The organism is Paenibacillus sp. Y412MC10 (genome assembly GCF_000024685.1).
GTDB lineage: Bacteria > Bacillota > Bacilli > Paenibacillales > Paenibacillaceae > Paenibacillus_AQ > Paenibacillus_AQ lautus_A.
Genome location: NC_013406.1, coordinates 5,991,864 through 6,049,534, shown reverse-complemented (window position 1 = coordinate 6,049,534; position 57,671 = coordinate 5,991,864). Strand labels below are relative to the sequence as shown.

General features: G+C 51.6%; 51 protein-coding genes (2 of these 51 cut by a window edge). 42 read left to right on the top strand and 9 right to left on the bottom strand.

The window, feature by feature from the left end; genetic code table 11:
* The 5 genes from GYMC10_RS26520 to GYMC10_RS26505 form a co-directional block, all read left to right on the top strand.
* A protein-coding gene (locus GYMC10_RS26520; protein WP_015737349.1) for a hypothetical protein crosses the window boundary here: on the top strand, positions 1–389 show its 3' portion. 193 nt of this gene lie to the left of the window's left edge; only the last 389 of its 582 coding nucleotides appear in the window; its start codon lies beyond the left edge, outside the window; the stop codon is at positions 387–389.
* Positions 390–408: 19 nt separating this feature from the next.
* On the top strand, positions 409–546 hold the full coding sequence (locus GYMC10_RS32065) for an XkdX family protein (RefSeq protein ID WP_015737348.1): 138 nt from the start codon (positions 409–411) through the stop codon (positions 544–546).
* 290 nt (positions 547–836) lie between these two features.
* Complete coding sequence (locus tag GYMC10_RS26515; protein ID WP_015737347.1) at positions 837–1,289, top strand: holin family protein; 453 nt, start codon at positions 837–839, stop codon at positions 1,287–1,289.
* Positions 1,276–2,061, top strand: a complete 786-nt coding sequence (locus tag GYMC10_RS26510; protein WP_015737346.1) for a glycoside hydrolase family 73 protein — start codon at positions 1,276–1,278, stop codon at positions 2,059–2,061. Before GYMC10_RS26515 ends, GYMC10_RS26510 begins: the two co-directional genes overlap by 14 nt.
* A 203-nt stretch (positions 2,062–2,264) precedes the next feature.
* Positions 2,265–2,531 (top strand): hypothetical protein, encoded by a 267-nt coding sequence (locus GYMC10_RS26505; protein ID WP_015737345.1) that lies wholly within the window; start codon positions 2,265–2,267, stop codon positions 2,529–2,531.
* A 312-nt stretch (positions 2,532–2,843) separates the two neighbouring features.
* On the opposite strand, the gene GYMC10_RS26500 is transcribed toward GYMC10_RS26505, so the two are convergent.
* Positions 2,844–7,808 (bottom strand): alpha/beta hydrolase fold domain-containing protein, encoded by a 4,965-nt coding sequence (locus GYMC10_RS26500; protein WP_015737344.1) that lies wholly within the window; start codon positions 7,806–7,808, stop codon positions 2,844–2,846.
* A gap of 98 nt (positions 7,809–7,906) precedes the next feature.
* A complete protein-coding gene (locus GYMC10_RS26495; RefSeq protein ID WP_015737343.1) occupies positions 7,907–9,226 on the bottom strand; it encodes a polysaccharide lyase family 7 protein in 1,320 nt (439 codons plus the stop codon).
* A 416-nt stretch (positions 9,227–9,642) separates the two neighbouring features.
* On the opposite strand from GYMC10_RS26495, the gene GYMC10_RS26490 reads away from it, so the two are divergent.
* Genes GYMC10_RS26490 through GYMC10_RS26480 form a run of 3 tightly spaced genes read left to right on the top strand, consistent with a single transcriptional unit; the run spans position 9,643 to position 13,054 of the window.
* The gene (locus GYMC10_RS26490) at positions 9,643–11,058 is read left to right on the top strand and encodes a deoxyguanosinetriphosphate triphosphohydrolase family protein (RefSeq protein WP_015737342.1); all 1,416 of its coding nucleotides are present in this window, start codon (positions 9,643–9,645) and stop codon (positions 11,056–11,058) included.
* A 24-nt stretch (positions 11,059–11,082) separates the two neighbouring features.
* Positions 11,083–12,024 (top strand): LLM class flavin-dependent oxidoreductase, encoded by a 942-nt coding sequence (locus tag GYMC10_RS26485; RefSeq protein ID WP_015737341.1) that lies wholly within the window; start codon positions 11,083–11,085, stop codon positions 12,022–12,024.
* Positions 12,025–12,073: 49 nt separating this feature from the next.
* Complete coding sequence (locus tag GYMC10_RS26480) at positions 12,074–13,054, top strand: TRM11 family SAM-dependent methyltransferase (protein ID WP_015737340.1); 981 nt, start codon at positions 12,074–12,076, stop codon at positions 13,052–13,054.
* 13 nt (positions 13,055–13,067) lie between these two features.
* Here the strand turns inward: GYMC10_RS26480 and GYMC10_RS26475 are convergent, their stop codons facing one another.
* Together GYMC10_RS26475 and GYMC10_RS26470 are read right to left on the bottom strand one after the other, a co-directional pair.
* Positions 13,068–13,379 carry an MGMT family protein gene (locus GYMC10_RS26475; RefSeq protein WP_015737339.1) on the bottom strand — a complete coding sequence of 104 codons (312 nt, stop codon included), beginning with the start codon at positions 13,377–13,379 and terminating at the stop codon, positions 13,068–13,070.
* A 142-nt stretch (positions 13,380–13,521) separates the two neighbouring features.
* On the bottom strand, positions 13,522–14,475 hold the full coding sequence (locus GYMC10_RS26470; protein WP_015737338.1) for a D-2-hydroxyacid dehydrogenase: 954 nt from the start codon (positions 14,473–14,475) through the stop codon (positions 13,522–13,524).
* Between the two features lie 298 nt (positions 14,476–14,773).
* Here GYMC10_RS26470 and thpR point away from each other — a divergent pair, with 298 nt between their 5' ends.
* The 3 genes from thpR (at position 14,774) to GYMC10_RS26455 (ending at position 17,075) form a co-directional block, all read left to right on the top strand.
* Positions 14,774–15,355 carry an RNA 2',3'-cyclic phosphodiesterase gene (gene thpR, locus GYMC10_RS26465; protein ID WP_049788743.1) on the top strand — a complete coding sequence of 194 codons (582 nt, stop codon included), beginning with the start codon at positions 14,774–14,776 and terminating at the stop codon, positions 15,353–15,355.
* Positions 15,356–15,452: 97 nt separating this feature from the next.
* Positions 15,453–16,349, top strand: a complete 897-nt coding sequence (locus GYMC10_RS26460) for a cell wall hydrolase (RefSeq protein WP_015737336.1) — start codon at positions 15,453–15,455, stop codon at positions 16,347–16,349.
* A gap of 42 nt (positions 16,350–16,391) precedes the next feature.
* The gene (locus tag GYMC10_RS26455) at positions 16,392–17,075 is read left to right on the top strand and encodes a metal-dependent hydrolase (protein ID WP_015737335.1); all 684 of its coding nucleotides are present in this window, start codon (positions 16,392–16,394) and stop codon (positions 17,073–17,075) included.
* Between the two features lie 98 nt (positions 17,076–17,173).
* Here the strand turns inward: GYMC10_RS26455 and GYMC10_RS26450 are convergent, their stop codons facing one another.
* Positions 17,174–18,349, bottom strand: coding sequence for a UDP-N-acetylglucosamine--LPS N-acetylglucosamine transferase (locus GYMC10_RS26450; RefSeq protein ID WP_015737334.1), 1,176 nt, complete (start codon positions 18,347–18,349; stop codon positions 17,174–17,176).
* Between the two features lie 327 nt (positions 18,350–18,676).
* Here GYMC10_RS26450 and GYMC10_RS26445 point away from each other — a divergent pair, with 327 nt between their 5' ends.
* From GYMC10_RS26445 to GYMC10_RS32670, 5 genes are all read left to right on the top strand, one after another.
* On the top strand, positions 18,677–19,258 hold the full coding sequence (locus GYMC10_RS26445; RefSeq protein WP_015737333.1) for a TetR/AcrR family transcriptional regulator: 582 nt from the start codon (positions 18,677–18,679) through the stop codon (positions 19,256–19,258).
* A gap of 213 nt (positions 19,259–19,471) precedes the next feature.
* Entirely contained in the window at positions 19,472–21,739 is a 2,268-nt protein-coding gene (locus GYMC10_RS26440; RefSeq protein WP_015737332.1) for a YhgE/Pip domain-containing protein, read from the top strand.
* A gap of 77 nt (positions 21,740–21,816) precedes the next feature.
* The gene (locus GYMC10_RS26435; protein ID WP_015737331.1) at positions 21,817–22,017 is read left to right on the top strand and encodes a hypothetical protein; all 201 of its coding nucleotides are present in this window, start codon (positions 21,817–21,819) and stop codon (positions 22,015–22,017) included.
* 533 nt (positions 22,018–22,550) lie between these two features.
* Positions 22,551–27,146: a glutamate synthase large subunit gene (gene gltB, locus GYMC10_RS26430; protein WP_015737330.1), complete on the top strand. Its 4,596-nt coding sequence runs from the start codon at positions 22,551–22,553 to the stop codon at positions 27,144–27,146.
* Positions 27,147–27,449: 303 nt separating this feature from the next.
* Positions 27,450–27,596, top strand: coding sequence for a hypothetical protein (locus GYMC10_RS32670; protein WP_015737329.1), 147 nt, complete (start codon positions 27,450–27,452; stop codon positions 27,594–27,596).
* A gap of 97 nt (positions 27,597–27,693) precedes the next feature.
* Here GYMC10_RS32670 and GYMC10_RS26425 read toward each other — a convergent pair whose 3' ends face one another.
* A complete protein-coding gene (locus GYMC10_RS26425) occupies positions 27,694–28,062 on the bottom strand; it encodes a helix-turn-helix domain-containing protein (RefSeq protein ID WP_009590422.1) in 369 nt (122 codons plus the stop codon).
* A 328-nt stretch (positions 28,063–28,390) separates the two neighbouring features.
* On the opposite strand from GYMC10_RS26425, the gene GYMC10_RS26420 reads away from it, so the two are divergent.
* The 22 genes from GYMC10_RS26420 to GYMC10_RS26315 all read left to right on the top strand — a co-directional run bounded on the left by GYMC10_RS26420 (position 28,391) and on the right by GYMC10_RS26315 (position 49,860).
* Complete coding sequence (locus tag GYMC10_RS26420) at positions 28,391–28,801, top strand: hypothetical protein (RefSeq protein WP_015737328.1); 411 nt, start codon at positions 28,391–28,393, stop codon at positions 28,799–28,801.
* 116 nt (positions 28,802–28,917) lie between these two features.
* Positions 28,918–29,607, top strand: a complete 690-nt coding sequence (locus GYMC10_RS26415; RefSeq protein WP_009590428.1) for a CpsD/CapB family tyrosine-protein kinase — start codon at positions 28,918–28,920, stop codon at positions 29,605–29,607.
* Positions 29,604–30,656 carry a nucleotidyltransferase family protein gene (locus GYMC10_RS26410; protein ID WP_015737327.1) on the top strand — a complete coding sequence of 351 codons (1,053 nt, stop codon included), beginning with the start codon at positions 29,604–29,606 and terminating at the stop codon, positions 30,654–30,656. The genes GYMC10_RS26415 and GYMC10_RS26410 overlap by 4 nt, the downstream gene beginning before the upstream one ends.
* Positions 30,657–30,942: 286 nt before the next feature.
* A complete protein-coding gene (locus GYMC10_RS26405) occupies positions 30,943–31,734 on the top strand; it encodes a hypothetical protein (RefSeq protein WP_015737326.1) in 792 nt (263 codons plus the stop codon).
* Entirely contained in the window at positions 31,731–32,012 is a 282-nt protein-coding gene (locus tag GYMC10_RS26400; RefSeq protein ID WP_009590425.1) for a PqqD family protein, read from the top strand. The genes GYMC10_RS26405 and GYMC10_RS26400 overlap by 4 nt, the downstream gene beginning before the upstream one ends.
* Complete coding sequence (locus GYMC10_RS26395; RefSeq protein ID WP_015737325.1) at positions 32,002–32,439, top strand: signal peptidase I; 438 nt, start codon at positions 32,002–32,004, stop codon at positions 32,437–32,439. Before GYMC10_RS26400 ends, GYMC10_RS26395 begins: the two co-directional genes overlap by 11 nt.
* A 120-nt stretch (positions 32,440–32,559) precedes the next feature.
* Entirely contained in the window at positions 32,560–34,698 is a 2,139-nt protein-coding gene (locus GYMC10_RS26390) for an ABC transporter ATP-binding protein (RefSeq protein ID WP_144374356.1), read from the top strand.
* Complete coding sequence (locus tag GYMC10_RS26385; RefSeq protein ID WP_015737323.1) at positions 34,695–35,192, top strand: DUF1854 domain-containing protein; 498 nt, start codon at positions 34,695–34,697, stop codon at positions 35,190–35,192. Before GYMC10_RS26390 ends, GYMC10_RS26385 begins: the two co-directional genes overlap by 4 nt.
* Before the next feature lie 296 nt (positions 35,193–35,488).
* Positions 35,489–36,250: a YveK family protein gene (locus GYMC10_RS26380; RefSeq protein ID WP_009590440.1), complete on the top strand. Its 762-nt coding sequence runs from the start codon at positions 35,489–35,491 to the stop codon at positions 36,248–36,250.
* 225 nt (positions 36,251–36,475) lie between these two features.
* Positions 36,476–37,369 carry a UTP--glucose-1-phosphate uridylyltransferase GalU gene (gene galU / locus GYMC10_RS26375; RefSeq protein WP_015737322.1) on the top strand — a complete coding sequence of 298 codons (894 nt, stop codon included), beginning with the start codon at positions 36,476–36,478 and terminating at the stop codon, positions 37,367–37,369.
* 16 nt (positions 37,370–37,385) lie between these two features.
* Positions 37,386–38,090 (top strand): sugar transferase, encoded by a 705-nt coding sequence (locus GYMC10_RS26370; RefSeq protein WP_015737321.1) that lies wholly within the window; start codon positions 37,386–37,388, stop codon positions 38,088–38,090.
* A gap of 28 nt (positions 38,091–38,118) precedes the next feature.
* Positions 38,119–39,078, top strand: a complete 960-nt coding sequence (locus GYMC10_RS26365; RefSeq protein ID WP_015737320.1) for a GDP-L-fucose synthase family protein — start codon at positions 38,119–38,121, stop codon at positions 39,076–39,078.
* Positions 39,075–40,073, top strand: coding sequence for a GDP-mannose 4,6-dehydratase (gene gmd / locus GYMC10_RS26360; protein ID WP_009590886.1), 999 nt, complete (start codon positions 39,075–39,077; stop codon positions 40,071–40,073). The genes GYMC10_RS26365 and gmd overlap by 4 nt, the downstream gene beginning before the upstream one ends.
* The gene (locus GYMC10_RS26355) at positions 40,070–41,530 is read left to right on the top strand and encodes an oligosaccharide flippase family protein (RefSeq protein ID WP_015737319.1); all 1,461 of its coding nucleotides are present in this window, start codon (positions 40,070–40,072) and stop codon (positions 41,528–41,530) included. The genes gmd and GYMC10_RS26355 overlap by 4 nt, the downstream gene beginning before the upstream one ends.
* Positions 41,527–42,327, top strand: a complete 801-nt coding sequence (locus GYMC10_RS26350) for a glycosyltransferase family 2 protein (RefSeq protein WP_015737318.1) — start codon at positions 41,527–41,529, stop codon at positions 42,325–42,327. Before GYMC10_RS26355 ends, GYMC10_RS26350 begins: the two co-directional genes overlap by 4 nt.
* The gene (locus tag GYMC10_RS26345) at positions 42,317–43,165 is read left to right on the top strand and encodes a glycosyltransferase family 2 protein (RefSeq protein ID WP_015737317.1); all 849 of its coding nucleotides are present in this window, start codon (positions 42,317–42,319) and stop codon (positions 43,163–43,165) included. Before GYMC10_RS26350 ends, GYMC10_RS26345 begins: the two co-directional genes overlap by 11 nt.
* Positions 43,166–43,221: 56 nt before the next feature.
* Positions 43,222–44,406, top strand: coding sequence for a hypothetical protein (locus tag GYMC10_RS26340; RefSeq protein ID WP_015737316.1), 1,185 nt, complete (start codon positions 43,222–43,224; stop codon positions 44,404–44,406).
* Complete coding sequence (locus GYMC10_RS26335; protein WP_041622058.1) at positions 44,403–45,692, top strand: hypothetical protein; 1,290 nt, start codon at positions 44,403–44,405, stop codon at positions 45,690–45,692. Before GYMC10_RS26340 ends, GYMC10_RS26335 begins: the two co-directional genes overlap by 4 nt.
* 11 nt (positions 45,693–45,703) lie before the next feature.
* Positions 45,704–46,936, top strand: coding sequence for a glycosyltransferase family 4 protein (locus tag GYMC10_RS26330; protein ID WP_015737314.1), 1,233 nt, complete (start codon positions 45,704–45,706; stop codon positions 46,934–46,936).
* 34 nt (positions 46,937–46,970) lie between these two features.
* Positions 46,971–48,335 carry a sugar phosphate nucleotidyltransferase gene (locus tag GYMC10_RS26325; RefSeq protein WP_015737313.1) on the top strand — a complete coding sequence of 455 codons (1,365 nt, stop codon included), beginning with the start codon at positions 46,971–46,973 and terminating at the stop codon, positions 48,333–48,335.
* 34 nt (positions 48,336–48,369) lie between these two features.
* Positions 48,370–48,918 (top strand): VanZ family protein, encoded by a 549-nt coding sequence (locus GYMC10_RS26320; RefSeq protein WP_015737312.1) that lies wholly within the window; start codon positions 48,370–48,372, stop codon positions 48,916–48,918.
* A gap of 6 nt (positions 48,919–48,924) precedes the next feature.
* Positions 48,925–49,860 carry an LCP family protein gene (locus GYMC10_RS26315; RefSeq protein WP_015737311.1) on the top strand — a complete coding sequence of 312 codons (936 nt, stop codon included), beginning with the start codon at positions 48,925–48,927 and terminating at the stop codon, positions 49,858–49,860.
* Between the two features lie 127 nt (positions 49,861–49,987).
* Here the strand turns inward: GYMC10_RS26315 and GYMC10_RS26310 are convergent, their stop codons facing one another.
* The gene (locus tag GYMC10_RS26310; protein WP_015737310.1) at positions 49,988–51,781 is read right to left on the bottom strand and encodes a glycosyl hydrolase family 28-related protein; all 1,794 of its coding nucleotides are present in this window, start codon (positions 51,779–51,781) and stop codon (positions 49,988–49,990) included.
* Positions 51,782–52,271: 490 nt separating this feature from the next.
* On the opposite strand from GYMC10_RS26310, the gene GYMC10_RS26305 reads away from it, so the two are divergent.
* Positions 52,272–53,189, top strand: coding sequence for an ABC transporter ATP-binding protein (locus GYMC10_RS26305; RefSeq protein WP_015737308.1), 918 nt, complete (start codon positions 52,272–52,274; stop codon positions 53,187–53,189).
* Positions 53,182–53,955, top strand: a complete 774-nt coding sequence (locus tag GYMC10_RS26300) for an ABC transporter permease (RefSeq protein ID WP_235201877.1) — start codon at positions 53,182–53,184, stop codon at positions 53,953–53,955. The genes GYMC10_RS26305 and GYMC10_RS26300 overlap by 8 nt, the downstream gene beginning before the upstream one ends.
* A 136-nt stretch (positions 53,956–54,091) precedes the next feature.
* On the opposite strand, the gene GYMC10_RS26295 is transcribed toward GYMC10_RS26300, so the two are convergent.
* Positions 54,092–54,511, bottom strand: coding sequence for a polymer-forming cytoskeletal protein (locus GYMC10_RS26295; RefSeq protein ID WP_015737307.1), 420 nt, complete (start codon positions 54,509–54,511; stop codon positions 54,092–54,094).
* 35 nt (positions 54,512–54,546) lie between these two features.
* The gene (locus tag GYMC10_RS26290; protein ID WP_015737306.1) at positions 54,547–55,518 is read right to left on the bottom strand and encodes a M23 family metallopeptidase; all 972 of its coding nucleotides are present in this window, start codon (positions 55,516–55,518) and stop codon (positions 54,547–54,549) included.
* A 270-nt stretch (positions 55,519–55,788) separates the two neighbouring features.
* Here GYMC10_RS26290 and cls point away from each other — a divergent pair, with 270 nt between their 5' ends.
* Positions 55,789–57,219 (top strand): cardiolipin synthase, encoded by a 1,431-nt coding sequence (gene cls / locus GYMC10_RS26285; RefSeq protein ID WP_015737305.1) that lies wholly within the window; start codon positions 55,789–55,791, stop codon positions 57,217–57,219.
* Between the two features lie 166 nt (positions 57,220–57,385).
* Positions 57,386–57,671 carry the start of a YitT family protein gene (locus GYMC10_RS26280; RefSeq protein WP_015737304.1) on the top strand. The gene runs 632 nt beyond the window's last position, so the window shows 286 of its 918 coding nt (coding positions 1–286); it begins with the start codon at positions 57,386–57,388; its stop codon lies beyond the right edge, outside the window.

Here is a 57,671-nt window from a genome sequence, read left to right as displayed (position 1 = left end):
ACATCATCGGCATCCCGGTGACTCCCGGCTTGTTCCGCCCACGCTTTGATCTCGCAGCCTGGAATGCATACGAGTCTGCCGTAAGCGCAGCACAAGATTCATTCCAACAAGCCTTGTCAAAGTGGCACGCACTCCCTGAAGAGCAGCGCGGCGACATGCCGGTGCTGGAGTCTCCGACTCAGCCGATACTTTGGGTAGAAGGGTTAACCCCAGAGGAAATCGAGGAGCTAACCAGACCTCAACCAATAGAGCCTAATGAAATGGATCGCTTAGGGAGCGAGATGGTAGCGCGGGAACTGGAGGCCTTGGAGCTGCGTCAACAGAACGAGGCACAGGGCGCTCAAATCGTGGGACTTGAATTGCGGTTGCTGTCACTTGAAAATAGCTGATCGAAAGGAGCGGGAGACGATGTTCGAGAACGATTTTGAACGCTTGAAGTATTACTATGAAAAAAAGTGGGCACAGAAGTCTCAAATGAGACAGTATGTTGCGTTTGGCGTAATCACCTCGGATGAATATGAAGTCATCACTGGCGAGGCATATTAAACGCTGCATTGAAAGGCCTAGCATGAAGGGCTTCAACGTAGAAGGCGGAATCGTGCTGGAGAAGCGGAGCGGTCGCCTTTGTCCACGGATTTTAACCCTATCTATAAAGGTACAAAAAAATCTGGGGGCAACAGCGATCGGAAGCATGATCCGCATGCGAAGTGATGTACTGCTTAAAAGGTGTATCTGTGTATTTCTGTTAAAACAACTATGAATAACCTCAATCCAAGCCCTCGGCTCCCCCGAGGGCTTTATCACACCTTCAAAACCATATCAAAGGAGGAAGAATTATGTATGAGCACATCGGTCAGTTTTTTAAGATGCTGGTGGCGGGGACGGGGGCCGTAACGGGGTACGTCTGGGGCGGATGGTCGCTGCCGCTGCATCTGCTGTTGTGGTTCGTGGTGATCGATTGGTTGACCGGATGGGGCGCGGCCTGGATGAACGGCGAGCTGCGCAGCCGTATGGGTTATACTGGAATCGCACGCAAAATGACCATTTTTCTCATCATCGCCCTGATGCATCTGGTGGACCGGGTGCTGGGGGAGATGAATTATTTTCAGAATACGGTGATCTTCTTCTATCTCGCGAATGAGCTGCTGTCCATTATTGAGAACGTAGGAAGAATGGGGGTACCGATCCCCCAGTCCCTGCGTAATGTGGTACAGGTATTCCAGATCAAATCCGAAGAAGGGGAAGAGCCAACCGCAGGAAAGGAGGAGAAAAAGGATGAAGCCCTCTGATTTTATAGCCAAGCTGGCACCTATAGCTGCTCAGGACATGCGTCAGTACGGGGTACCCGCTTCGCTTACGCTTGCCCAGGCAATTCTGGAATCCAACTGGGGAACGAGCGGCCTGACGCAAAAGGCGAACAATCTGTTCGGCATCAAAGGAACCGGCCCGGCGGGCAGCGTGACCATGCAGACAACGGAATACCGGGGACAGACGCCCTATACGACTCAAGCCTCATTTCGAAAATACAACCATTGGCATGAATCGGTTGCCGATCATACCCGGCTGATCCTGAACGGTACGCGTGACAAGCCGCAGCGCTACCATGGCGTGTTATGGGCGGATTATAAAACGGCGGCAACGGAGATTTGGAGAGGCGGCTATGCCACAGACCCCAATTATCCCAAAAAGCTCATTTCCATTATGGAGCAGCATTCGCTCCATCAATATGATGTGCCAAGTCCGGAGGAGGAGGAACGCATGAAAATCGAACAATTAACGGCCGAGCTGCAAAAAACACAGGACCAGGTTCGGCAGCTTAACGAGCAATATGCCTCGGCAATGAAACTGCTAACCGAGCAGGGCAATGCCATCAAGCAGATGAATGCCAGGCTTAAGGCGGCGGAGACGGATAAGCCTGCGAAGGTTCCATCTTGGGCGGAACCGGCGGTACAAGCTGCAAAACAGGCAGGAGTACTTCATGACCCTGAGGGCAGCTTCGATTTTTACCGGATCATGACCGTGCTTTATCGTCTGGGGATTATCAATAAAGAGAGCAATTGAAATCTGAGTTTTCTGTAGGAGACGGTTCCATCTAATTAACATGGCAGGGGTTTATTCTTTTGAATGACTTTGGATACAACTTGAACTTGAAGTATAAGGAAAACAAAATAAGAAACCGCTTGGTCGCCAATAGGCGGCCTTTTTATTTGGCACGGGTTTTACAGGGAAAATCCCTGATTATATAAACCAGAAGGAGAACAATCATGATGGCAAAGTATCTGTTAACGCATGTAGAAGGGGAGAAAGCTTATCCGGGTGTGGAGGAATTCGATGGGGATATTCATGCTTACATGGAATCAAAGGCATTGTATATCCGTACCATTCCCTTGACTAGCGGTGTGAACGGAAATTATGTCTACGCCGACGGTCAGAAGGACCGCTTCGGTGATTCCGTCACGCTGGGACTGCTGACTTTTGTGCAGAATACGATCCCCGCCCGGCATATTCGCTGGATTATTGCCCCGTTGTAGAAGGAGCTGGCGCATTGGCGGTAGGCGCGATATAAATTACCGCTTATATGTAATATTTATCGGTCTATATGTTTAACCAAGCAGGAATAGCCTGAAAAAAGAAAAGTCGCCTAGCGGCGACTAAAATAAAGCAGCGATGCAGTTTTCGATGATTTTTCTACTCCGGGTTGCCATAATGTAATATTTATCAGTCAATATGTTTAACCAACTAGGAAACCAACTAATTTCTCGACGTAAAAGGTAAAATAACGTGCCTCCCCACGCGTTGCCAGGCATTATACCTCACCTCACCTCACCTCACCTCACCTTACCTCACTTCACCCTCACCGTCCCCACCGCATTTGCTTGATTCCCCGCATGATCCGTAACGGTATAGGTCACCGTGTAGATTCGGCTTTGGCCGCGTGCCGATTTCTCCGCTCGCAGCCGGAAATGAGTGTCATGGGTACCGAATTCGGCATCCTGAACATCCGGTCCTCGATCACCTCCCTTGCCTTTGCTTTCGCTGTTACTCGCGTCCTTATCTTTCTCAATGGAAATCTCCTGGCTATCCCGGCTACCCCCCTTGCCGCCTGCACTCTCAATGGTGATGGAGGTTAGCACGATGGACGCAACGCCAGAGCCTTCATCGCTGGATTCGAGGCTGGCGCGAATATCGACCATTTTGTGATTCGGCGCCTTCAATACGGAAGGCGAGAGCGTAACCTTAAGAACTGGGGCGATTTTATCGATATTCGACACGGTTGCCGTTAGGGTGCCTTCGTTGCCGTCCTCATCCGCATATTCGAAGGTAAACGAACCGTTCTCCGTAAACCTGTAAGTTGGAGATCCGCCGTTATTCGTAACGGTAATCGGACTCTCCGACACCAAGGCTGCTATAACGTCTCCATTTGTCGGGGCCGTCGTGCTGTACTCCAGGCCCACGGTGAAATCGGTATACGTGACGCCAGGTGCCGCCGTGAAGTTCTCGCCGATATTGTCCAGCGTATTGCCGCTTAGCTTGATATTCTTGCCTGCCTGGAGCTGAATTCCGTTGCTGTTGCCGGTGATGGTATTGTCCAGAATCTGCACGTTCTCCGGGTCTCCGGCTCCGATGCCGCCCGCGTTGGTGTCCCCGTTGTCATGCTCGAGCAGGATGCCCCAATAATGCTCGGCCGTATTCTGGCGGATCGTGTTGCCTTTGATGATCGTGCCCGGGCCGTTCAAAATATTGATGCCTGCCGCGTTAGGAATATCGAGGGTATTCTCGATCCGGTTGTTCTCGATGATGGTATCCGGCGAGCCCATCGATACGACGATGCCTTCCCGCGCATTGCGGATCGTGTTGTCGTGGATATAGTTTTGCGGACCGGATTTGCTGTGATTGGTCGGGGCGGTCCCCCCGGTATTCCCGATGCCGATGCCGCCGCCATACGGCATGTCGGTGATCAGGTTATCGTGGATCTCGTTAAAATACTCCAGCTCCCCATGCAGATCAATCGCATCCAGCCGGACCTGGCGGAATTCGTTGTGCCGGATCACATTGTTATGGGCCACATATTGAATGAGTGCGCCGTGTCGCAGGTAAGGCCCCTCGAAGGAGGAGTCCTCGACCAGATTCCACCTGGTATCGTTGGCAAACCCGTTGCGGTCGACCTTCGGCACGCCCTGAATGGATACGCCGTACCCGGCACCGCCCGGACCGAGGTCCGTGGCATTTCGGAACGTCGTGTTGCGGACAACGATGTCATGGCTGTTCTCGATGCGGACGCCCATGCGGCTGAATTTCTCGATCGTCACGCCGTCGATCGTGATGTTGTACGATGGCGCCTCGCCATAATTAGCGGCAATGATCATCATGTCGGGCCCGCCGGCATCCGGGTTGTTGATTCTGTGATCCGTCGTGTACTGGCCATCCCAGGCAGATGTCAGCGTCAGGTTGGAGATGGTCAGATCATGCTGTTTGGCGGATCTCAGCATCGTGCTGTTGCGGACCTTGTTCAGCGAGGTCTTTAGAATCGCGCCGTTCTGGCTTTCCCCGCGTAAATTGACCTTGGATTTCAGCATCAGATTGGTCAGTCCATCGGGCGTGCTGTTTAAGTTGTAAACCCCATTCGGGAAAAACACCTCGTCGCCCGGGAGCGCTTCATCCATTGCTCGTTGTATCGCCGGTCGATCGTCCGTTGCATTGTCTGCAGGATCAGCCCCGTAATCGACCACGTTCAACGTCCTTCCGGTAGCAGCAAAAGCCTGATGCACCGGATGGTCGCTGCCGTCCGCATTCTTCATGCCTGGGGCGGTAAAAGGAACGGTACCCTCCGGCGGCAGCGGCACAAAATCCGGAATGATCGCCACGGGCGTATCCCCGTTAGCGAAAGGCGGATAGATATGAACTTCCGTTAGGCTCGTATAGGCACTGCCGTCCGAATTTCCGCGCCCGGTCAGCTTCACGTAACGCGCACTCGTGTCCGTAACGTCAAAAGGCTGCATCGCGGTGGTGGTTCCGCTGCTCGAACCGTTGAAGAGCGGAGACCAGGTCACGCCGTCATCGGAGGTTTCGATATCGATCTCCGTAGCGCGAGTGTCCCCTTTATAGAAGGCGATGCCCAGATAACCGATGTCCCGGGCCTCGCCGAGATCGTACATGATCCACGGACCGTCGCCGGCGGCAGACCAGCGGGTGTACAGATTCTGGTCCAGGGTATTATCCTCGATGTTGCCGTCGCTGCCGCTTGCCGTGACCGAGACCACTGGCCAAGGCGCTAAGGGAGCGCTAAGCGTCGTAACCTGCAGCGTAAGCGGAACCGGACTGACGTTTCCGGCGGCATCCACGGCCTCGACCTTATAGCTGTACTCCGTGTGCGGAGATAGCTCTTCCGCTTCATGGCGGGTGATGTCGGAGTCCAGCTCCATGACTTTGACGCCGTTTTGATAAACGTTATACTTCGCGACGATCTTGTTGTCTTCCGCCGTCGGCCATGACAAATGCACATAATCTTCGCCAATGCTGCCGATGGACAGGCGGCTTCCGTCCGGCCAGGACGGCGGCGTTGTATCCTGACTGGAATCCACCCATTCGCTCACGACCATGGCAGGTCTCGGATTGCTGGAGCCGTTGGCTTCCTTGGTATAGATATTGACGCTGACACCGGTATGGGCCGCATCCGCCAGGAGAAACGATACGCTGCCATCTGTTAGGTGACTGCGGACATAGTCCGTCACATCGACGCTGTATACCTCCGGCCGGCCGCCATTCTCGGCCTGTACGGTAAACGATCCAATATAAGCATTTGGATCGAGAACGTTCACGGGTGCATTGTTCCAAGTCAGTTGTCTTTCGCTCCAGGCTGTATCCTCGATCCCGTAGAGGGAGAGCTCAAGATCCGTGTTGCTGGTGCCTTTTTTCGCGGCGACCTGGAATTCGTAGCGGTAATCGGGATCGCTCAGAGTGGAAGCATCGAATTTGAAATAGACATACCTTTTGTTGGTTGTACCGGATGAAACGCTAAACAGACCGACGCTTGTGCCTGTAGCGGAATTGATATTGGCGTCCGGTTTGGAGCTGTCGATCAACGCATCGTCCGAGGGCTCCAAACGGCCAACCTCAACGGGGATGCCCGTTGAAGGATCAGTCGGGTCGGTGGGATCGGTCGGATCCGTCGGATCAGGAGGCGTGTAGCCGTCTTTGTAGAGAATCGGCGTCGTGACCTCCAGATTCTTTACGTGCTGCTCCATGAAGGCCCAAGCTTCCGCATCCGCGGTTGTTTTGGCTTCTCCGGTAAAGCCGTGGCCTTGGCCGGGAACGATTTCGAAATCGACCACAGGAACGCCGGCAGACATCAATTGATTGGCGAAGGTGACGCTGTCGGTATAAGGGATGGTGGCGTCCGCGTCTCCATGCCGAATCCAGAACGGCGGATCATCGGGAGTGGCGTACGTTCCGGGCATGGCAAGCCGTGCTTCAATCGGGACGGACAGGGCGTTATGCCCGCCGAGCAGCTTCGTGACCGAACTGTACCGGTCGGCAAAATCGGTCGTGAAATCGGCAGGTCCATACCAGTCCACCACGGCCTGCACCTTGGTGGAGTATTCCGGCCAGCCACCGGCGCCTTCGATATCGGGAAGATGCACCGTATCCCCGGTATCCAGCGTGACCGTGTCCTCCAGAGTCAGGTCTCCCGTCGTTCCGAGCAGGGAAGCGAGATGCCCTCCCGCCGAAGTGCCCCAGACGCCGATTCGGCTCGGATCGATGTGGTATTGCTCGGCGTGGGCGCGCAAATAACGGATGGCCAGCTTCACGTCTTGAATTTGGGCCGGGTAAGGCGCTTCGGGAGTTAGACGGTAGCTTAAGGAAACGCCGATATACCCGCGTTTAAGGACATAGTTGCAGATGCTGCCCAGGGCGTTTTTGCGGTCGCCCTTGTTCCAGCCTCCCCCGTGAATGTAGATCATGACCGGCATAGGCTCGGCCGGCGGAGTGCTCGGAACGGCGATGGACGTATAGAGGTCCCGGTCGCCGGCTTTGCCAATCAAAACGTCCTCATAGAGGGTTACGCCTTCCGGAGCAGGGTATGGGCCGGTTTCGGCCGGCGGGGGTTCAGGCACGGGATTGATCGCAGGCGGAATGCCCGGGATGGCCTGACCAGACAGCGAGACGCTGTCGATATACATATTGGCGTTCATCGGATCACCTACCCGGAACTGGATTCGCACGTTCGGATTGCTGTTCGCTTCCGGCGGCAGCGTCCAGGTTTTTAACGTGTTGGATTCGCTGCGCGGCGCTTCAGGAGTTCCCGGGGCCAGCTTGAAATCCTCCAACAGGCTCCAGGTTGAACCTTCGTCGCCGGACCACTCTGCCACGATGCTTCCGCTGACATAAGAGGAGGCTCTCGTATAATAACTCAGCTTGATGTTGCCGTAACCCGTCGTATTGACGGGCAGATAGACGGAATCGGTCACGTCGATTTTCATGAGGTTCGGCGTGGACGGCGCGCTGCCGGATACGGAGGTCTTGGCTTTGCTTCCGCCTTCCCCGGTTTGAACCCAGGGCAGGGGAACGACGACCCCTCCGGCGGTGCCGTATCGCTCCGAATCGAAGTTATCGGAGAAGAACAGAATATCCGGACCTTCTGGTTCCGGTAGGAGATCGGAAGCTGAGGCAACAGATTCTGCCGCAAGATCGAATTCTGCAACAGATTGTGCAGATATAACAGGAAGCTGCCCTGGGGATGCCATGACGCTCATGGTTATCAGCAGGCAGAGGACTAGGCATGAGAACCGGTAAAGTTTCTTCTTCAACGTTTCATCCCTCGCTTTTCGATTGGTAGTTGAAGCGTGTTTAAGAACGCCCGGAAGCAGGCGCTGGACTGTCCGGGCATCGGATGGACAAGTGGAAGCTACGGATGCATGTGCGTTAGTGAGAAGAAAGTGGCTTTGACATGGTCGGATTGATCGGAGGTGGTATCGGATTTGTTCTGGTTATAGACGCCTGCCTTGAAGTAAAGATATTTATCGTTGTAACCGCTTGGGAGGGTATGGTTCACGGTGGTGGCCGATCCGCCCTCCGGGATTACTTTTACCGTCATGAACAGTCCGGTCACCTTGATTTCATAGCTCCATTTCTGGCCGAGGGCAATGCCGTTTACAGGGTTAAGCTGGTTCGGTCCGCCGAGTATGTTCACCCAGGTGTTGTTGTTGTCCAGATCATCGGTCCCAAAATAAACCGCACCCCTGCTGTCCGAAGGACGCTTGTGGTAATAAAGCCGTATCGGCTCGGTGCTGGGGCCATGGATTTGCCCGACCACGACGCGGCCGATTTTATCGGCTTCGTTACCGCTGACGGATACACGATCCACGCGTAAGGTAGCCTTCATCGTTCCATCCACGCCGCCGGCCTGCGACTTTATGGATGGGGAGGAGGTAGAGGTTACCCAATTATTGGCCCATGAGGAGGCGCTGTTCGTCGACGGATTCAGCATTTCCCGAAGCTCGGAGCGGGTGTAGGTGCTGTTCGTGGTGGTCTCGCCGATATTAGGGGATGTGAATACCATGCCGCCGTTGACGGGATCGGTATAGAACCAGCCCGGATGCTCATAGCCGCCGGCGAGTGCGCTAGCTGGAATCTCGGACGCGTCAGGCAGGGTGATTTTCCACTTGGTTAGGTCAAAATTGCCCGAAGGGGGTTTAGCCGGGTCAAGGGCCCCGCCTCCTCCATCCGTAGGGTCTCCCCAAATTTCGACCTCCGTATAACTGTTCCAGTCATTGGAGGTGTTGCCGTAGCCCACAATGCGTACATACCGGGCTTCCGCGACGGGGATGGAGAAGGATTGCAGCTGGTTGTTTAGAGCGCTAGTGACAGCGTTCCGGGCTTGAAGCCAGTTGGAGCCATCCGATGAGGTTTGGATATCGAAGGTGAATGTGCGCGAATCTCCGTTGTAAAACGCGATCTTGACCAATGAAACCGTTTGGGCGGACCCAAGATCCAGTCTTAGCCAAGTGCCGTTGCCTTCACCGGACCAGCGTGTGCTAAGATTGCCGTCCACCGCTTTCGATGCATCGCAAGCACAGCGGGTGTCGTAGCTGCTGGCCGATGCGGAAGCCGGGTACTTGCTCTCATTAGCTGCCATGCTCTGTCCTTCAAACAAAGGAGCAAGCAGCATGGCTGCACTGATCAGGCAGAAGGTTATTCTTTTGGGTAAAGCAAACCTTCGTTTCACGGCGATCCCTCCCGTAGGTTGATGTAATCGTTAATAAATATCATTTCCCTCCTTTCTGCGGTGCGCTTCAGACTGGTATGACAGCGCTTACCTAAAACGTAGCAAGAATGTGCGCACAGGTCTTGTGTTAATCCTATAAGTACTTGGTATTTTTGCATAATGGGAGGATTTATTGCGCCTTCTGCTTCCAAGCAGCTTTCCTGGATGATGAAGCATCGTGTATTTGGATTTCGCCACACCTGACTCGGACAGGAAATATCTTGCATGGCGATAACGGATATGATGAGCCGGGTATACAATGAGGGAACAGGCGGAAAGGGAATAACATTTTTCTTCGGATGCCGTATGGCATATAATCTAAAGAACGAACGATTCCGAATCGACCCTAAATAGATAAAAAAACAGGAGTGGGACAAATGACACTGAAGGAGCTTAGAGAGCATCGCCAATATCCGGAGCAAACGAAGTCGGATGCTTCACGCGCGGTATACGAGCGGGATTATTCGCGCCTGATCCATTCGCCGACGTTCCGCAGGCTGCAAGGAAAATCGCAGGTATTCGGCGCCGGCACCGGCGATTACTACCGGACGCGCTTAACGCATTCGCTTGAGGTGGCGCAGATTGCGAGAGAAGCTGCACGGAGCCTGACGCGTCTTTATCCCGAAGTGCTGCCGGAGCAGGCCGAGAACGCAGGGCTGATGATTGATCCCGAGGTGGTGGAATGCGCGGCGATCGCCCACGATTTCGGGCATCCTCCGTTCGGCCATAAGGGCGAAGAGGTGCTGCAGGGCATTCTGGAGAAGCTCATTGACCGCAGGACCGAGAAGGAACTGACGCGCCAGCCCGGCACGCCGACACCGGAGCAGGCGGCCGAGGTGCAGCAGGCCATGCGGCGCAAATATGAACATTTTGAAGGGAACGCGCACAATTTCCGGCTGATCATGTTTTTGGAGAAAAGAGAGAACGTAAACGGCCTCAACCTGTCGGATGCGGTGCTGCTTGGCATCAACAAATATCCGTTCTCCGGCCTGGTTAATCCCAAGGGGATGTACCGGCATGAATGGGAATACATCTCTCATATCCGGAAGGAGTGGCAAATCCCTGGCACGCACAGAACGCTGGAAGCGCAGCTTATGGATCTGTGCGATGACATCGCGTATTCCGCGCATGATCTGGAAGATGGCATCAAAGCCGGGAAGATTGAGGTGCATGAGCACTTTCTGCGGGACAGCCATCTCAACAAATTGATCGTGCAGAAGATCATGACGCTGGAAGACGAGGTGTGGAAGGGATGGACCAAGGAGCAGATCCAGCCGAAGGTGGATTTGGTGCTGGACGAGTTTCTGAAAATATGGAACGAAAAAATGCCGACCTGCGAGAATGATTATTCACGTACACGGCGCGAGGTCAAGGCCTACTGGGTCAGCCTGTTTGTGGGCAGCCTTGGCGTGATCGCGAACGGGGATTGGAAAAAGGTCACGTTTGTCAAAGACGGCGTCGAAGACGAGGATATGCTGCGTACCGTCAGCGTCCTGAAAAGTTTCGCCTGGGTGACCATGATTCGCGACCTGCGGGTTCAGCGCCTGCAGAAGCGCAGCGAATGGATCATCAAGCGATTGTGGGATGCCTTTCTGGATCCTGTCGCTTCAACGGCGATCATTCCATCCGATTGGCTACAGCGTTATGAGGCGGATCAGAAGCGGGCCCAGCCGATCTGGACGTGGGAGCATATGGTGATTGATTATATCGCAGGGATGACGGACGCTTTTGCCGAGAAAATCTATAACGAGTTATATGGACTCAAGGTGGGTTCGATCTATGATTTGGATTAGTAACCGCGATACAAGGGGGATTGCATGAATAGCCAATTGAAACTGAGCGTGCTTGATCTGGTTCCGCGATGGGGAGAGAGCTCGTTCGAAGAAGCCTTGCAGCAAGCGGTGATATTGGCGCAGTCTGCTGAACAATGGGGCTACGGGCGATACTGGGCAGCGGAGCATCATGATCTGGAGCACCTGTCCTGTGCGTCGCCCGAGATCCTGCTGTCCCATATCGGCGCCCGAACAACGCGCATCCGGCTCGGTTCCGGGGCCGTGCTGCTGCCCCATTACAGCCCGCTGAAAGTGGCGGAGAGTTTCCGCATGCTGGCGGCGCTGTATCCCGGTCGCATCGATCTCGGGATCGGGCGGGCGCCGGGAGGTTCGGCCCATACGAGCATGGCGCTTAGCGGGAATTTCTTGGGGCATGTGGCGGATTTGCCGCAGCGGATTCAGGCTTTGACCGAACTGCTGGAGGACCGGTATCGCTACGACGATGTGCCGGTGGCAGCCAAACCGGTACCCGCAGCGCAGCCGGTGTTGTGGATGCTGGGCACGAATACGAAAGGTGCCGGGTATGCAGCCGAATTCGGGACGGGCTATGTATTCGGACAGTTTATGAGCGATACGGACGGGACGGAGATTCTCCGTTCTTACAGGGAAGGCTTTCAGGCAAGCGCTGATTTGAGAGAACCGCGTGCGATGGTGGCGGTGAGCGTGATTTGCGCGGAGACGGAGGAGCAAGCAAGGAAGCTGGCCGCGTTAATTCCACGGCCTGGGGAGAGCACCCTTCCTTCGGAACCGACGGATTCCGATTCTGCCGGTCCATCCCGGAGGCTAATCATCGGCACGCCTGCAAGCGTGCGAGATAAGCTGCAGATGATGGCGGAAAAATACCGGTGCGACGAGTTCCTGGTCGTTACCCCCGTGAGCGATTACAGTGCGCGGCTGGAATCGTATCGGCTGTTAATGGGGCAGTAGCGACTGCTGCACACTGCTGCACATATATAATAGAAGAGAGACGAAATACATGATGAATACGAACGACTATGACATGACCTTCGGTCCGTCCTCCATGAGCGATATATCATCTTATCTGTATACGTATGCCTGTCATGAAACCGAGCGGGCGCTATGCTTGATGGAGCTGACGGAGCTGTTCGGTCAGGGGCCTGACGGAGCGGACTGGCTGGAAAGCGAGCGGCGGGTCGATCCGAATCGCAGCCCGTTCCTATCGGCCTGCCTTGACGTCAAGATGACTGGAGAATCCATCGAAAGCATCGCCGAGCAAGCAGGCCGCATTCGACTTAACCAAACGACCTTCAAAGTCGTCTGCCTTAAGGCGGGCGATCGTTTCAGCTATGATCAATTGCGCGGTTTCGAACGTATGGTAGGTGGCCGAATCGAAGGAACGGCGCAGATGAAATCTCCGGATGTCACGCTCGGCCTGATATCCCTAAACGGAATCTGGCGATTGGGGGGATTGCACGAGCCTGAACGTGCCTGGCTGGAGCATAAGCGGAAGCCGCAAAATTATTCGACAGGGCTCAGCTCGAGGGTGGCCAGGGCGCTGGTCAATCTGGCCGTGCCTCGGATAAACGGTGCCACGCTCATGGATCCCTGCTGCGGAATGGGAAATGTATTGATCGAGGCATTCTCGATGGGAATCCCGGCCGAGGGCCGTGACATCAATCCGCTCGCGATTCGCGGAGCGAGGGTGAATCTCCGGCACTACGGTTATGATGACAATAAAGTTGCCGTCCAGGACATGAACACGCTGCATGGACATTATGATGCCGCTGTACTGGATTTGCCGTATAATCTGTGCTCCGTCTTTCCAGAGGATGAGCAGTTGCGGATGCTGAAAAGCTTACGCCGCTTGTCAGATCGTGCTGTCATCGTCAGTACGGAGCCGCTAAGAGAGCAGCTGACGGACACGGGGTGGAAGGTGCTTTCTCATTGCACGACCCGCAAGGGGAGCTTTGTAAGGGATATTTGGCTGTGCGAATAAACGGCTACCCGATTTATTCGGCAGGATCATATCGATACTTCTCCAAATCAATGATGCCTTTGTGATTGACGGCAACGCCTTCGTCCTGCAGATACAGCTCCTGCATGAGCCTGGACTCATCGTCTTGGATCGCAATTTCTCCTTTGGCGTTGATGACCCGATGCCACGGTAGCTTGTGAATATGACTGAGGGTGTGAAGTATTCTGACGACCTGCCGGGCGCCCCTTGGGCTGCCGGCCAGTCTGGCCACTTGTCCATAAGTCATCACGTATCCTTCCGGGATGCTCTGAATCACTTCAATGACGCGTTTTGTAAACGGCTGCATTTATGTGTGCTCACTCCATTTTCCATATAAATAAAAAGGGCGTCCCGACAGGCATGGAAAACCTCGGGACGTTCCTTTTTTTTGACAAGCTCCTTAAACCAACGCGTGGATCATAATATGCTTAACGACTTGTTGCCTAGTCTTAGTACGACTTGCTGTAATCGACCACATTGCGGGACAACGGCTCTCCGTTTACATAACGCTTTAAATTCTCCAGGAAAATATCCACGGCACGCTCGCCGTATCGATCCGTATCGCCTGCCATGTGAGGCGTCATGATGACGTTGTCCAGGTTCCATAGCGGATGGTCCGCAGGAAGCGGCTCTTCCTCGAAGACATCCAGTCCCGCGCCTGCCAAACCTCCGGATTGCAGCGCTTGAACCATGTCGTCCGTGACTACGGTCTGGCCTCGGCCTACGTTCACGAAGAAGGCGGAGACCTTCATCGCCGAGAATCTTGCCGTATTGAACAGTCCGCGGGTTTCATCGGTCAGCGGCAGGATATTGACGATATAATCGCCTTGCGCCAGCGCTTCATCGAGCTGATCGACCTTATACATCGATTCCACGTAAGGATCGGACTTGCCGGAGTTGCGGACCCCGACGGTCCGCATGCCGAACGCCTGGGCCACGCGTGCCGTATGGCTGCCGATTTGGCCGACGCCGACGATGACGATGGTTTTGCCGGTCAATTCCGTGAACGTGCCGGACGTATCCCACTTGTTGTTCGACTGCTGGCGGATCGCGAGATGAAGGTTGCGGTTGAAGGCCAGGATCATCGCAAAAATATGCTCCGTGATCGGAACGCTATGTACGCCGCTGGCGTTGGTCAACTGAATGCCTTTTTCCTCAAGTTCCCGGAGCGGCATTTTATCCACCCCGGCCGACCAGGCTTGAATCCATTTGAGTTTACTGTCGGCGGACAATACCTCGTCCTGCATGGAGCGTGACCAGCCGATCATGATCTCGGCATTCCGAACGATGCTTCCCGTCAGCTCTTTCGCTTTTGTCACCAACAGGTCATAGTCGGGGGCAATCTCCTTGATTTTTTGCTGCTGCTCGGCGGTTAAGTCGTGTATGGCCACGATGTTCGGCATGGTACTACCTCCTAAGGAATATGATGTTCAACCAGAATCATAGCGAAAATCTCTTAGGGAACATATTATCAGAAATCATCGCTTTGCGCATGAACGAACGGACGCGATTGGTAAAATTGTACATGAATTATTGTCCGATTTATGGTAAATTGAAGCTTCATCATATTTTTAGGCGAATTTGATGTACCCCTCATACTATTTTCAGATGTTCTTGCTCAAACTATAAACGAACCAGGAAAACATGGTGGCAGTGCTTAGACTGCTAGCGATAAAAGATGATTGGAAGGAAGTGTCGTAGTTGAGCCATTCGGCTGAGGGAGCTATGGATCGTTTGTTTGTTGCCGTGCGTCTGCCATCGGAGGTCTCCTCCCGGATACAGGATTGGACGGAAACATTGAGGAAGCATGCCAATTTCAAAAAATGGGTTCATCCGCAGGATTACCACATTACCTTACAGTTTCTGGGCGATACGCCCTCTCATCGCATAGCGGAGCTTACCGGTGCGCTCCAGGAGGTAGCCAAGGAACGCAAGCCCTTCAAGCTCAGTCTTTATGATGCCGGCGTGTTCGGGGCAAGCGGCTCCCCAAGGATTCTATGGGCTGGGGTCGGCGGGGATCTGAATGCGCTCGCTGAGCTGCAGCAATCGGTCGTGTCGCGGATGGAATCTTTCGGATTCGTACCGGAGGAGCGTCCCTTTCGACCGCATATTACGGTTGGCCGGAAATTTCAAGGAAATCAAACATTTTCTTTGGATGTTATCGGAAAAGGACCCGAACCTATCCAGTGGGACGTGCTAGAAATGGTTCTTTTTCGAACAAATTTACAGGCGAGCCCGATGTACGAAACCGTAGGTGTGGCGCGGCTTTCGACCATTTTTTGAAATTGAAAATAGAATGTTCATAAAATTACCATGTTTTCAACGCCTAAAAATGTGGTTACATAGTGTAGAAATGTGCCGACATCATAGGAGGAAAAATATGGTTATGAAAGTGCTACGGCAAAATCGCTGGGTTGCGCTGCTCATCGGAGCGCTCTTTGTGAGTTTGTCTCTTATAAGTTTGCTTGGAATGCAATCGAAAACGACGGAAGGGAAAGAGCCAAAGCAGGACATGCCCAAATTTGTAACGGCTGCTCCGGTTCCGGAAGGCGACCCTGATCACTACGTTAAAGCTGAGAGTAGGCAGCAGGATAGGGAACCTGTCAACATTTTGTCTTCAATTGTTTTCCAAGAGTGGAATAAGCCGGGGAGCAAGGTTCATGCTTTTTCAAACGCAAAAGGCATTGGTTTAGCCTCCGGGAATATCAACTCGAAAGCATCATTGAAGACTGCAGATGAGAAGAAGAAAGCAACCAAATCTCAGGCTGCGGACGGGAAACCGGCAAAACAAAAGGGGACTCATGTCGTCAAATCCAAGGCGGAAAGCCTATCACCCCCCACAACTTTATTCTTCACAAGAACAAATACGTTAACCCAGGACCAAAAAGACAAAGCGACCTGGACCTATGATTTGTCAGCTGAAGAACTGCTTCTGCTCCAGAAGATTGTCATGGCAGAGGCGGAAGGCGAACCGTACGAAGGCAAGGTGGCAGTTGCCAACGTTGTCTTAAACCGGCTGCGGTCAGCCAATTTTCCCGATACGATTACCGATGTCATCTATCAAAAGCATCAATTTAGTCCTGTAGCGAACGGGCGTCTTAAACGTGTCCAGCCGAACGAAGAGACGATTAAGTCCGTGAATGCGGCGCTTCATGGCCAAAAAGAGGTGAAGGACGATACGTACTTCTTCCTGTCTTTGAAGCTGGCTCAGGATCTCACGGTGCATCATTCCAGGACTTTTGTTAAAAAAATAGGAAATCACTCTTTTTACAAGTAGTGCCCATAAGGGTAAACTAGGATGTAGGAGGTGTGTTTAACCATGAATATTACGTATTATGGCCATTCCAGCATATTGGTGGAGGAAGGCGGCGTTCGTGTCATCATCGACCCGTTGCTGTCCGGTAATCCCGGTTCCGGCATCGAACCCAGTGACGTGAAAGTGGATGCAGTGGTTCTGACGCATGGGCACTCCGACCACTTTGGCGACTGCATCGAAATTGCGAAACAGAATGATTGTCCGATTATCGCCGTGTACGAACTCGCCGTGTATTGCGGCCAGCAGGGAGCCAAATCCCATGGAATGAATATCGGCGGAAGCGCGCAGTTCGACGGTTTTAAGGTGAAGTTTACCCCGGCCTTCCATTCTTCCTCCATCTCGGTGGGGGATACCTGGATCTATGCGGGGCAGCCTGGAGGCGTCATTCTGACCATGGGCGGAAAAACGTTCTATCATGCTGGCGACACAAGTTTGTTTGGCGATATGCGCCTGATCGGAGAGATGAACAACATCGATGCAGCCGCGCTGCCGATCGGGGATATGTTAACGATGGGCCCGCAGGACGCCCTGTTGGCCGCACAGTGGATTCGTGCGAAGCATGTCATCCCGGTGCACTATGACACGTTCCCGGGCATTAAACAGGATGCAAGGGCCTTCTGCGACGAACTGGCCCAAACGGGCATTCAGGGTCATCCGTTGAAAGCAGGAGAAACGCTGGAAATATAGATCGATTTATACTTAAAAAAGCTTCCCTGTCACATAGGACAGGGAAGCTTTTTGGTAGAGGATAAGTGCATAAGCGCGTTCTTGGAACAGGATGCATATTAGGGCTGGTCCGCCAATATTTTGACGGCATCTTCGGGATAAACGGGTATGCGTCCTTCGGTCAGCAATCCCATCACCTGGCCGGCGCAGTGGTCGGGCTCCAGATGAGGCGTGCGCTGCCGGCCCGCTCCGTTACGCTTCTTCTCCACCTGGTCATAATGATCGGACAGCAGGTTCAACCACTTGTCGATCACGGCAGGGGAGTCGAGAATTTCCCCGTAGCCTTCGCTGACAAAGAAGTGGGAATTCACTTCTTCCTGTCCCGGGATAGGCTCATAGAACAGCATCGGAATTCCCTTGGCGGCTCCTTCCGTGCATGTCATCCCGCCGGGCTTCGTGATGAGAAGATCGGACACGTCCATCAGTTTATGTATATCGTCCCGATAACCGAGAACATGAATGTTGGGATGCTGGAAGATCGGATCTTCGCGCATGCTGGCAACCAGCTTATCGTTCTGTCCCATACAGAAGACCAGCTGGATATCATCGGCCCTGCCGGCCAGCTTGCTGAGCAGCTCCTTGTTGAATACGAGGCCCCATCCGCCCCCCATGATCAGCACGGTGGGCATGTTCTTTAATTCAAGCTCGGCCTGCAGCGCAACCCGGCTGCCTCTTTCCCAGAACTTCGGATGCACCGGAATGCCGGTCACATGGATGAATTCCGGCTCAATCTCCCGCAGCATGAGCATCTTTTTCACATGAGGCGTCGATACGAGATATTCATCAACCTCCGGATTGACCCAGGTGCCGTGCGCATCATAGTCGGTAATCAGCGTATAGAGCGGAACATCAAGCCCCTGGCGCTTCAGGCGGGAGACCACGGCGTTGGGAAACGGGTGGGTGCATATGATCAGATCCGGTTTCAGCTCCTCGATGACGCGCTGGGCCTGCGCATAGAAAATCCGATGCAGCGCGAGCCGCGTCAGACGGTTTAACGATTTCTTATATTGCGAACGGTACAGCATGCCGACAAGGCGCGGCCGGGTGCTGACGGTTTTTCGATAAGCGGACAAAATCAACGGCCCCACGGTGGGATTCAAAAAATTGCCAAGTTCAATGACGCGGCAGTGGATGCGGGGATTCATCCGCTGTATACCTTCAGCCAGCGCATACGCCGCTTGCGTATGTCCTGTGCCGAAACCCTCTGAGAAGAGGAGCACTCTTGTATATCGCATGGTTTCACCTACTTCTTTCTCCCTCTATCTTACAAAACAGGAATCATTTTTTGAAGAGCGGCGCGAAAAAAAAGAGTATGCATCCTAAGTATACGCGCAAAAGGGAAAAGCATTTCAATTTATTTTACCGGCGGACTTTTTCTTTCATTAGACGTTATGATAAGATTTGAACCCTGCATCCGCATTTTCAAAAAAAATTAACGAAAGATATTGCAACGCATCCGATAATCTGGTAAAGTGATTTTTGACCGAATGACCAGAATTGTATTTTGGTCATTTTCGAAAGAAAAGGCCAATCAAAAGAAGATCGTAGAAGGAGGGGTAAGCATGCCAGCTGTGGACCGACGGAAGCAGGTGCTAGATGCTGCCTCCAAGTCGTTTGCTTTGTTCGGATACAAAGCGACGACGATGGAACAGGTGGCGAAGATTGCAAATGTTGGGAAAGGCACGATCTACACGTTTTTCACGAATAAGGATGAGCTGTTCGACGAGATCCTGCTATCGGCCATCATGGAGATGAAACGTCTGGCCGAACGGGAGATACGGAAGGACAGGGATTTCTTTGACAATCTCTACCGGGTGCTGGATGCGTTGCTTGAATTCCGAAGCGAGCATGAGCTGTTCATCAAGCTGTCGCAGGAAGTTCGGGACATCGGCACGCCTAAGGCGCATGAGGGATTGACGAAAGTGGAGAACGGAATCGTCGGGTATCTCAAGGGAATCGTGGAGAATGCCATTTCGATCGGTGAGATCAAGCCGCTGGATGCTCAGGTGGTATCCTTTGTGATGCTGAAGCTGTACGTTGCGCTCACGACCGACTTCAATCAGCTTCACAAGCCGCTCAGCAAGGAACAGATCAAGGAATATATGATGGTGTTCTTGGCTGACGGGCTCAAAGCCTCCTCGTAAGAGAAAGATGCAATCTCCTTTGTGATGAGGAAGGCGGACTCTCTTGGCTTGAGGGATCGCCTTCCTTGCCAGGGATCGTTTTTTTTGGTCTAAACTGACCGAATGAGCATATTGGTCATTGTGTACTGGAATGAAGATGTGATTTGCCGTAAGAGCAGATTCATGTCGGCTGGTTAACTGCTGTATCTATAGAAAAAAAAGGAGAGAGACTGGATGAAGTCATTATCTGTGTTTGCCAAAGATCTTGGTGCCGCCGTTCGGAATAAAAAAATATTGATTCCGATCATCGCGGTGCTGTTCATACCGGTCATGTACAGCGGTATGTTCCTCGGGGCCTTCTGGGACCCGTACGGAAAGATGGAGGATTTGCCCGTAGCGGTCGTCAATAACGACCAGGGCGCTGTTTTTGAAGGAAAGACGCTTCACGCCGGCGAGGATTTGGTGGCCGAGCTGAAGAAGGGAAAAGATTTTAATTGGCAGTTCGTTAACCGGAGTGAAGCTGAACAGGGCATGCAGGATAACAAATACTACATGACCATCAGCATTCCGGAAAATTTCTCGCAGCAGGCGACAACGTTAATGGATGAACATCCGCAGCCTGCGCAAATCGTCTTCGAGCCGAACGAAGGCTACAACTTTCTTGCGGCACAGATCGGCGGATCTGCCGTGAAGCAGATTCAGTCCAAGGTGTCGGCGAAAGTGACGGAAGCCTACACGGAAACCCTGTTCGACCAAGTGGCCAAAGTATCTGACGGCCTAAGCGAAGCGGGGGACGGCGCCACGAAGCTGTCCGAAGGTGCCGTGAAGCTGGACGACGGCGCAGTGAAGCTCAAAGAGAACCTGGCTAAACTCGTCAGCGGCACGCAGGAGCTGCAAGACGGCATCGCGCCATTGACGCAGGGCGTGCAGGAGCTGAATAACGGTGCCGGCAAGCTGAACACGGGAGCGGGCTCCCTCGCCTCCGGCCTGGATCAGCTTAAGGCGGCTCACAGCCAGCTGCAAGCAGGGGCAGAAGAGGCCGCCAAGGGCGGTGCCAAGCTGCAGGCGGGCATTGAATCTGCTGCAGCCGGCAGCACGGCCTTGAATGAAGGCCTGCAAGCCAACCAGGCAGGGGCAGCCCAGCTTGCCGCTGGCGCGAAGAGCGCTCATGATGGCAGCGGCAGCCTGAAGGCCGGCCTGAATCAATCGCTGGAAGCCACGGCTGCGCTGGAGCAAGGCGCAAAGGCCGTTGCGGACGGCCTGAAGCAGCTGGCCGAAGGCAATCCGGAGCTGATGCAAAGTCCGGAGGTTCAGAAGCTGCTGGCCGCGAGCCAGTCCGTCGCCTCCGGCACGAATGAGCTGAATGCCGGTCAGAAGCAGCTGGCGCAAGGCGCAGCGGAGCTGAACCAAGGCACGCAGCAGCTGCAGGAAGGCGCAGGCAAGCTGAGCGCCGGCGCGAACCAGCTCGCTGACGGCGGCAAACAGCTCGCCGCGGGCGGCCAAGAGCTGCTGGCCGGCGCCAAACAGCTGAACGCCGGCCAAAACCAATTGGCCGACGGCATGAAGCTGTTCGGCACGAAGCTGAGCGAAGCGGCAGCCGGCGGCAAGGAGCTTGCCAGCGGCGCGGCCGCCCTGTCGCAGGGCACGCAGCAGCTGGCAGGCGGAGCCGGCAAGCTGGGAAGCGGCGTAACGACCCTCGCCGACGGCTCGAAACAGCTGGATTCCGGGGCTGGCGAGCTGGTCAACGGAATGAACGAATTGAAGGAAGGCAGCGGGGAGCTTGCAGGCAAGCTGAACGAGGCTGCCGACAAGACTGGCGGTATCCAAACCACCGACGAAACGGTCACGATGTTTGCCGGACCGGTTCAGGTAGATGAGCATAAAGTGAACGAAGTACCGAACTACGGTACCGGATTCGCGCCATACTTCCTGTCGCTCGGCTTGTTTGTCGGAGCCCTGCTCTGCACGATTATTCTGCCGATCCGCGAGGCATCGGTACCGAACGCATCGGGCTGGAACCGGTTTGTCAGCCGTACGCTGTCCTTTGCCGGCATGGGATTGATTCAAGCGCTGCTGGCTTCGGTTGTCATGTTGTACGGATTGAAGCTAGAGGTTCAGAGCGTTCCGCTCTTCTATCTCTTCTCCATCATTACCAGCTTGTCGTTCATGTTCCTGGTGCAAATGTTCGTCACATGGCTGGATCAGCCTGGACGCTTCGTCGTCATCGTAATCCTGATCCTTCAATTGACAACGAGCGCGGGCACGTTCCCGGTAGAGCTGATTCCGAACTGGATGAAGGCTTTGAATCCGCTGCTGCCGATGACCTACAGCGTAAAAGGCTACAAAGACGTCATTTCCACGGGAAGCTTCGACGGCATGTGGGCCAACGTGGGCGTACTGGCCGGATTCGGCCTGGTGTTCCTAGTGTTGACCGCGGTGTACTTCCTGGCAATCCGAAACAACAAGCAAGCAGCAGACGCCGATACAGCGGTGACTGCGTAAGAAGAACTTCTATATAATATGTAAGGAAAAGGACTTCCCCGAAGGATCGAACAGATCCAGGGGAGGTCCTTTTTTTGATGAGCCGACATAACGTGGCGATCATCGACGCGATACCGGGTATGTTGCGTCAAGGTTCATCGGCTCCCCTCAACCTGCCGCTGGAAATATTCCCGAGAATCGATCATGAAGGAGCTTCATTGTATATAGGATGGATGGTCAGGATGATCACGGCTTCACTGCCGGAGAGAGGAGTGAGCGGCCAAAGCGGAGCGATATGATAACGAATTACGAAAAAAGTGATGAAAACCGCTTGTTCGGAATGTTCTATTTGCATGTTTTTTTGCACTATTCTACATAATATTTAACTAACTTTTGTGATTACTCTCACAAAAACAATTCTTATCAAATTCATAAAAACTTTGAATTGCCTGCATTGTATGACGGTGATAAAATATATAGAACTAATTAATCTTACGTGTTAGGTAAATGTTAACCCTTGTCGATTTTGCACAATACTGCATCGCCTCAAGACAGTGTCTCCACTGCAGGAGAGGATTGATGTCCAACCTTTACGAGGTTGTTCAAAAAGTCCGCTTTTGATCACGAAGTGAATCAGGAAGCCACTCGACATCGAATCTTGAATTCAGCCGGGCCTTCCGGTGCTCACGTACCAAAACGTACGCTCCACTCCTCAGTCCCTAGCTTCATCCAATCTTCTCGGTGCTGAAAACCGACCTTTTTGAACACGCACTTTATGTTTTCTGTTATTGATCAGCAGCATTTTATTCTATAAAAAGAAAGGTTGCATCTTATGAAACATACTGATTTTCCCCAGAAACAGGGCCTCTATGATCCGCAGTTCGAAAAAGATGCTTGCGGTATGGGTTTCGTTGCCCATATCAAGGGTAAGCCATCCCATGAAATCGTCAGCAGCGCGCTGACCATGCTTGCCAATATGGAGCATCGCGGCGGTCAGGGCAGCGAGCCGAACTCCGGTGACGGTGCGGGGATCATGTTGCAGATTCCTCATTCCTTCTTTGCTGCCGAAGCGGCGAAACTGGGCTTTGAGCTTCCCGAAGCCGGGCATTACGGTGCAGGCATGCTGTTCCTTTCCCATGATCCTGCCGTCCGTTCGGCGCATGAGGAGCAATTGGCTTCGATTATTGCCGAAGAAGGCCAGACCCTGCTTGGCTTCCGCGATGTGCCTACCCATGATGAAATGCTGGGCAAGTCCGCAAAAGCGGCAAAGCCGTATGTCCGCCAAGTGTTCATCGGACGAAGTTCCGACATTCAGGATGATCTCTCGTTCGAGCGCAAGCTGTATGTGATCCGCCGCCGCGCCGAGCTGGCGATCCGTTACAGCGGCAAGCCCGAAGGCGACAGCTTCTATGTATCCAGCCTGTCCTGCCGGAAAATCGTGTACAAAGGCATGTTAACGACGGAGCAGGTTGGGGAATTTTACCTGGATCTGCAGCAAGAGGGATTGGAATCCGCTATTGCGCTGATTCACTCCCGTTTCAGTACGAACACGTTCCCAAGCTGGGAACGCGCGCATCCGTACCGCTTTATGATCCACAACGGCGAGATCAACACTCTGCGCGGAAATGTAAACTGGATGCACGCCCGTCAATCGCTATTCGAGCATGAACTGTTCGGAAGCGATTTGGAGAAGGTGAAACCTGTCATCAACCCGGACGGATCCGATACCGGGATGTTCGATAATACATTTGAATTCCTGTATCTCAGCGGTCGTTCCCTGCCGCATGTGGCCATGATGATGGTCCCTGAGCCGTGGAGCAACCATGAGAGCATGGATAAGACCAAAAAAGCATTCTATGAATACCACAGCACGCTGATGGAGCCATGGGACGGCCCGGCAGCAATGGCGTTCACGGACGGTGTTCAGATCGGGGCTACCCTGGACCGGAACGGACTGCGTCCATCCCGTTATTACGTAACGAAGGATGATCTGATCATTCTGTCCTCCGAAGCGGGTGTTCTGGATATTCCGCCGGAAAACGTGCTGTACAAGGACCGCTTGCGTCCTGGTCGGATGCTCCTTGTTGATACGAAGGAAGGTCGGATCATCTCCGATGAAGAAGTCAAAGCAAGTATCGCCGCGGAACTTCCATATTCTGAGTGGCTGGATGAGCATCTGGTAGAGCTTCATGATCTCCCTGACGCGCCGGAACTGCCGGATCCGAAGCATGAAAATGTACGTCAGCTGCAGCAAGCGTTCGGCTACACGTACGAGGAACTGCGCAAAGTGATCGAGCCGATGGCGATCACCGGCGCGGAAGCGATCGCTTCCATGGGATATGACGCACCGCTTGCAGTGCTGTCCGACCGCCCGCAGCGGCTGTTCAACTACTTCAAGCAGATGTTCGCCCAAGTAACGAATCCGCCGATCGATGCGATCCGCGAGGAGCTGGTCACTTCGACGGCGACGACGATCGGCCCGGAGCGCAATCTGCTGAAGCCGGAACCGGAAAGCTGCCGCCACATCCGCCTGGATTCGCCGGTGCTGTCCAACGAAGAGTTTGCGAAGCTGCGCCATGTCCGCCGTCCGGGCTTCAAGTCCATGACGATTCCGATCTTCTTCCCGGCGGCCGAAGGAGCCGAAGGGCTTCGCAAGGCGATCGACACCCTCTGCGAAGCCGCGGATCGAGTCATCGCCAAGGGGCATAACATCCTGATCCTGTCCGACCGCGGCGTGGATAAGGACAATGCGGCGATTCCTTCGCTGCTAGCCGTTTCGTCGCTCCATCATCACCTGATTCGTCAGGGAACCCGGACCAAGGTGGCGATCCTGCTTGAATCCGGCGAACCTCGCGAAGTCCATCATTACGCTCTGCTGCTCGGTTACGGCGTGAGCGCGGTCAACCCGTATCTTGCGTTCGAAACGCTGGACGACATGATTCAGGAAGGCATGCTTCGCGGCATCTCGCATGAGAAGGCTGTGAAAAATTACATTAAAGCGGCAAGCAAAAGCGTCGTGAAAGTGTTGTCGAAGATGGGGATCTCCACGATTCAGTCCTATCGCGGCGCACAAATCTTTGAAGCCGTCGGCCTGAAGGAAGATTTCGTGGAGAGCTACTTCACGCGGACGCCGTCCCGCATCGGCGGCATCGGCCTGGAGGAAGTGGCCAGGGAAACGCTGGCCCATCACGAGCGTGCCTTTACCGATAAGGACGGCAACGATAAAGCGCTGGATTCAGCCGGCGAATACCAATGGAGAGCGGACGGGGAAGAGCATTTGTTCAATCCGAGAACCATCCATTTGCTGCAGCAGGCCGTCCGGACCAATGACTACGCAACTTACAAGAAGTACGCCGAGCTCGTGCAGGGTGAGAATGAGCAGCATCTGACGCTGCGCGCCCTGCTCAAAATCAAGCCGGCCGGCAAACCGGTGCCGCTCGATGAGGTTGAATCCGCGGAGTCCATCATGCGCCGATTCAAAACGGGCGCGATGTCCTTTGGCTCCATCAGCAAGGAAGCGCATGAAAGCCTCGCGATCGGGATGAACCGCATCGGCGGTAAGAGCAACACGGGTGAAGGCGGAGAGGATCCGGCCCGCTTCATTCCGGATGCCAACGGCGATTCCCGCCGAAGTGCCATCAAGCAGGTGGCGTCGGGACGTTTCGGCGTCACCTCCAATTACCTGGTGAATGCGGACGAAATCCAGATCAAGATGGCGCAGGGAGCGAAGCCGGGTGAAGGCGGACAGCTGCCGGGCCGCAAGGTATACCCTTGGGTGGCCGAGGTCCGCGGTTCGACGCCGGGCGTAGGGCTGATCTCGCCGCCGCCGCATCATGATATTTACTCCATCGAGGATTTGGCGGAGCTGATCTATGACCTGAAAAATTCCAATCCACGTGCGGATATCAACGTGAAGCTCGTATCCGAAGTGGGCGTAGGCACGATTGCCGCAGGCGTTGCGAAGGGCCGCGCGGACATCATCCTGATCAGCGGTTACGATGGCGGCACGGGTGCTTCGCCGCAAGGCTCCATCCGTCATGCAGGCATGCCATGGGAGCTTGGCCTGGCCGAGACCCATCAAACCCTCATCATGAACAATCTGCGTGACCGCGTGGTGCTGGAGACCGACGGCAAAATGCTGAACGGGCGCGATTTGGTGGTGGCGGCTCTGCTCGGAGCCGAAGAGTATGGATTCTCAACGGCACCATTGATTGCCGTCGGATGCATTATGATGCGCGTCTGCCAAATGGACACCTGCCCGGTTGGCGTGGCCACGCAGAATCCGGAGCTGCGCAAGAACTTTACGGGAGATCCGGAGCATGTCGCCAACTTTATGCGCTTTGTCGCTCAAGACATGCGCGAGCTGATGGCTGAGCTTGGCTTCCGTACCATTAACGAGATGATTGGTCGTACGGATTGCCTGGATGCCGTCAAAGCGGAACATCACTGGAAGAAGAAAGGCGTGGATATTTCGGCATTGCTGTATACGCCGGAGCTGCCGGAGGGCAGCACGCGCTACCGTACCCAAAGACAGAATCATGGTCTGGAACAGACGCTGGATATGCGTTCGCTGCTGGGCACCGCGGCACCGGCATTGGAATCGGGAGCTGCGGTGAAGGGCACCTTCCCGATCACGAACGTGGACCGTGCCGTGGGAACCATCCTGGGAAGCGAAGTCACGCGCAAGTATGGTGCTGCCGGATTGCCGGAAGACACCATTCAATTCGACTTCGTGGGTTCCGCAGGGCAGAGCTTCGGCGCATTTGTGCCGAAAGGGATGACGCTGACGGTTGAAGGGGATGCCAACGACTATATCGGTAAAGGCCTTTCCGGCGGCAAGCTGATCGTAAAACCTTCACCTAAAGCAACCTTCAAAGCCGAGGAGAACATTATTGCGGGGAATACCGCATTCTATGGGGCTACAGGCGGAGAAGCCTATGTAAGAGGCATTGCCGGCGAGCGTTTTGCCGTACGTAATTCGGGCGCGAACATTGTCGTTGAAGGCGTCGGCGATCATGGTTGCGAATATATGACCGGCGGCCGGGTGGTCGTTCTCGGGGAAACCGGACGCAACTTCGCGGCCGGGATGTCCGGCGGCATAGCCTACGTCTATGATCCTGAGGGAACTTTCGTGGATCGCTGCAATCTGGAGATGGTGCTTCTGGAACGCGTCGAGGATGGAACGGAAGCGGAAGCCCTCCACCGTCTTGTCCGGCAGCATGAGCAGTATACCGGCAGCGTGCCGGCACAGCAAATTCTGGGAGACTGGGATCAAGCGCTCAGCCGCTTTGTCCGTATCATTCCGAAGGATTACAAACGCATGCTGCTGCATATCGAGAAGGTACAAGATCAAGGCCTGACAGGGGAAGCAGCGCTCCTCGCCGCCTTCGAGGCGAATATGAAAGAGTTGGCACGTACAGGGAACTAGAATCCAAAACGTATGACGGGAAACCACATTGTATTCTTTAATGAATGCAATGTGGTTTTTCTTCATATATAAATAAATTACAAGGGTTTAAGAATCTTCTATGGTGATGACAGGATTCACCAAAAGAAAATTCGACAAAATTAGAACCGGAAGCATAGGACAAAGGCTCCACAAGACGACAGCATCATGTGATTTCATTCGTTATAATATTGGTAAGTAAGTTGTTGGGAAGATATGCGTTATCATCGTGTTCATGCAGCAGGGATGGAGATGAAACTATAGATAAGCGAGGTAGTTGAAGAAATGAGTGTGGACAAGGAGAGAGGCTCCGGAAGCACCGAGCAGCGGCTTGACCAGCAGAAGACGAACATCGACATCAATAAGCTCATGACTCAATTGGGAATCCATCCTGATAAATGGCTGCAAATGGAGGAAACTCATAACGATTAATACATTTGTCATTGCTAAACATGACTCTAGTGAAAATCCCCGATACCGCTATGTTGGACATAGTGAGTAACGGGGATTTCCATCTTCATGATCTGCATTATTTCATGGAGCGTTCCATGCGAACAAAAGCAATAAATCTTTTGGCTTCCTCTTCGGTTAACTTGCGGCCATCCACCGTGAGATTGAACCGCTCCAGCAAATCCTGGTCCGAAAGCTCAAGTCCGTCCACAAATGAGCGAACCTCCGGGTCAAGCACCGATTTCTCCAATGTTGTTCTCCCGATCAGATAGTCTATGGATACGTCAAAGAGGTCTGCCAGGCGGGTCAATGTTTCAAAATCCGGCTTGCGCCGGTTTTTTTCGTAATGGGATAGTGCAGCACGAGTAATGCCGACAGAGGTAGCGAGTTCTTCTTGAGTCCACCCGCGCTGTTCACGTAGTTCTGCAATTCGTTCTCCGTAGTTCATGCTTTGATCCCCCTTTCAATTGCTTGGCATACCTGATGGTGTGATTAGAAAAATGCGTCGATTCTATATAAAGCAGCTTAATGTACGTAAAGTCACGGTTTGGTGATGAGAGGATCGTAAAATTACGCAACATCCTAAATTTACACACGGAAGGTAGAAAATGACGATTTTTCTATTGACTCGATACGATATGTATCGTAAAATTGGAAAATAAAACGATACAATTTGTATCTGTTATCATTTTTTGAGTGACACTTAGTATCATTTTATCCATCGATAAAATGTCCCATACCAGAATTTATAGAAATAAAGGAGAATTAAATTCCTGATGTCAAGCGAAACGAAGCATCTTATTAAGGTAGGGATTAGAGTCATGGAGATTGGTCCCCTGAGCCTGCACGGCAGAAGCCACGATGTGACGCCGATCGAGCTGGGTCCGGAGAAGCTTGTTTTCCTGTGTCCCTGGGATATCCCCATGAGTCCCAAGATAAAGCTGCGTTATGAAATCGATGACATGTTTGATCATATTCAGGTTTATGGGAGGATACAGACTCAAGAGCCATTGCATGATTATCGGTTGTATCAGGTTCAAATATGTACGGATCGTGATCAAAAAGCACGGATAACGGGCATGCTTAACCGGATGATAAGCAGTCATGTGGCGTTTAGCCATGCCGTTTATCAAAATTACATATATCGTTCGCCAGGCCAATATAATAAAAAGCTAATCATACAGTAACAAACTAGATACAGACATTTTACTATATTTAAGATGCTTGGTCATTAGTTCTTTTACCTTAAATCCGCTCACTCTTTTCACAGGGATCGGACTATTTTAATAGGCAGGTGAGTTAAATGGCGAGAAAATACAAAAATCCTCTGGTTACCGTCATTAACCCGAAATCTCCGGCAGCGGAATCGTATCGGGGGCTAAGGACGAACATTCAATTTTCCGTTCATGACAAACAGGTTAGGGTGATCATGGTTGGCTCGGCTCAAATGAACGAAGGCAAAACAACCACAGTTAGCAACTTGGCCGTCGCCTATGCGCATGAAGGCAAAAATGTGCTGTTGATTGAAGCGGATTTGCGCAAACCCTCACTGCATCACGTATTCGGCGTTTCGAACGATACCGGATTGACCAATGTCTTGGCCCAGCAGGTAGATGTTGAAGACGTCATTCGGCCGACGGCGGTTACGAATCTCTCCGTCATAACTTCCGGCTCTATTCCATACAACCCTTCCGAAATGCTAGGTTCCCACAACATGCAAATGTTAGTTCACGATCTTAAGCAACGCTACGACATGATTTTGTTTGATACCCCTCCCATATTGGCAGTGAGCGATGCGCTTATTGTCAGTGCTTTATGCGATGGCGTCGTTTTAGTTGTACTGGGTGGGAAGGTGAAGAAATCCCAGGTGAGAAAAGCCAAAACTCAACTTGAGCATGTTAAGGCCCATCTTCTTGGGGTAGTGCTTAACAATATAACGATCAGAGAAAATGAAGCAGAGCAGCTTTATTACGGTAGTAAGTGGTTGAAATGAAGAACCGCGACATTCTGGTTATGTTTCTGGATGAGTTGTACCAGGGGAGGCTTCCTTCCCTGAGTGAATCTCAATATGACAAACTGATGGAAGATGTCGAATTGTTTGATATCGGGCCCCAGGTTTTCTCAGGGCTTGAGCGAAAACAACTTCTTCTTCAAATCCCGGAAAAATTCCGGCGCAAATTAAGCTCTGATGCAAATACCGTACTCTTACAGAACCTTTTTATAAAAATCGAGCTCAAAAAGATCCTGCAGACCTTCGAAGCGTCCTGTATAGAAGCGATCCCTCTCAAGGGAACGCTGCTTGCAGAACGCTATTTTGGCGGTCTCGCAGCACGCGGCACAACAGATATCGACCTGCTTGTGGGCAAGGAGGACTTGCATCGAGCCGCCACGCTGTTGACGAATGCTGGATTTGTTAAAGCTGCGGGCGATGCTACACATTTTCATGAAGAATACGTCAAATCATTGGATAACGATAATTTTCCCTCGCTAACCATTGAATTGCATTGGAATATCAGCAGAGAGGATTTTACGGCTACGGATGTGTCCCGTTTGTGGGACGAAGCTTGCGTGATGAGCGATTTTAATTACATTTACGAGCTAAGCCCGTTGCACACCTTTTACCATATTTGTCTGCACGGCATGAACCATCATATGATGTCGATGAAATACTTTGTAGACATTGCAACGCTTATACATTCCCTTGATACAAGGCTGGATTACGAGAAACTGTTGGATATGGCCGCTGTGGATCGAAATCTCTCGAAGGTATGGATCGCTTTGAATCTGGTTTACAGCATGTTCCCGCATCTTCAGGCACGATGGCCGCTGCCGCTGCTTTCATACAAGTTTAAATATCCAGGATGGAATCTTGAAAAGGCGCGTAAAGTTATGCAGGGTCGCAAGGGCTTTAGTTACTCATGGTTTAGAATGATGACCGCCTTCACGGTCCATGATACTTGGAGGCAGCGCTGGTCCCAGGTAGGATTCCTTATTTGGAATTTGCCGCTGTTGTGGATAAGAAAACGTGAAATTTTCAGATAGGATATTTTTACTATTTTTTGGTTGTGATATGTAGCATTATCTAGTTGACATGATACAAATTGTATCATAAACTAATGCTCAAGAAGGAGGTGTTAAGTATGAAAAAGACCTACGAGGCTCCAAAAATTTTGGCACAGGGCAAAGTGGAGTTTGGCACGACTCGTCCCAGCAACCCGGGCGGCGGCGGAAACCCTATTTGGTAGTATTTATACATTCCTTTGTTCATCGTTCCATAAAGCGCTTCGCTGGAATTGAATTATTATAGGTGGAAGTCGAGGTTGATCATATGTATGTAGCAACGGCAATAGTCGGAAAGTCCCGGGTGTCCTTTAAAACCGAATCGAAACGGATAGCCGAATTTGTCGCCAAGCGATTTAGGGTATCCGCCATTTCTGGTCAGGATCCTCAGGCTGATTTGTATGTTCGTATTCGAGGTGGGTACGGAGAGCCATTTGATGATGGACCTGTCCAGATTTCTGTATCCGAACATCTAATTAACTTCAAACGCTGTGATTATCATATGATTTCATCCCGGGATTACAGTTCGGCGGAAATCCATGTCTATGACGAGTTTGCCCTGAAGCATGCATTAATTAATTTGTACAGCTCATGGCTAATCCATGGAGAGCGCGGACTGCTGATCCATTCCTCTTGTGTGGTTCAAGACGGCAAAGCGTGGATGTTCGCAGGCCAATCCGGTGCAGGTAAGTCGACTGTCGCTGAGCTGTCGCGTCCCCGTCCGATTTTATCTGATGAAGCTACGTTTCTGTACATAGAAGAAAACGGACGTGTAACCGTGTTCGATTCTCCATTTCGCAGCGAGATGGAGAATCCCTGTGAACTTGAGGAAGCCGAATTATCCGGCATCCATTACATTATTCAATCCCCTGAAGTGGAGCGTGTGTCCATAACGCCGTTGGATGGATTCGCGCTAATGCTGGATAAGGTGTTTTATTGGCGTCATGATCCTGAGGAAACAAGAAATATGATTGCTTTATGCAAGAAGGTAGTGCAGCAAGTACCTTCCTATCAGCTCTATTTTCAGAAAAATGATACGTTTTGGGAGAGGATTTCATGAGCCAAACACAAACGAGGCTGCTGATAAGAAACGAGCATGTTGAAAGCGAAATGATCGGAAACGAATGGATACTGCTGAACATGAAGGAGCATGTGGCAACCAAGCTGAATGAACTCGGGGGGTATATCTGGAGCATCATCCCGGAATATGGGCACATGGAAGGAATCATTGAAAAAATTGCGGAGGAGTATGACATTGACCGTCATACTGCTGAGCAGGACGTAAAACCATTTATTGAAGAACTGTTGGGCAGCGGCCTTCTGACGTATGCTGGATGAGGCCAGAATCGCCAACGAATGGATGGAAAGACGCGGGGGGATCCAACTTCCCTCCTTGGGGCGCAGCATGTACCCCTTCATGGTGGAGGGGGAGCTAAGTTCTTTTGAAAAGCTCAATCATGAGGAAGCCAGAATCGGTGAAGTCTATCTCTTTGTTACAGGAGCGGGAAGCCTCGTCTGTCATCGGCTTCATGACATTCATGGCGAAGGCAGCTTGAAACGATACATATTTAAAGGGGACACCAACATTGTCCCGGATGAGCCGGTACGGAAAGAACAAATCTTGGGACGGTTTACCGGAACTTATAAAAGGAAGGGTTGGATTCCTGCCGATCATTGGAAATTGTCGATTCTAACCTGGATAACGCTCAACATACCGCTGTGGCCAAAGATGGTAAGGCGGTATTTGTCGTTAAGAAGGCTTTAAATAGAAAGATGTGATGATATGAGGATATTACGAAAACGAGGATCGAGGATTTCGGAACGATTGGAAACGCATGGCAAAGAGATGCCCTGGCTAATATTGCACGGAGACTTGAATCGTGATGTGCGTTTTGAACCGTTGCAGCTTGTGTTTACAGCTTCCAGGCTGCAGGTGCTGGATCGGGAAGGAAGGGAATTGCTGGAGATTCCCAAGCGTAAAATGATGAAGATCGACCTGGTTGAGGTCATCGGCGGTGGTTGTCTTGTCGCTGGCACTGCGGATGGCCCGGTTGAAATTTTACGATTCACGGAACCGTACCTTGAGTCCTGTCGCAAGGCTCTGCCGCAAGTCGAACAGTGGATAACGGATTCATCGCCGCATCGTATGGACCAATGCGGCGATTTGGATGAAAAGAAGGGAAAATGTGACCGCTGCGGCCGCGCAAAACGGACAGCTTCCGCTTTCTGCATGCGCTGCAATCCGAAATGGAGTACGGTGTCCCATCTTCTTCAGCGGAGCAGAGCCTATCGATCTTCTATCATGATGATGGGGATCATCGTAATCGTTACCGTTCTTGTATCCCTGGCACCACCCTACGTAATCAAATGGATCATTGATGAAATATCATCGCTTACTCGCTCAGACGGGGATTCCGCGTCATTGATATGGTTGGCCGCAATGCTCGCCGGTTTGTATATTCTGCAGGCATTGCTTCAGATGATCGAAGGTTATACGGCCATTAGGATCGGTGGACGCTTCCTTGGGGAGATTCGCAGAGATATGTTTCATGCCCTGATGAAACAATCGATGCGTTTTTTTGATAATCGGCAGGTATCTCAATATATCGGACGCATTAATCAGGATACGGATGCGCTCAAGAATTTTATGTCCCAAGGGATTGTTCACCTGACCTCTCAATTTTTATCCGCTATTTTTATTATGGGAATGCTGTTCTATTTGGATTGGCGCTTGACCCTGATGATCCTTCTGCCGCTGCCGCCGCTTGGAATCGTTGTGATGCGACTGTGGCCGAAAGTCCGGGACATGTGGTATGCCCAGTGGCAGTCGTCCATTCACGTTCAAAATATGGTAGGGGAGGCTCTTCAGGGAATACGAATCATAAAAGCCTTCTCCAAGGAACATGCTGAAAAAGCACGCTTTGATCAGGTCAATCAAAAATATGTTCATCGCATGATTTCAATTCAAAACTTATGGATGTTCATGACGCCGGTACTCACGTTATTCATTTCACTGTTTGCAGCCCTCGTATGGTTTGCCGGAGGACGGAGCGTGCTGGAAGGCAGCATGACTGTCGGAACATTAAGCGCATATGCATCGTATTTGATCATGTTCTTCGGTCCTGTCAAATGGCTGGCGCAATCCGCCAGCTGGATCAATGAGGTGCTGGGATCGGCCGAACGAATCTTTGAGGTGATTCAAACGCCTGCTGAAGTGAAGGATGACGAGAAAGCTCCGAGCTTTAACAACGTTCAAGGCGAAATCGTCTATGATCAGGTGGCTTTCGGCTATACGCAAGATCGACGAATTCTCCAAGGGATCAACCTACGAATAGCACCTGGCGAGATGATAGGCATCATCGGTCCGTCAGGAGCGGGGAAGTCGACCTTGATCCATCTGTTGTGCCGATTTTATGATCCGGACGAGGGGGACATCTATGTGGACGGACGAAGGCTTACCAGCATTAAGCAGGAGGAGTTAAGGAGAAATATTGGGGTAGTGTTTCAGGAAACCTTCCTCTTCGATGGGACCATAGCGCAGAATATCGCTTATGGATGCCCCGAAGCCAGTACAGAGGACATTATTCAAGCGGCAAGGACCGCAAATGCGCATGACTTTATATGCCGCCTCCCTGACGGCTATGAGACAAAGGTAGGAGAGAGAGGGCATCGGTTGTCCGGAGGAGAGAGGCAGCGTATAGCGATTGCCAGAGCCGTGCTGCTCGATCCTCCGATTCTGATCTTGGATGAGGCGACCTCCTCGGTCGATGTGGAGACCGAAGCTGTCATTCAGGAGGCGCTGGATACGGTGGTTCAAGGCAGAACGACTCTTGTCATTGCTCATCGGCTGTCGACTCTTCGGCGAGCGGATCGGCTTCTGGTTCTTGAAGGAGGGAGGCTAGTCGAGAGTGGAAGCCATGAAGAGCTTCTGAGACGCCAAGGGGTATATCATCGTTTGCTTCATGCAGCGCAGGCGAAAGCCCCGAAAGACGAATGGATACCGATGCAGGAGGTTGCTACATGATGGTAGCGAGAAGGGAAGTATGGGCTCAGGACCAAAGTCTTCGACTCTATCGCAACGGGAGAGGCGAACTAGAGGCGGAAAAAAACCGAGAGACAATCGGTAAAGTGCGCCTTGTTCTGACATTTCCGGTCACGAAGCCGGAGGGGTACGTTTCTGTACGCTCTGCATTGGATCAAGAGGTTCATTTTATCCTTTCGCTGGATGAACTGGATAAGAAAAGCCAGTCGGCTGCCAGGGAAGAACTGCAGCGAAGCTATTTGATTCCCGAAATATTGAAAATTATGGGAATCAAGCGCCGGGGCAGGAATTGGCTATGGGAAGTGGAGACGACGTATGGCAGGATCTCATTTCGCATAGACCAGCCGCAAGAGAGCATCGATTTCCTCTCGGAGAATGATTATACAATCAAGGATACGGAGGGCAGACGATACGTCCTCCGCGATGTTACACGTCTCGACAAACAGAGCAAGCTCTATTGGAATAAGATCAATTAGTTATAACGACTCACAAATGAGAGAATAGAGTACCAAAAAATGTAAACGCCTGCCGAATGGGGGCGTTTTTCTTTTTTGTTTCGGCCATGCATTTATATTTGTGTACGCTTACATGCCTAGAAATCATGTTGAAAGATCTGAATTTACTTTCTGATTGTGTAACAAAATGTATCGTTTGTAGGTAAATAAGACCAAATCAGTATTGACACGATACGAATTGTATCGTAAATTGAAGATGCTAAATGATACAAAATGTATCTACGGAAGCACATTTGCTTATGGACGGAGGAAATTCAGTGGAACTTGAAATTAAAGAGTATGCAACCGTGTTGAAGAAAAGGCTGTGGTTAATTCTCCTCGTGGTTGCCGTAGTCTGCGTACTCGTTGGATTTTACAGTTATCGAATGGTTGAACCCCAGTACGAAGCAAGCAACAAGATGATCGTGACCAATAAGACCGAAGAAAAAAAGTCTGTCCTTAGTTCAGATGATATGGATATGGGGATGCGTCTGGTTTATACATACAAAGAAATTATCGGAACTAGCGTGATTCTGGAAAAAGTGGTGGAACAGCACCCGGAATTGAAGCTGACCGTGAAAGACCTGATGGATATGATGGTGGTCGATACCGTACAGGATACACCTGTCATGACGATATCCGTCAGGGATTATAGTTACGATGGCGCGCTCAAAGTAGCGACGGCCGTTGCCGACGTATTCAAATCCGAAATATCCTCTATCATTCCCGGCGGGAACATCACCATCCTCTACGAGAATAACGCCGATCCCAGACCGGTCACTCCAAGTCCTCTGCTGTATGTCGTGATTGCTTTCGTTGTGTCGCTGATGCTGTCGATAGGTTTCTGTTTCTTGCTCGAATATTTGGATGATTCCATCCGCACCGACAAAGAGGTTGAACTGGTTCTCGGACTTCCGACACTGGCCGTCATACAGCACTTCAAGTCAAGTGACTTCAAAGCGAGAGGCAGCTCCGTGTCAAGACGCAGTCCGGTTGAACCGCCCGGTTCCGGAAAGGCCATCGTTAACGCGTCCGAATAAACGTTGTTACTTAAAGCATACATCAGGTAATGCCTACTGAACCTCTACCACCGTAGGCACTCGATTATGCTGTGGGCATCCGTCAAACAGGATGGCTTAGACGTTCATCGTCGATGGCGTAAAGTGAGGAAGGGTTAGATGCCCTCTCTTGTTTACATAGAGCTTCACATGGAATACCCAATTTTCCGGTAAAACGAACGAATTAGGATAGAGGAGGAACGGACAATGGCAACCATTAAAAAGGCTATCATTCCTGCTGCCGGACTGGGTACTCGATTCTTGCCAGCTACAAAAGCAATGCCCAAAGAGATGCTTCCGATCGTGGATAAGCCTACGATCCAGTACATTGTGGAAGAAGCGATTGAGTCCGGTATCGAGGACATCATTATCGTTACAGGCAAAGGCAAGCGGGCGATTGAGGACCATTTCGACCATGCATTTGAACTGGAGCATAAGCTTAGGCAGACCAAGAAGCTTGAATTGCTTCATGAGGTGCAGCGGCCCTCTCGCATGGCGGACATTCATTATATTCGCCAGAAAGAACCCAAAGGGTTGGGGCATGCCGTATGGTGCGCGCGAAAATTCATAGGCAACGAACCGTTTGCCGTCCTGCTCGGGGATGATATTGTTCGTGCCGAGAAACCGTGCATCAAGCAGTTAATCGAACAGTATGAACAGACCCGGAGTTCCGTGATTGGCGTTAAGTACGTATCTCCTGAAGAAGTACACCGATATGGAATCATTGATCCGTATCCGGTGCCCACCATCGGAGGACTGTCCAGAGTGCAAGGAATGGTAGAAAAACCGAAAGCCGAGGACGCACCTTCCAATCTGGCGATCATGGGACGTTATATTCTGACCCCGGCGATTTTCTCTTACCTGGAGCAGATGGAGGAAGGAATCGGCGGAGAGATCCAACTAACGGATGCCATTCAGCGAATGACTGAAATCGAGGAAGTGTATGCCTACCAATATGAAGGTACGCGCTATGATGTCGGGGAAAAGCTCGGGTTCATTCTTACATCGGTTGAATTCGCGTTGATGAAAGAGGAGCTGCGGCTTCCCCTTTTGCACGGACTTGAGCAAATGATACATAAGAACCGAACGTTGGCTAGATAGGAGATTGAATCAAGCCATGAATATCGAAACGATTGAAACAAGAACGTTGGAAACCGCTGCAGCCGAAGAGTTTCCCGTGATGACAGGTGCGAGCTCTTTCCCGGTGAAGCCCCGTTTAGGGTACTTCCGGTTGAAACGAACGACGGATGCCGTGCTATCCGCTGTTGGCCTTATTCTTCTTCTGCCTCTGTTTATGATCATCTTCGTGTGCATGAAGGTGGAGAGCCCCCGAGGACCGATGCTGTTCTCGCAGATTCGGGTAGGCAAGAACGGAAAAACGTTCAAAATGTACAAAATTCGCTCCATGGTCGTTAATGCCGAACAGCTTCAACAGAAGCTGGTTCACCTAAATGAGGTTGAAGGTGCCATGTTTAAAATGAAGAACGACCCACGGATCACGAAGGTGGGACGCATTCTTCGAAAAACGAGCCTGGATGAACTCCCGCAGCTGTGGAACGTACTGAAAGGCGAGATGAGCCTGGTCGGACCGCGGCCGCCACTGCCTGCGGAAGTAGAAGCCTACACCCCTTACGACATGCAGCGGCTGAGCGTGGTTCCGGGCTGTACCGGCTTGTGGCAGGTAAGCGGCAGAAACGCCCTGGGGTTCCGCGAAATGGTGGAGCTGGATTTAAGGTACATCCGTGAACAATCCACGACCCAGGACATTCGGATCCTGTTCAAGACGGTCCGGGTGTTCATGGGGTCCAAAGATGCTTTTTGAACAACCTCTTAAAAGGGAGATGGCGGTAATGAATTTGGATTCCCGAATATATGTGGCTGGTCATCGCGGTCTCGTGGGATCTGCCATTGTCAGGGCATTGGAGTTGCAAGGATATCGCAACCTGGTTACCCGTACCAGCCAGGAGCTGGACTTGCGTGAACGTGATCGCGTGGAACGCTTCTTCAGCAGTGAAGGGATAGAGTATGTGTTTCTAGCTGCCGCCAAAGTCGGCGGTATCATTGCGAACCGGGATTACCCAGCGGATTTCATACGGGACAATCTTCTAATCCAGAATAATATCATTGATCTTTCCTATCGGTACGGGGTAAAAAAACTGCTCTTTCTCGGATCTACCTGCATCTACCCCAAACTGGCTCCGCAGCCAATGAAGGAAGAATATTTGATGACCGGCGCCCTGGAGCCTACCAATGAGCCCTATGCCGTTGCCAAAATCGCGGGAATCACGATGTGCCAATCGTACAATCGGCAGTATGGTACCCGGTTCATTTCGGCTATGCCTACGAACTTATACGGCCCGAACGATAACTACGATCTGGAAACCTCCCATGTTCTTCCCGCGCTGCTGCGCAAGATACATGAGGCTAAGGAGACAGGTCAACGCGAGGTGGAAATTTGGGGTACCGGTCAGCCGAAGCGCGAATTCCTTTACGCTGACGATCTTGCCGATGCCTGTTTGTTCCTGATGAAGCATTACGAGGAGAATACAATCGTCAATATCGGTTGCGGAGAGGATGTGTCCATCCGGGAACTTGCAGAGAGCATAGCCTCCACTGTCGGTTATGACGGAAGTTTTGTCTATAACGCCTCTAAGCCCGACGGTACACCCAGAAAGCTGGTGGATGTCAGCAAGCTGACAGCCCTCGGCTGGAAGCCGTCGATCAGCCTTGAGCAAGGATTGGCCCGAACCTATGAGCACTATTTAGAATCGCAACAGATCTACAGTAAATCCGTTGGAGGATCAATATGAAAAGAGCATTAATCACTGGCGTTACCGGTCAAGACGGTTCGTATTTGGCTGAGTTTCTTCTAAGCAAAGGGTACGAGGTTTTTGGATTGCGCCGCCGGACCAGCACACCCAATTACGAGAACGTGACCCATATTAAAGATAAGATTCACTGGATATCCGGGGATCTGACCGATCTCGCCTCGTTAATCGAAGCGGTCCGTATCGCCGATCCGCACGAAGTGTATAACCTGGCAGCCCAGTCCTATGTAGCCGCTTCTTGGCCGCAGCCGCTGGCAACGGGCCAAATGACGGCGATCAGCGTAACCAATATGCTGGAGGCGGTCCGGCTGGTGAAGCCGGAGGCGCGTTTCTATCAGGCGTCCAGCAGCGAAATGTTTGGCAAGGTCGTGGAAACGCCTCAGAAAGAGACAACGCCTTTCTATCCCCGGAGCCCTTATGGCGTAGCAAAGGTATACGGCCATTGGATTACGGTGAATTATCGCGAAAGCTTCGGGATGTTCGCATGCTCCGGCATTTTATTTAATCATGAGTCGCCCAGAAGGGGATTGGAGTTCGTTACCAGGAAGGTCACGGATGCCGTTGCCCGGATCAAACATGGTTTGCAGCAGGAGCTGCGAATGGGGAATCTGGATGCATTGAGGGATTGGGGGTTTGCAGGGGATTATATCAAAGCCATGTGGCTCATGCTCCAGCAAGAACAGCCCGACGATTTCGTGATATCAACGGGCGAAATGCACACCGTAAGGGAACTCCTCGAGGTAGCCTTCTCTTACGTGGGCTTGCATTACGAGGATTACGTCGTCATTGATCCCGAATTCGTGCGTCCTGCAGAGGTTGACCTGCTCCTTGGCGATTGCACAAAAGCTAAAGAGCAGCTCGGGTGGGAGCTTGAGGTCAGCTTTGAACAGCTGATTAAGATGATGGTAGACGAGGACATGAAGCGGGTGCGCGCAGAGATCAAATACCAAGAAGCGCTGTCGGCGGCATACGTGTGAGAAGCAAACGATCGTCCAGCACGCGGCATAAGTTAGAAAGGTTTCACGATCTTCGCAAACTCACCCGTAATCGAACGGTCAACGGCGGTTTGTGGATATTTGCAGGGCGGGCATTCTTTGCGGGGTCCGCGCTGCTCATTAATATCTTACTGTCCAGGGTACTGAATACGGCAGCCTTCGGCGCCTATTTGATGGCTTTCAATATCGCCTTTTTTGGCGGCGTGGTGGGCACGCTGGGTTTGAACCAGAGCATCATACGTTTTTTGGCCGAGCAGAGGGAGAAAGGAAAGCAGACATGGGCCCGTAAAACCGCGCTGCTGTCTCTGAAGATTGCGATGATCGGAGCAGCCGGTACAGGCATACTGTATACATTCCTGCAGCTGACGCTGCTTCGAGGGGTTTTGGGCTCGGAAATTATGGCATCGGCTGCGTTATGGACCGGGCTGTGGATCATGTTAACGGTTCTGCAAAATGTAATGGCCGAAACCTTTCGGGGACACGGTGATGTGAGGCAGGCTACATTGTTTAGCGGCGTTTTGTCCAACTTTCTCATGCTGGCAGGTTTAGGGTTGTTGATGTGGCTGGGGCGTTCATCCTTATCGTTGGAGCATGCGCTCATCTTGGTTACGGTCTGCATGGGGATTAGCTGCTTCGTCGCCGGTTGGAGATTGCTGAAGCTTCTCCAGGGAGGGTTCCGGAACCCAACGAATGAGCCGGCCGCAGATCATGGGCCAAACGCCAGGCAGCTGCTTGCCGTCTCTCTCCCGATGATGGCTTCGAACGTCGCGCTGTTCATGCTCACCTCTAGCGATATCTGGATTCTGGGCGTTTTTTACGATGAGAGCGAAGTGGCGATTTATGGTGCAGCCGTACGCTTAATGGCCGTGCTTAATTTCTTCGTCGTGTTGATGAATACGCTGATGACAAGCATCATTTCCAAGTATTTCGGCAGCGGCCAGTTCCCGAGCATTCAAAATGCCGGCCGGATCATTGTTGGCATATCTACGCTGCCCGCAATCGTCATTGGAATGGTTTTTATGTTGATGGGCGAGCAAGTGCTTCAATTGGCATTTGGATCTGCCTATGGCTCAGGTCATGCCATTCTGGCCGTCTTGTCGCTGGGTCAGCTCATCAATTTATTCGCAGGCCCTTCAGGACTCCTTCTGACCTTAACCGGCCATGAGCGGGCCATGCTGAGAATCACGCTGATGACCAGTGTCGTGACGGTAATTGCGGCCGTGACGGTCGTTCATGTATGGGGACCGTTTGCGCTTGCCGTCGTGATGGTATGCGGTTTGCTTGCGCAGAACGGTTGGATGTGGGTAGAGGTGCGGCGAAGACTCGGCATTTCGGTGCATTTCCACCCCGTTGATCTGATACGTCAGTTGATGCGTCTGGCGGGCAGGAACAAAAACATGGAACAGCAAGTTCGATTAAAGGGAGCCAGTTACAAATGATACGGACTCAATGGGTAGAAGACAGATCTGAAGTTTTTCTCTCCGTAGTCACGGTCTGCAGAAATAATCTACAGGGTCTGATCAAAACGTGGCAAAGCGTGAAGTCGCAATCCTGCTCGCTCGAATGGATCGTCGTTGACGGCAACTCGGATGACGGCACGCTGGCTTTTCTTCAGAATATTGAAGATGAACGAGTATCCTTTGTCAGTGAACCGGATCAAGGGATATATGATGCGATGAATAAAGGGCTGGGATGTTGCAATGGTCAGTATGTTGTCTTCATGAATTCCGGCGATCGATTTTATGATGATACGATTGGCGAACGGCTTCGTGTGCAAGCTATCCAGCATCATCTCCCCGATTTGCTGTATGGCGATGCGCTTGAAGAAGCGCGGTCGGGTGAACTGTTGTATAAGGCGGCCCGCAGTCATAAGCGCATGTGGTACGGCATGTTTACGCATCACCAATCCATGGCTTTCAGGCGGGGGAGTTTGAGCGGCATCAGATATCGTCTGGAATACCCGATCGGAGCGGATTATGCCCTGACAGCGGAACTCTTGTTGCAGGGCGGGACCGCAGCGTACCTCCGTAAACCCATATGCATTTTTGAGCAGGGCGGTATCTCCCAAACCCAGCATAAACAAGGCCAGCGGGACCAGTGGTTTATCCGTAAAACCATTCTCGGGATGCCAATCGTCCTCCGCGCTGCGATCGCGCTGCTGCAATGGGGCGTTCGTTTGGTTAAACATAGCTTTCCTAAATTCTATAAGAGGGTGCGCTTCTCCTATGAAAAATAAAATCCCGGTGTCCGTCATTATCATGACGAAGAACGAGGAAAAAAACATAGCCAAGTGCTTGGCTTCGGTATCCGCTTTTGACGAGGTGTTCGTCGTGGATTCCAACAGCACGGATCGAACATGTGCCATTGCACGGGAAATGGGTGCACATGTCATCAATTTTACATGGAATGGCCAATATCCGAAGAAAAAGCAATGGTGCCTTGAGGAGCTGCCGTTCCGCAATGACTACGTGTTTTACGTGGATGCGGATGAAGAAGCCACCCCCCGGCTGGTCGCCGAGATGGAGGGGTTGTTTCAAGAAAAGCGGGATTTGGCGGCAGGCTATTTCGTGGCGTATGACTATGTATTCATGAACAAGGTACTGAAGCACGGGCACAGGATGTATAAGCTGGTACTGTTCCACCGCCGGTTAGGCAGATTTCTGGATCATGACGATCTGTCGGCGTCGAACATGTGGGAAGTGGAAGGGCATTATCAGCCTCAGATTGATGGAAGTACCGGGGTGCTCAGCAGCTGTATGGTGCACTATGATCATGATTCCCTGTTTGATTATTTCGCGAAGCATAACCGTTATTCGGATTGGGAGGCGGTGGTGCGCACCAATGGCGGTTTTCGAAACCTGAACGAATCCCAAATTTTCATCCGAAGCCTCCAGAAGAAGCTGTTCGACCGGATGCCTTTGAAGTGGGCGGTTGCATTTATACACTCTTATATCATTAAGCTTGGGTTTCTCGATGGTTCCGCCGGCTTCCACTATGCTTTCGCACGTTCGGTTTATTACTGGCAGATCGGAATCAAGATGTCGGAGCTCCGGAAAGTAAGCCAGGGGACATGAACGGCCGTACTGCTATCGGTAATCAGTTGTCCCCGGTCCCGACTGGAGGAGGAATTATGGGGGGGCTTGCCTTTATTCTGGCCCTCTTGATTTACGCTATCTTCAGCGCGCCCTTTCCAGCCAATCCTGGCATAACGGAAGTGGTGATTGCGGCGTTGTTGGTATTGTTTGTTTCGCTTCCGACAGGAATTCTGGTCATGAGCGGCGGTTTTACGCTGTATCGCAGATATGACACCGTACCCATGCCGCTGCATCTGGGCTTTTTTGTGCTGCTGTGGCTGGGGCTGCTGAATGGAGGCGTCATCTATCGTTGGGATTCAACGGATATCCTGCGTGATCTTATTCCATGCGTATATTTGTTTGTCCCTTTATTGCTGCTTCCCGCAATGAATCGTTCCAAATTCAAATGGCTGTCAATTCTTCCGTGGCTCATTGCGGTTATGGGCGTTATTTTATCGATCAGATTCTATATGGAAGTTCGCATTTCGCCGCTGGATATCGGGAAAATGTATTATTTTGATAATTTTCTGTATTTGCCTTATGACCCGAGCGTTTCGTTTGCCGGCGTCTTCCTGACGATTATGGCCGTGCATACGTGGAAAAGCACGAATCCGCTCCGTTGGCTAAGCAGCCTGGCCATGCTGATCGGCGGTTTTTTGGCGTTAGGTTCGCTTATGGCCGTAGCGCAGCGGGCACCTCTCGGGTTGGCTGCCCTATGCTTTGCGGTGTATTTCGGCGTAAGTTCCGGAAGGTCTGTACGGAAGTTGATCGTCATTATCGTGATCTTGATTGGAGCCGGGATTCTGGCCCAGGAGCAGATCACGAGCTCGTTTGATTTGCTGTTATCCAAGCAGGTGAACTACGGAGCGAACGGGAAGACGGATGAATTGGCGGCTGTGCTTCAGGAAACGTCCAAGTCGGTGTATACGCTGCTGCTTGGTATAGGCTGGGGGGGACTGTTTTTTGATCCGACCTACATGTCCGAGGTCTCGTTTACTCATTCGGCGTTTACCTTCTTCCTGTTAAAGGGAGGGGTTATCGGCATTACAGTCTTTTTGGCTTATCTGAGCTGGATTGTATGGAAGTGCTTAAAGCGTGTGAACATGCAGAATCTCCCGTACATGCTTGGAGCCGGGGTTCCGATCATGATCGGATTGTTGTTCCAGCCCAGTTTCAAGACGCTCTCCTACGGAATGCTCCTCACCGTTCTGATCTTAAAAGATAAGGAGTCAATCCCATGAATCACAATCTGAGTTTCCCTGCGGATACATTGCATAATCGGGGCAGAAGCTCAGTGGCCAACTTGGGGGGATTCGGATTTATAGCAGCATTGCTGTTATATGCCTTGTTCAGTTCCCCTTTTCCAGCGGAGCCCGGCATCACAGAAGCTTTGATTGCTGTTCTTCTGATCTTGTTTGTATCGATCCCGACCGGAATCATTGTGATGGGCGGCGGTTTCTCGTTATATCGCCATTACGGAACCGTGCCTGTCGTTATTCATGCCGGCTTCTTCTTTTTGCTGTGGATTGGGCTTCTGAACGGCGGTGTTGTTTATGGGTGGGATATGACGGATATTATTCGCGATTTGATTCCGTGTGTGTATCTATTCGTTCCGCTCCTGCTCTTGCCGGCAATGAAACGCTCAACGCTCAATTGGCTTGCGATATTGCCTTGGATCATCTCCGTAATGGGCGTTATTTTATCCATCAGATTCTACGTGGTTGTACAGATTTCCCCTCTCGAAGTGGGCAGAATGTATTACTTTGATAATTTCTTGTATCTTCCGTATGATCCCAGCGTTTCGTTTGCCGGCGTATTTCTTCCCATCATGGCGATTCATACGTGGAAAAGCTCCAGCCCGTTTCGCTGGCTGGGGAGCCTCGTGATGCTGTCTGGCGGTTTCCTGGCCCTCGGGTCCCTCATGGCCGTTGCGCAGCGCGCGCCGCTTGCGCTTGCTATGCTGTGCTTTGCCGTTTACTTCATTGTGAGCTCGCGCAAATCGATGAATAAGCTGATCATTGGTCTGATCATTCTTGTCGCCGCAGGGATGCTTGCCCAGGAGCAAATATCCAACTCATTTGAATTGTTGGTATCCAAACAGGAGGATTTCGGCGCGAACGGAAAGACGGATGAGCTCGCCGCCGTACTGGCTGAAACGTCCGCCTCTCCATATTCCATGCTGCTGGGAGTGGGGTGGGGAGGCCTGTTTCACGATCCGGCGGTAAACAACATTCTTGTATCCTACACTCATTCGGCGGTTAGCTTTTTCCTGCTCAAGGGAGGGCTGATCGGGATTGCAGTGTTGATGATTTATCTGATCTGGATCCTGTATAGGGCTCTTCAGCGGTTTACGATCACCATGCTCCCCTACATGCTGGCAGCCTTTGTACCTGTCATTATCGGCTTGTTGTTTCAGGTCAGCTATAAAACCTTGTCGTACGGAATGATCCTTACCATGATCTGTTTGATACATAAGGATCCCGGTAGCGTTCATTCAGGCGGCGAAAAGAACATTCCAAGACAGTAAGGGGACATGAAATGAAAAAAGAAATCGTGTTTGTGGCCAATTATTTTCATCCGGATTATGCTTCGTCCGGGCAGCTGCTAACTGAACTTTGTTTGGAGCTCCAGCATGATTTTGATGTGACGGTTATCGCCGTTCAGCCGGAAAACGCAAATCACGTCCAGAAGAAAAGAATGTTTGAATACGATCAACTGGAACGTATACGGATTATCCGTCTTCGTACTCCTCAAGTGAATAAGCGAAGCAAATTCAGCCGCATCCTGTTTATTCTCTCCTATTTTCTATTGGCTGTTATCGCATTGCTTCGCATTAAGAAAGTGGATGTCATCTATACGATATCTTCTCCACCGATTATCGGCGGATTGATTGGCGCCATCGGCAAGGTGCTGAAACGCGGAAAACTCGTCTACAACATCATGGATTTTAATCCGGAGCAAGCCGAAGCTATCAGTTACACGAATCGAAAATGGCTGTTTCGTCTGGCCAAGAGAATGGATAATTTGAGCTGCCGTATAGCCGACCATATCATCACGGTTGGACAGGACATGCAAGAGACGCTGAACAGCCGCTTTCGTGGACGCAGGGTACCGAGCAACAGCGTAATTAATAACTGGACCGACGAGCAGGATATCAAGCCGCTGCCCCGCAGCGATGCTAACGTGTCGAAGTTTTTGAAAGATCATGATCTGCAGGGGAAATTTATCGTGATGTACTCGGGGAATCTCGGTCTTTATTACGATCTGGAGAACATTATACGGGTCGCTTCGGATTTTAAGGATCATCCGGATATCCTGTTCGTTTTTATCGGAGATGGCGCCATGAAGCCCGAGATGCAGCGATATGTGGAGGAGAAGGGATTGCGGAATGTTCGGTTCCTTCCGTTTCAGCCTAAAGAAAACATCAAATACTCTCTATGCGCTGCGGATGTCCATTTGGTCGTCAATCAGAAAGGGATCAAGGGCGTCTCGGTTCCAAGCAAAATCTATGGCGTCATGGCCGCCGGAAAACCGATACTCGGCGTTCTTGAGCAAGGAAGTGAAGCCGCCGTCCTTATTAAGGAAAGCGGATGCGGAGTCGTTGTGGAACCGCAACAATACCGCGAAATCTCCCAGCACATAGCGAATATGTATGCATGCGGTACGGAAACGTTGGAATTGACCGGACGTGGCGGAAGATTGTATTTGGAACGGTATCTTGCTAAGGCTCAGTCAATCGACAAATACCGGACGCTTCTGCAGTCCATATAGATGCTGTGATAAAAGGATGGAGGGAAGTAGTAAGATGAAGATTATTTTATTGTCCGGCGGTTCGGGTAAGCGTCTGTGGCCTCTCTCCAACGAGCTTCGCTCCAAACAGTTCCTTAAGGTGCTCCCTGGAGAAGAAGGAGAATCCGAGTCCATGGTGCAGCGCGTTTGGAAGCAATTGCAGAGGAGCAACTTGGCGGATTCATCCTTTATAGCCGCAGGCATTTCGCAGATTGAAATTATTCGAAATCAGCTTCCCGGCAGGGTGCCGATCATCGTAGAGCCGCAGCGCAGAGATACGTTCCCTGCGATCGCGCTAGCCGCCGTGTATCTGTATTCCATAGCCAACGTCAATTTACAGGAAACCGTTACCGTACTGCCGGTAGATCCTTTTGTGGAGGAGCCGTTCTTTCATACATTATCTTCTTTGGATCGCGTTTTGGAAGAGTCCGGAGCGGATATAGCGCTTATGGGGGTCAAGCCAACCTATCCTTCGGAGAAGTACGGTTATATTCTCCCTGAACAGACGGAGGATGCCTCGGGTGGTTACCGCAACGTAAAAAGCTTTAAAGAAAAACCAAGCGAAGAGCAGGCTTCGCAATACATCGCTCAATCCGCTTATTGGAACTGCGGCGTGTTCTCTTTTAAGCTGGACTATCTGATCCAGCTTCTGATTGATAAGGGACTGCCGATTCAATATGAGGAAATGTCCAAACAGTATGCAAGGCTCTCGAAGATTAGCTTCGATTATGAGGTGATCGAGAAGGCACAGCGCGTCGTGGTGGTTCCTTATGAAGGGAGCTGGAAGGATCTGGGCACTTGGAACACGCTTACAGAGGAGATTCCATCGCCGATCAACGGGAAAGGGACCATCAGCGACGATTGCTACAACACCCATTTGATTAATGAACTGGATATTCCGGTAGCGGTGCTGGGACTCTCCAATGTCGTAGTAGCCACAGGCGCAGACGGCATCCTGGTTACCGAGAAATCATCCAGCCCGCGGTTGAAGGAATTTATTTCTCATATCGAACAACGGCCCATGTATGAGGAACGCCGCTGGGGATGGTACCGTGTACTCGATCTGCAAAAGCATAAGAACGGACATGAGGTTCTCACCAAGCGGATTCGGATTGATGCAGGAAAGAATTCCAGCTATCATTATCATCTGCATCGCGAAGAATACTGGACGATCACCAGCGGTACAGGTGAAGTCTGCATTCAAGACCAGGTAAAGTCCGTTCAGGCTGGGGATGTGCTCAAAATACCCGCCGGCACCTTGCATGGGATTCGCGCGCTTGAAGATCTTGAATTCATTGAGGTTCAATCCGGTACCGAAGTATCGGAGGAGGATACGATCCGGTTAACCTTTCAATGGGAAGAGATGACCCAGTTCGTCTAAGGACAAAGGTAATTTCATGACGGGGGAGAATGCCGTGGGCAGAAACAGAAGCAGCTACAGGAGCAGGAGGCTCCTGTTTATCATCGTCATCGTTTTCGTTTGGATGAGCATCATTTTTTTCTTCTCCTCCCAGTCGTACCAGCAGCAGGATCTAAGGCCGTGGCTGCAGGAGCACTTGCCAGAGGCGGCGATTGAACATTGGTTTTCATGGGTTTCGTTTACTTATGCCGGAGAGATCGTCAGCATCGATGCCAAGGGTGTGCCCGGTTTTGTTGAATTTTTTATCCGAAAGGCAGCCCACATCGGGGAATACTTCGTCCTTGGTGGCTTGTTGCTGCTGCTGTTGACGAATTTGCTGCGAATCAGGGCTAGCATAGTCATACCTGTGTCATGGTGCTTGTGCGCGTTGTATGCCGTTAGCGACGAGCTGCATCAAAGCACATCAGGGTACCGTATCTTTAAGGCACAGGATGTTGTCCTGGATTCGATTGCCGCATTGGTCGGAATAACGCTGGTCAGTGCATATACATATTGGAGGTCTATGAAATCGAGGCCGAGGGAAGTGTTAGATCGGAAAGGATGACGAGGCATGAAAAAATGGCTGAAGATTACGGCGGGAGCGCTCGTGAGTCTGACCGTGTTGGCAGGCGGTTATGGTGTGTATGTGTACCAGTCCGTCAAAGCGACGGCTGAACAAATTTATGAGCAGCGGGAACCCTCATCGCCTCCCGCTTTTATAACAGCCGATCCCATCCTGCAGGAAATCCAGACGGCGGATATTGATCGGCGCGAGCCCTTTACGGTGCTTGTGCTGGGAGTAGACGAACGTCCGAATGACCGGGGAAGGTCGGACGCGATGATTATGCTGTCCGTCAATCCGTCGAAACAGTCGATCCTGATGTTTAACATTCCTCGAGACACTCGTACAGTCATCGCGGACCGCGGCACGGAGGATAAAATCAATCATGCCTACGCGTTCGGAGGCATCCAAATGTCCGTACGGACCGTTGAGGAATGGCTCCGATTTCCGGTGAATTATTACGTTAAAGTCAACATGGAGGGCTTTGCGAACATCATAGACGCGCTTGGCGGAGTCGATATTGATAACGCGTTGGCATTTGATTATGAGGGCCATCATTTTGCCAAGGGACGGCTGCATTTGAACGGCCGGGAAGCATTGGCTTTTTCACGGATGCGTTATGAGGATCCCCGCGGCGATTTAGGCAGGAATTCCAGGCAGCGTCAAATCGTGAAAGAAGTGTTGAACAACGCGCTTGACGTTTCAACGGTCTTCAAGCTTGAAGCTTTGCTTAAGGAGGTCGGGTCAAGCGTAAAGACAGACGTCCGATTTGATGAAATGAAGACGTTTGTAACCGACTATCGACAGGATATGAAAACCATTGAACAGATCGAAATTCAGGGGGGCGGGCAGAAGATCGGCGGTGTCTGGTATTATCAAGTGAGCGAGAAGGAACGCCAGCGTATCCATCAACTGCTTAAAGAGCATATGGATCGAAACGAATGAGACGATGAGTGCATGGATGCTTTATGCTTTATGGCTCTGACAATGAAATAGCGGGCATGAAAAGAGGGGGAAGACGTTAAGACTTCACCCTCTCTACGTGTTATTGCATAGATCATCGCTACGTCGATTAACCCAGCTTAATCCAGGTATGGACGCCTTTAGAACGCTGTTTGCAAATATACAGCGAATCTACCCCGTTACTGTCCTCAACCATGATGATTCGGCCGCGGTGGGCAGCAGAAGCAGCCGGTATCGCAGGCAACGGACTGAGGATCATGCTGCTGGAGCGAACCAATTCGGTAAAGACAGCCGAACTCGCGATCGTTTCCTCCCCGTAAGGAATGTTATTTACCAGATTCGGCAGCACGAATATCGAATGGACTTGGAGATTAAGCGGCTCGTATACCACGAGGTCGACGATGTCCGTGTAGTATTTCTTGAACGTTTTCGTAATGGTAAAGCGTTCGGAGCCGGAAGGAAGAATAAGAGTCAGATCGTTGGTGTCCCCGCCGATATCAATAAATAGCGGCGTTGATTTCCCCGACAGGTTCGTGCCAGACAGCACGAAGGTGTAATATTCATGCTTATGCAGACGTTCTACGGTTCTCATACGGAGCTTGGTCTTTGAGCCGGTTGAACTTTGAGTGACGATACAGCCGGATGGAGCCGCTTGTTTAAAGGCAAAACCCGGGTCAGGTTCGACGGAATACGGGACATCATTCGTAAACATGGCGCTGAGAGACGGGTTTCGAAGCAGGTTATGGCCAGAGGAGCCGATATAAGGTACGGTACGTCGTTCCGTTAAATAGAATGCATCCCGAAATGATGTCCGGTCCGCGATATTCTCGACAACTACGCAGCCGACAGGGTCCTTGATAAGCGTGCCGTGTGTCGTATTGGGATGATTGGCTTGAATCCGGTAGTTACGCGGTCCGAGGATGATATCCTGCGATGCCGTAGAACCCGGATCTACGGTGACGATGTATCCTTTATTGGGATTGTAATCCGTGATCGCGTAGTGATCCAGACGGCATCCGTCAATCCACACGCCTGACGTATGTCCGTAAATTCCCACAAAGCTCTCATAGGTCGCTTCCGCGTGGCATTCTTCGATCGAAACGGCACGGGCATTATCCAGCTTGATGAGTGGGGCGGTCATCACTTGATTCGCCGCAATCGCATCCCTCATGACATCTTCCTCGGTGCGTCCCTCTGCAGGAGAAGCAGGGGGGACGGTTTGTTCGCTCCTCTCAAAGGCCGTTGAGGTAATATGAATGCTGTCCGAATTCACAATTTCCAGATGGGGGTAATTTCGCACAGACCTGGAGAAGAAACAGCTATCGATCGTTGTGCACAACACAATATCCTCTAACTTTAAGCCCGTACCCAAGTAACCCGTCTCCTGCCAGAAACGGCAATCGCGAAACGAGATCATATAGCCTCCATAGCCCGAGGTGGGATTCGTCCCGCTTCGCATCCCCTGAATATAAACTCCGAATTTTCCTTCACCGCATGCGCTTGAGAAGAAACGCTCAAACATTTGGTGTGCGCCCTGCGGCAGATAGATGCCACCACCCGCAGCGTGGTTAATATAAAAATCCCTAAATAAGATAGTCTCGGCCATGTCTTTATCACTGTATAGGGCAAAGTCTGTTCCCGTATAAATAATACCGCTATCATACATTCCGTCCCCGTAGATGGTAAGTCCAATTCCTTGCGTGGCGTTGGTGTTGGGCCTTTCCTGTTTCGGTAATACCAAGGTTTGCGTTATGCGATATCGGCCTTTAGGCATATAGATGACGGAATATGCACCGGAGGCACACGCTTGGATCGCTTGTTGGAAGGCTAACGTATCATCTGAAACGCCATCACCTTTTGCACCGAAATTTTTCACATTGGCTTGACTGTTTAGTACAGGCATTTTCGTACCCTCCCATCTGTCGGAATGTTATCCTCATACAAAATATGATCAAGCATCGGTCGGAGTGATGCCAATTCACCTAATTGTCCTTAAATAGCCAAGAAATATTTATGTTTTCGTTTGACAAAAGAGTGCAAATTTATTAGGATACATTCTGTATCAACAACCATTATATCAAGCCATTTCTCATTGGGAGTGGAACATTCATGGAAAATGAACTGAAAATGTACTGTATATGTTGTCGTCGGATCGTGTCGATGATCGAGGGAGTCAGCGTGTTTAAAACCGGTTTCTATCGATACGATATGCCTATGGGCATATGTGGAAAGTGCAAAACGGCTGCATCCAATGAGCTATTTTACATGGCGCAGGACCTTTGAATGATTGACTGATTCAGACGGCTTGGAGCGGAGTCTATTAGACTCATGCCTGGTATTGTGTATAATGGGGAATATTGAACTTGTTTCGTTAGGGGCAAAGGAGAATTCACATGAAGCAGGAACCGCTGGTAAGACTGCTCGGGGTTACGAAGAAAATATCGTCGAAGGTTCTGGTAGATGATGTGACCTTTGATATCGCACCTGGACAAATCTTCGGTTTCCTTGGGCCGAACGGGGCAGGCAAGACGACAACCATCCGCATGATGGTCGGGCTGATGTCCATTACCCAAGGGGATATAACCATCGGGGGATACAGCATTCGGAAAAATTATGAGCAGGCTGCTGCCCAGATCGGGGCGATCGTCGAGAATCCGGAAATGTACAAGTTTCTATCCGGTTACAATAATTTGAAGCATTTTGCACGCATGATGCAGGGGATTACGAAGGAGCGTATCGACGAAGTGGTGGAACTCGTCGGGCTCGGGAACCGGATCCATGAGAAGGTGCAGACCTATTCGCTGGGGATGCGCCAACGGCTCGGGGTGGCACAGGCGCTGCTGCACCGGCCCAAACTTCTGATCCTGGACGAGCCTACGAACGGCTTGGATCCTCAGGGCATTCGGGAGCTGCGTGATTATTTGCGGCGATTGACGCAGGAGGAAGGGACCACCGTCTTCGTATCCAGCCATCTGCTGTCGGAAATGGAGCTGATGTGCGATACCGTCGGCATCATCCGTCACGGCAAGCTGGTCGATATCCGGCAGCTTCGCACGGACGGGGGAGAGCGGATGTTTGAAGAGACGGCATTTACCGTCAGCGACGCGGACGCCGCCGCAGCGCTCCTCCAGGACTACCAGGCGACAGCCCGGGAGCATCGCGTCCTTGTTCGCGGTGACCGGGATATGATTGCGGACATCAATGCGGCATTGGTCGAAGCGGGCATACGCGTATATGCCATACAGCCGGTAACCCGGTCGCTGGAGGATCAATTTTTGGAAATGACGGGAGGGGGATCTCTTGTTGAATAACTTTACCCGTCTTGTTGCCAATGAGAATATGAAAATTTACTACCGCGTGCGGACATGGGTCATGCTGGGCATACTTGTCTTATTTAATGCGGCCATGCCTGTCATGCTGTACTTGACGGATGCGCCGATGGATGTCTGGACCGTGTTCACTTGGACGGAGAGTTTCACCATATACCTCAGCGCGATCTTCACGGTTGTCATCGCCGCGGATATCGTGGCCGGGGAATTTAGCGGGGGCACCATCAAATTGCTGCTGATCCGGCCGTGGAGCCGGGGGAAGATTCTGTTATCCAAATTCGCCGCCTTGTGTCTGTTCGGGCTGCTCTGTGCGGGAATCACCATGGTGGTGGGCATCGCTGTCTCGATGCTGCTGTTCTCCGGCAATGCCGGATTCTCGGACGGATTTGATGGATCGCCCATGAGCAATTCCCTCTTGCTCCTGCTGACGGATACGATCCAGGTGTTTGTCATTTCGCTGATTGCATTTATGCTCTCCACGGTATTCCGTTCAGGCGGCCTTGCGATTGGATTATCGCTGCTGGTCCTGTTCACCAAGGATATCTTCGGTTTTATCTTTAACCCGGAGCGGTTTGTATGGGCGAAGTATTTGCTCTTTCTTCACACCGATCTGAGCGGGTACATCAGCTCGCCGGTCGGGCCGGGAGGCGTGGGGCTGGGCTTTTCCGTAGCGATTTTGGCCGTCTATTGCTTACTGTTCATGCTGGTCTCGTGGCTGGCCTTCACTAAGAGAGACGTAGCAGCGTAATTCATAACGATGAGAAAAGAGCTCCTTCCGCCGTGTGGGTCACATGGATGAGAAGGGGCTCTTTGATTGTGTCGGCTGCAGGATCCGGCCGAAGCGGATATCGTGTTCGAATTCGGGTGGTCGTCCATACGCCGGGTTAACCTGCTTCCGGACGCTGAAGGGGCAGTGCGGCGTCAATGGATTCCGAGGCTTCCTGAGAAGAGGTCTGCTGGTCCATCCGGCTTGCCCCGTGAAGAAGCCCGCCCTCCATAACGATAAGGGAAGCGGCGTGAACATCCCCGTACATTTGCCCCGTTGTCGTAATCGTCAGTTTATTTTCCGCCGTCACATCCCCATAGACCTTGCCGGCCACGATGACTTCCCGAGCGGAAATATTGGAGCGGGCGATCGCGGCTTCGCCTATGGTGACGCAGCCTTGGCTTTCGATGGAGCCGTTAAAGCGGCCGTCGATCCTCAGGTCATCCTCGCATTGCAGGACGCCCTCCACTTCGCTTCCTGGCCCGATCAGCGTATCGGTCCGCTCTGACGCCCGTTTCTTCTTGTTTTTCTTCTTCATCTGTCATTCCTCCTATTCGAAAATGGATGGTGTGCTTATTGCAGATAAGGCAAAGGGTCAATCGTCTGATTGTTTTTGACGACCTGGAAATGAAGGTGAGGGCCCGTGCTTCGCCCGGAGGAGCCCAGCTTGCCAATCGTTTCGCCCTGCTCGACATGATCGCCTGCCGACACGTCCAGGCTGTCCAGATGCATGTACCACGTCTCCAGACCATTCGGATGCCTGATGACAATATACAGCCCCCGCGCCCCGCTGCGTTCCGCTGCCGTCACCTCGCCGGCACCTGCGGCATAGATAGGATCGCCGGTTTTCCCGGCAATATCGATGCCGGCATGATAGGCCGAGCGGCCGGTAAAAGGATCGCTTCGATAACCAAAATTCGAGGTGAGCCGCTTGGAGGTGGTCGGCCATAATGAAGGCGTGCCCTCACGCCTTTCCTGGGTTTCCTGGGCCTGATCCAGCGTACGCGGAATATGCTGCTCCATGCGTGAAATCAACTGCTGCATGTTCTCGAAATCATCCTGGGTCTCCCTGGCGAGGTTTAACATTTCATTCTCATGAACGGCAATGAATTCACCGCCGACATGCTGCTTATCCTCGTCAGCGATGGAGGAGGTCTGGCCGGACAGGCTGCCGTGCTTCTCAATAAACTGCTGAAGCTCCTGCTCCAGCTGCTGAACGCGCTCCATCTGGACCTTCGTTTGCTCTGCTTCACCCGATAGCTGAATGATCGCTTTATTTAGGCGTTCGATGGCTTCATTCTTATCGGTGACCGTCACTTCCATCTTTAAGGCTTCCAGGCTTTTCAGCGTCAGCTGCTGCTCCAGCCCCGAGATGGTCTGAGCCGACTGGATCTGGAGGGAAACGATCAGTCCGGCGATGGACAAAATAGCGGCCGCGGGCACCGCTATCATCAAAGGTTTGGACAGATGGACCTGTTTGACTGAATGCTGGGCATCCCGAAGCACCAGCAAGGTTAAGCGTTGTTTACGGTGTGCGGTTTTCATGGCATCTCCCTTCCATGCATTATTTATGGTTTACAAGGGCACCCGCTAGACTTGGCCAACTCCTTATCTAGTATGTATTCTATTCTTTCGAAGAACATGTCAAAAATTATTAGATAAGAGAACTTATTCAGTATGGCGCCGCATTGGGTAATTGAATAAATACATATGGAATTGGTCAATGATGTAGTGTAGTTAATTGCTTGTCTTTCATTTCAAACGTTTTGACAAAGGGCTGCTCAATATATTATTCATCGTGAGGAGGCTGCCGATATGGTGTGGCTTCTGGTTGCACTTATTACTTTTATTTTGCAGATGGTTGCGGTGCTGCTGCTTGAGTTTCGAAATCCGTCCAAGGCCGTGGCATGGCTGTTTATTTTATTTTGCCTCCCCTTTATCGGGTTTGTACTCTATTTCTTTGTGGCGCAGGATTACCAGAAGCGATTGAAGATTCGCAAGCGGGGTTCCCGTTTGTTTCAGGAAATCAGGGCGCATTTGTGGGATCGGGCGGCGGTCGTCCGAAGAAAAGGAGATATGAACAATCCCGGCTTTCATCATAATGACCGTTTGTTCAATCTGCTCAATCACTTGTCGGAGAGTCCCATCACGGGCTGTAATCAAAGCCGGGTGTTGACCGATGGGGAAGAGACGTATGAGGCCATGCTGAACGCCATGGAGGAGGCCAAGGATCACATTCACGTGGAGTTTTACATCTTTCGCCATGATCGGATCGGCACGAAGTTTCAGGACGTCATGATTCGAAAAGCGCAGGAAGGCGTCAAGGTGCGCCTGGTTTGTGACGGGCTGGGCAGTTATAAACTCAAGAAAACATTCATTCAGCGCTTCAAAGAATCGGGAGTGGAGTTCTATTTCTTCCTGCCCGCCATGGTCTCGATGTTCAGCCGCAGAATCAATTACCGGAACCACCGCAAAATCGTCGTCGTGGACGGCACGATCGGTTTTCTGGGCGGCATTAACGTCGGGGACGACTATCTTGGCGAATATCCGAATATGGGCTACTGGCGCGACACGCATCTGGAAGTAAAGGGGGATGCGGTCTATTTTCTGCAAAATGTGTTTCTGCACGATTGGAAGCTCGCGTCCGGAGAGCGCATTGCGGATTTCGGGCTGTTTCCGGAGCATCAATGCACCGGGGAGGAGCAAGTGCAGATATTGAGCAGCGGACCGGATCTGAACTGGAATGCCATTCAGGAAATGTGCTTCGGGGCGATTTCCGTGGCCAAAGAACGGATATGGATTACCACGCCGTATTTCATTCCCGATGAAGGAATTTATGAAGCTCTGAAGACGGCTGCGGTGAGCGGCGTGGACGTACGGATCATTATTCCGGATCACGCCGATTCCCGCCTCGTCAAGATGGCAAGCTTGTCCTACGTGGAAGAGCTGCTGGCAGCGGGAGTCAAGTTCTACGAGTATGAAAAAGGGTTCATCCATGCCAAGGTGCTCATTGTGGACGAGCTTCTCGGTTCGGTCGGTACGGCGAATATGGATATGCGGAGTTTCTTCTGTAACTTCGAACTGACGGCTGTGCTGTTTGATCGGCTGCCTATTGAGCGGTTGGTTTCGGATTTTAAGGAAGATCTGCAACATAGCAGGCTTATTGATGCGGAGGTGTTCCGTCAGCGCGGAAGATGGCAGAAAGCGGCCGAAATTATGTGCAGGATGCTGTCGCCATTGCTGTAAAAGTATATTTTACATGAGATGTGAGAATGACGGAAATCCGAGTAAAAAGCAGGATAAACTGCGAAAAATCTATGTCCCGCTTTTATTTATATGATAGAATATTTATATAGGATCCACTTATAAATATATATTAGCTTGGTTTCATAAAGTTGAACGGGGGAGATTTATGTCAAGTGATGTGAAGATTCTGGCGCAAGTGAAAGCGGAGCAGCAGAAGCCGGAGAATCCCAAGGCAGGCTCAGCGACCTTGAAGCTTCTCCGCCGTCTGGTGTTCTTAACTTTCGGCGCGATTTTGATGGCAGTAGGGCTGGAAATCTTTCTGGTGCCGAACAAGATTATTGACGGAGGGATTACCGGAATCTCGATTATGGTTTCCCATATCACCGATATTCCGCTGGGTGTATTCCTGACTTTGTTCAACCTTCCGTTTTTGTTTATGGGATATAAACAGA

Bases quoted from the DNA above. Each gene is read 5' to 3' on its own strand.
- GYMC10_RS32065 (WP_015737348.1), top strand. From the start codon at position 409: ATGTTCGAGAACGATTTTGAACGCTTGAAGTATTACTATGAAAAAAAG.
- GYMC10_RS26515 (WP_015737347.1), top strand. From the start codon at position 837: ATGTATGAGCACATCGGTCAGTTTTTTAAGATGCTGGTGGCGGGGACG.
- GYMC10_RS26510 (WP_015737346.1), top strand. From the start codon at position 1,276: ATGAAGCCCTCTGATTTTATAGCCAAGCTGGCACCTATAGCTGCTCAG.
- GYMC10_RS26505 (WP_015737345.1), top strand. From the start codon at position 2,265: ATGATGGCAAAGTATCTGTTAACGCATGTAGAAGGGGAGAAAGCTTAT.
- GYMC10_RS26490 (WP_015737342.1), top strand. From the start codon at position 9,643: ATGACACTGAAGGAGCTTAGAGAGCATCGCCAATATCCGGAGCAAACG.
- GYMC10_RS26485 (WP_015737341.1), top strand. From the start codon at position 11,083: ATGAATAGCCAATTGAAACTGAGCGTGCTTGATCTGGTTCCGCGATGG.
- GYMC10_RS26480 (WP_015737340.1), top strand. From the start codon at position 12,074: ATGATGAATACGAACGACTATGACATGACCTTCGGTCCGTCCTCCATG.
- GYMC10_RS26475 (WP_015737339.1), bottom strand. From the start codon at position 13,379: ATGCAGCCGTTTACAAAACGCGTCATTGAAGTGATTCAGAGCATCCCG.
- GYMC10_RS26470 (WP_015737338.1), bottom strand. From the start codon at position 14,475: ATGCCGAACATCGTGGCCATACACGACTTAACCGCCGAGCAGCAGCAA.
- GYMC10_RS26460 (WP_015737336.1), top strand. From the start codon at position 15,453: ATGGTTATGAAAGTGCTACGGCAAAATCGCTGGGTTGCGCTGCTCATC.
- GYMC10_RS26455 (WP_015737335.1), top strand. From the start codon at position 16,392: ATGAATATTACGTATTATGGCCATTCCAGCATATTGGTGGAGGAAGGC.
- GYMC10_RS26450 (WP_015737334.1), bottom strand. From the start codon at position 18,349: ATGCGATATACAAGAGTGCTCCTCTTCTCAGAGGGTTTCGGCACAGGA.
- GYMC10_RS26445 (WP_015737333.1), top strand. From the start codon at position 18,677: ATGCCAGCTGTGGACCGACGGAAGCAGGTGCTAGATGCTGCCTCCAAG.
- GYMC10_RS26440 (WP_015737332.1), top strand. From the start codon at position 19,472: ATGAAGTCATTATCTGTGTTTGCCAAAGATCTTGGTGCCGCCGTTCGG.
- GYMC10_RS26435 (WP_015737331.1), top strand. From the start codon at position 21,817: ATGAGCCGACATAACGTGGCGATCATCGACGCGATACCGGGTATGTTG.
- gltB (WP_015737330.1), top strand. From the start codon at position 22,551: ATGAAACATACTGATTTTCCCCAGAAACAGGGCCTCTATGATCCGCAG.
- GYMC10_RS32670 (WP_015737329.1), top strand. From the start codon at position 27,450: ATGAGTGTGGACAAGGAGAGAGGCTCCGGAAGCACCGAGCAGCGGCTT.
- GYMC10_RS26425 (WP_009590422.1), bottom strand. From the start codon at position 28,062: ATGAACTACGGAGAACGAATTGCAGAACTACGTGAACAGCGCGGGTGG.
- GYMC10_RS26420 (WP_015737328.1), top strand. From the start codon at position 28,391: ATGTCAAGCGAAACGAAGCATCTTATTAAGGTAGGGATTAGAGTCATG.
- GYMC10_RS26415 (WP_009590428.1), top strand. From the start codon at position 28,918: ATGGCGAGAAAATACAAAAATCCTCTGGTTACCGTCATTAACCCGAAA.
- GYMC10_RS26410 (WP_015737327.1), top strand. From the start codon at position 29,604: ATGAAGAACCGCGACATTCTGGTTATGTTTCTGGATGAGTTGTACCAG.
- GYMC10_RS26405 (WP_015737326.1), top strand. From the start codon at position 30,943: ATGTATGTAGCAACGGCAATAGTCGGAAAGTCCCGGGTGTCCTTTAAA.
- GYMC10_RS26400 (WP_009590425.1), top strand. From the start codon at position 31,731: ATGAGCCAAACACAAACGAGGCTGCTGATAAGAAACGAGCATGTTGAA.
- GYMC10_RS26395 (WP_015737325.1), top strand. From the start codon at position 32,002: ATGCTGGATGAGGCCAGAATCGCCAACGAATGGATGGAAAGACGCGGG.
- GYMC10_RS26385 (WP_015737323.1), top strand. From the start codon at position 34,695: ATGATGGTAGCGAGAAGGGAAGTATGGGCTCAGGACCAAAGTCTTCGA.
- galU (WP_015737322.1), top strand. From the start codon at position 36,476: ATGGCAACCATTAAAAAGGCTATCATTCCTGCTGCCGGACTGGGTACT.
- GYMC10_RS26370 (WP_015737321.1), top strand. From the start codon at position 37,386: ATGAATATCGAAACGATTGAAACAAGAACGTTGGAAACCGCTGCAGCC.
- GYMC10_RS26365 (WP_015737320.1), top strand. From the start codon at position 38,119: ATGAATTTGGATTCCCGAATATATGTGGCTGGTCATCGCGGTCTCGTG.
- gmd (WP_009590886.1), top strand. From the start codon at position 39,075: ATGAAAAGAGCATTAATCACTGGCGTTACCGGTCAAGACGGTTCGTAT.
- GYMC10_RS26350 (WP_015737318.1), top strand. From the start codon at position 41,527: ATGATACGGACTCAATGGGTAGAAGACAGATCTGAAGTTTTTCTCTCC.
- GYMC10_RS26345 (WP_015737317.1), top strand. From the start codon at position 42,317: ATGAAAAATAAAATCCCGGTGTCCGTCATTATCATGACGAAGAACGAG.
- GYMC10_RS26340 (WP_015737316.1), top strand. From the start codon at position 43,222: ATGGGGGGGCTTGCCTTTATTCTGGCCCTCTTGATTTACGCTATCTTC.
- GYMC10_RS26335 (WP_041622058.1), top strand. From the start codon at position 44,403: ATGAATCACAATCTGAGTTTCCCTGCGGATACATTGCATAATCGGGGC.
- GYMC10_RS26330 (WP_015737314.1), top strand. From the start codon at position 45,704: ATGAAAAAAGAAATCGTGTTTGTGGCCAATTATTTTCATCCGGATTAT.
- GYMC10_RS26325 (WP_015737313.1), top strand. From the start codon at position 46,971: ATGAAGATTATTTTATTGTCCGGCGGTTCGGGTAAGCGTCTGTGGCCT.
- GYMC10_RS26315 (WP_015737311.1), top strand. From the start codon at position 48,925: ATGAAAAAATGGCTGAAGATTACGGCGGGAGCGCTCGTGAGTCTGACC.
- GYMC10_RS26310 (WP_015737310.1), bottom strand. From the start codon at position 51,781: ATGCCTGTACTAAACAGTCAAGCCAATGTGAAAAATTTCGGTGCAAAA.
- GYMC10_RS26305 (WP_015737308.1), top strand. From the start codon at position 52,272: ATGAAGCAGGAACCGCTGGTAAGACTGCTCGGGGTTACGAAGAAAATA.
- GYMC10_RS26295 (WP_015737307.1), bottom strand. From the start codon at position 54,511: ATGAAGAAGAAAAACAAGAAGAAACGGGCGTCAGAGCGGACCGATACG.
- GYMC10_RS26290 (WP_015737306.1), bottom strand. From the start codon at position 55,518: ATGAAAACCGCACACCGTAAACAACGCTTAACCTTGCTGGTGCTTCGG.
- cls (WP_015737305.1), top strand. From the start codon at position 55,789: ATGGTGTGGCTTCTGGTTGCACTTATTACTTTTATTTTGCAGATGGTT.